Genomic DNA, 55035 nt, shown 5'->3' with positions numbered 1-55035 from the left:
GAAGGCCAGAAGTGCCCCGGTCAGCGCATCGTAACCGGTCGCAAAGATCAACATGTCGAGCTCGTGTTCACCGCTTTCCGTGCGAATACCCTTCTCGGTGATTTCGAGGATCGGGTCCTCTTTACAGTTGATCAGATGAACGTTCGGCCGATTGTAGGTCTCATAATATTCGGTATCGAGACAGGGCCGTCGGGCAAAGATCGGGTAGCCGCGCGGTTTCAAGGCCTCGGCGGTTTTCGGATCGTCCACGATCTCGCCAATCTTGCCGCGCACGAAATCGGCCACCGCCTCGTTCGCTTCCTCGTTGACCATCAGGTCGGCGAACGTCCCGAGGAAGGTGTGGCCGCCGTTCTGCCACGCCTGCTCCATCGCCTCTTCGCGCTGATCGGGCGGGAGCGAATAGAATGGGCGCGAGGTGACCGGGCGGGTGCCGCCGGTCGGGTTCATCTTCATTGCCGCACGCATTTGACGATAATGCTTCTTCATCTCGGCCACGTATTCGGGTGACAGATCCCGGTTCCGCATCGGCAGGGTGAAGCTCGGTGTGCGCTGGAAAACAAACAATTCGCCAGCTTGGGGCCCGACTTCCTGAATGATCTGAATACCGGTCGAGCCTGTGCCGATGACGCCGACCCGTTTTCCTGTGAAATCGACCTCGTGATGTGGCCATTTTTGCGCGCGGTACAATTCACCCTTGAACCGGTCGATGCCGGGAATATCGGGATCTTTCGGGATCGACAGCGGGCCGGTCGACATGATCGCATAGGGTGCTTCGAGAACCGCACCTCCGTCGGTCTTCGCGACCCATAGCTTCCGCTCTTCGTCCCAGATCGCCGAGGTCACGCGGGTGTCGAACCTGAAGTTCTTGCGCAGGTCGAGCCGGTCGGCGACGAAATTGGCATATTCGAGGATTTCCGGCTGTGCCGCGAATTGCTCGGACCAGGTCCATTCCTGTTCGATCTCGGGCGAGAATCCGTAGCTGTAATCCACGCTCATCAGGTCGCAGCGCGCGCCGGGATAGCGGTTCCAATACCACACGCCTCCCACGTCGCTGCCAGCTTCTATACCGACAACGTTCTTGCCCATTTCTCGGAATTTATAGACCGCATACATGCCCCCGAACCCCGCACCGACGACGATGATGTCGACACGTTCGGCGCTGCCATTTTCGTTTGCATCAACCATGGTTTGTCTCCTCTCGAATTCTTTCGGCGTTCAGGATTGGTCTTGGCGCGTGCGCAGCTTGCGCAGCAAAGCAGATGTTTCGCCCACGACACCGCGCCGGAAAAATATGATTACGAGCAACAGGATCGCGCCCTGCGTGATGAGCGCCCATTCACCGAACTGTGCCAGCTCGTCGTTCATCAGGATCACGACACCCGCGCCCAGCATCGGACCGGTCAGGGTGCCAAGGCCACCGAGCAGCGTCATCAGGATCACTTCAGCCGAGATCGGCCAGGACACGTCGGTCAACGTCGCGAACTGAAAGACCATCGCCTTCAACGCACCGGCAAGCCCGGCCAGCCCGGCCGACAGGGTCATCGCCACAATTTTGTAGCGCTCAGGACGGAACCCGAGGCTTTCGACTCGCGGTTCGTTATCGCGGATGGCACGCAACAGCTCGCCAAAGGGCGAATGCACCACCCGGTAGAAAAAGGCGACCGCCAACACGGTGACCGCGAGCGTGACGTAATAGAAGTGAAGGTGATCGCTCACGTCGAAAAGGCCGAAGAGCGCGCTGCGCGGAATCCGCTGCATCCCGTCCTCACCACCGGTGAACTCGGCCTGAAGCAGCAGGAAATAGACGAACTGCGAAATCGCAAGCGTGATCATCGCGAACTGAATGCCGCTGCGGCGCACCGAGATCACCCCGACCACGTACCCCATGGCTGCCGACACGGCGATGCCCGACAAAAGTGCGATTTCCAGCGATACGCCATAGGTCTTGAGCACGAAGCCCGCGACATAGGCGGCCGTCCCGAAGAACATCGCCTGACCAAAGCACAGCAGTCCGGCATATCCCAGCAACAGGTTGAAGGACGACGCGAAGATTACGAAACACAGGATCGACATCAAGAGCACCGGATAGACGAAGAACGGCGCGGCGGTCAGCGCGACCGCGATGGCGGCAAGCCAGAGATACCGGTTCATTTCAAACCCTCCTTGCCCGAAAACAGTCCGTTCGGTCGCAGGATCAAAGCGAAGATCATGATGACGAAGATCACGAGATTGGCGGCTTCGGGGTAGAACACTTTGGTCAGCCCCTCGACCAAACCGATGAGATAACCGGTCAGGATGGCTCCGAGGATCGACCCCATGCCCCCGATGACGACGACCGCGAAAATCACGATCATCAGGTTGGAGCCCATCGAGGGCGAAACCTGATAGATCGGGGCGGCCAGCACCCCGCCCAGCCCCGCCAAGCCGACACCGAAGGCATAGGTCAGGCTGATCATACGCGGCACGTTGATCCCGAAGCTTTCGACGATTTCCGGCTTCTCGTTAGCCGCCCGCAGATAGGCTCCGAGCTTGGTGTGTTCGATCAGGATGTATGTGCCGAAGCAGACCACCACTGAAAACAGAACCACCCAGAGCCGATACCAGGGCATGAACATGAACCCGAGGTTCACCCCGCCGGGCAACGGCGAATTATAGGGCAACCCGGTCGACCCGAATTCCTGCCGCACCAGACCTTCGATGATGAGTACCGCAGCAAAGGTGGCCAGCAGCGAATAGAGATGGTCAAGGTTCTGGATCGGCCTCAGGATCGTGCGCTCCATGAACAAGCCGAAAACCCCGACAACCACCGGCGCGATGAACAGCGCACCCCAGTAGGGAATACCGAGATAGTTCAAGAGCGCCCAAGCGACGAAAGCGCCCAGCATGTATTGTGCGCCATGGGCAAAGTTCACCACGGACATCAGACCGAAGATGATGGCGAGCCCCATGGACAGCATCGCGTAGAACGATCCGTTGATCAGACCGATCAACACTTGACCGAACAGGAGTTGGGTCGAGATACCATCAAACATTTCTCACACCCCCAGATAGGTTTTGACGCGTTCGAGGTTCGAGGCGAGATCCTCGTTCGTCAGCGTGTCCACGACTTCGCCGTTTTCGACGACCACATGGCGGTCGGCGACGAGGCGCGCGAATTGCAGGTTCTGTTCGACGAGCACGATCGTGTAGCCCTGTTCCTTGAGCTTCTGGATCTGTGCGCCGATTTCCTTGACGATGACCGGGGCGAGCCCCTCGCTCGGTTCGTCCAACAGGATGAACCGCGACCCGGTGCGCAGAATGCGCGCGATCGCGAGCATCTGCTGTTCGCCACCGGACAACTTGCTGCCCCCGCTCTTGCGGCGGGCCTTGAGGTTGGGAAAGGTCTCCAAGAGTTGCGTATCGGTCAAACCACCTGGGCTGAGGATTGGCGGAAGCGTCATGTTCTCCGCCACTGTCAGCCCGGCGAAAATCGCTCGTTCTTCGGGACAATAAGCAATGCCAGCCCGCGCGATCTGGAACGTGCGTTTGCGGATCAGTTCCTGATCGTGAAACCGTATCGACCCCGTGCGGTTGCCGACGATTCCCATGATCGAGCGCAGGGTCGAGCTTTTGCCGGCCCCGTTGCGTCCGATCAGGGTCACCAACTCGCCTTCATGAACGTCGAAGGTCATCCCGTGCAGCGCTTTGCTCTCACCGTACCACGCTTCGAGATTTTTCACCTGCATGATGGGCTTGGGATCAGTGGGCATCGACACCTCCCATATAGGCTTTGATGACATCTTCGTTGCTCGACACATCGTCGTAGGTGCCTTCGACCAGAACCTCGCCGTGCTGGAGCACAGTGATCCGTTCGCAAAGGCTGGAAACCACGGAAAGGTTGTGTTCGACGATGAGCGTCGTGCGACCTTCCGAAACCTTGCGGATCAGGTCCGTGATCGGTTCGATATCTTCGTGACCCATGCCCGCGGTCGGCTCGTCCAAAAGCATGACTTTGGGATCGAGCGCGAGCGTCGTCGCGATCTCGAGCGCACGCTTCTTCCCGTAAGACAACTCCGTCGCTTTGGCCTGCGCGCGATCCGCCAGACCCACTTGGTCCAGAAGCTCCATTGCCCGGGCGTCGAGCGGGCGAATGGCGGCCAGCGACGACCAGAAGCGGAACGACTTGTCAAAGCCGGACTGAAGAGCGACGCGGACATTTTCAAGGCAGGTGAGATGCGGGAAGGTCGCCGAAATCTGGAAGCTGCGAACCAGGCCAAGGCGGGCGACCTGCGCCGTGCGCAGACGTGTGATGTCGCGATCTTCGAAAATCACCTGGCCGGCCGTGGGCGTCAGCGTTTTCGTAAGCAGGTTGAAACACGTCGTCTTGCCCGCGCCATTCGGCCCGATCAGCGCATGGATCGAGCCGCGCTTAACCTTCAGGTCAACGTCCTTGACCGCATTGAACGCGCCGAAGGCCTTGCTCAGTCCCCTGGCTTCGAGCGCGTAGTCGCTCGCGGTGTTCGTCGAATGAGCCACGTCTCCTCCCTTCCCGTCTCAGCCCGAAGGCAGACCAAGCACCGCTTTTGCCAAAATGGTGCGTTGAATTTCATTGGAGCCGCCAAAGATCGCCGGGGCGCGACTGTCGAGATAAAGGTTCATGGCGTCGATGCCCCGATCTCCGACCATCAGATCGTCGTAGAACCGGGCCTCTTCGCCCGCGACGGTCAGCATCTCTTCTGTGATGCGCTGATACAGCTCACTGCAAAAGATTTTGAGCACCGACACATCTGCGCCCAGCGTCCCACCTTCGCGCAACACCTTGGCAAAGCGTTCGAACGCCGAGCCGAGGTCGTAGAGATCGAGCCGGAGCTTCGCAAACCGTGACCGAAACGCCGCGTCCTCGAACGCCCCGCGATCCTTGGCGAGTATCTCCAGCCGCGTGAGCGCGTATTCCGGGCGCGATGGCGCCCCGAGAAAAATTCGCTCGTGTCCCAGAACCGTCTTGGCCAGTGCCCATCCCGCATCGACATCGCCGACAACGTTCTTCGCCGGCACTCGGACATTTTCGAAGAACACTTCGCAGAAATCCTCTTCTTCGCGAAGGTTCTTGATCGGGCGCACCAGCACGCCCGGCGAGGAAAGTTCTACGAGGATCACGGTTATCCCGTGCTGTCGTTTGTCCGAATTGGTGGTCCGCACGAGCAGCAGGATCCAGTTCGCGCAATGCGCCAACGTCGTCCAGATCTTCTGTCCGTTGATGATGAAATCATCGCCGTCACGCACCGCTTGGGTGCGAAGGCTGGCCAGATCGGACCCCGCCCCCGGCTCTGAATACCCCTGACACCAGACGTGTTCGCCGGTCAGGATTTTCGGCAGGAATTCGGCCTTCTGTGCCTCGGTCCCATGCTCGATCAGAAGCGGTCCGGTCAGCCCGATGCCATGGTCCGGGATACGCGGACAACCCAGACGGGCCCACTCTTCGACATAGACGATATGCTTGCCCGCATCCAAACCCATGCCGCCGTATTCCACCGGCCACACGGGCGACAGCCAACCCTTGTCGTTGAGCGCGTGATACCACTCGGCGACTTCATCGAAGGTCGGACGCTGTTTGCGCATGAAGCGCAGATGCTCAGGACAATTCGCATCCACCCACTCGCGAAAGATCACGCGAAATTCGTCGTCCGACAACGCGTTCCAGTCTCGCTCTTGGGTCATGAGATCTCATCCGAGAACTTGGGCGCGCGTTTTTCCATGAAAGCGCGCATGGCTTCCTTGCTGTCTTCGTGGCGGGTCATCTCCACGGTCAGGTTCTGTTCGAACCGATAACCGTCCTTCAGCCCCATGGTTTCCACCGTGTTCAGCGCGCGCTTGGCCTTGCGCACGGCGGTCGGGCTTTTCGACGCAATGTCCCGCGCGATTTCCATGGCGGTGTCCATCAGCTCCTCGGGCTCGACGCAGGCTTCGATCAACCCGCGGCGGTACAGCTCCTCGGCCGGCACGCGCCAGCCCGTCAGAACCATGCGCCGGGTCAAGCCCACGGGGAACACGCGCTGCGTGTGACGCACGCCCCCCATCAGACCAACGTCAATTTCCGGCAAACCGAATTTTGCGGTGTTCGAGGCGACGATGATGTCCGACATGATCGCGATGCCCATGCCCGCACCCAAAGCCGCTCCGTTGACCGCAGCAATTACAGGGATGTTCGATTCCATGATGACGAATCCGACTTCGCGCGCCCGGCGCAGGTGGCGATAGGTGTCGCCCTCGACCGCTTCGCTGGCCATCTTGGCGCGCATCTTGATATCGGCGCCCGCGCTGAACACCTTGCCCGCGGCGGTCAGAACGATGCAGCGTATTCCCTTGGTTTCGTTGAGCTCGTCGAAGACTTCGATCAGCTCTTCCATGAACTCTTTCGACTGTGCATTGACGGGCGGGTTGTCGAGGGTGACGACCGCCACGTGGTCTTCAATCGTGGTTTTGATCAGTTCGTTTCGCATTTTCGTTCCTTTCAAGCCGCCGTTTCCCGCGCGAGGAACTCCAGCCGAAGTTCTTCGGCCTGTCCAAGCGCTGCATTCAGCGTGATCGCACGTTTGTTGTAGAGGCCGATGTTGCACTCGTCGGTGAACCCCATCGCCCCATGCAGATGGATCGCCCGGCGCGTGATCGTCACCGCACTGTCCCCCGCGCGCGCCTTGGCCGCGAGCACGGACTGACCGGCCTCTTCGGGGGTGGCGTCTCGCATCATCTCCACCGCATTGGTCACGGCGGCACAGGCAAACTCCGCGTCTCCCCACATATCGACCAACCGGTGCTGAATGACCTGGAAGCTTGCAATGGGTTTGCCGAACTGCACTCGTTCTTTCGTGTAGGCCACGGTCTCTTCCAAAGCCTTCGCCCCGACCCCTGCAAGCTCGGCGGCCAGCGCGAGTCGCGTCATCTCGATCGCATCGGACAGGGCGGCGTCGAGCGTCGCACCGCGGGCGAGGATAGAACCCGCATCGACAGAAACGCCCTTGGCCGTCACCTGTCCGATCATCGCTGCGTCCAAACCGGGGCGAGAGGAAAGGGAGAACCTCTCGGACCTGGCTGGGAGGTGGACGAGCGCCAACTCCCCGTCCTGTTTGCACAGCACGAGATAGTCGGTCGCGGCGTACGCGGCCGTGACCAGATCGACCTGACCCGAAAGCGTGCCCTCGGCACTGAGCGTCATCGGGGCGCGCGCCCCGCGCGTGTCCTGCCAGAGAAACGGGACGATCCGCGACCCGTCCGCAATGCCCGTGGCTATCTCTCCGGCTGCCGCGCCCCCGATATTCGCCAGAATTCGCCCCGGCAGCACCGCCAGTGCCGCGAATGGTTCGGTGATCAGCGCGCGGCCAAAGGCTTCGGCCAGAACCGTAAGTTCGCCTGCGCCCAGCTCCGAGCCGCCCATGGATTCGGGCAACAAAAGACCCAGCCAACCGGCCGTAGCCATTTCTGACCAGAGATCGCGGTCCAGTTCGGCGTCCCGCGCCCTTCGGGACCGGAACACCTCGGCACCATCGACACGTTCGGCCAGCGTCGCGACACTGTCGCGCAGCATCTCCAACGTCTGATCCGGGTCATCGAGAATAAGTCTTGGCATGTATTCGTCCTTCCTCGCGCCGTCCGTCAGGCGGGCAATTCATAATCCGCGAACTGCTCTCTAAGCTTCATTTTCTGAAGCTTGCCGGTCGCCGTGTGGGGCAGCTCATCCACGAACACCGTGTCATCCGGGAGCCACCATTTCGCGACCAGACCTTCGAGATGCGCGATCAACTCTTCATGGCTGACATCCGCGCCGGTCTTGCGCACCACGACCAGAAGCGGGCGCTCCTGCCACTTGGGATGCGGGCGCGCGATCACGGCAGCTTCCTGAACCGACGGGTGTGACATGGCGGCGTTTTCAAGGTCGATGGAACTGATCCATTCGCCCCCGGATTTGATGACGTCCTTCGAGCGGTCGGTGAGGCGCACGAAGCCGTCCGGGTTGATCGTCGCCACGTCCCCGGTCGAAAACCAGCCGTCCTCGTCGAGAACCGCGCCACCCTCGCCCCGGAAATACCCCGACGTGACCCACGGCCCGCGAACCTGCAAATCCCCCGATTTGACCCCGTCACGATCGAGCACGTTGCCGTCGTCATCAACGACGCGCAGCTCGACCCCGTACATCCCGCGCCCCTGAAGCGTGAGAACATCTACCTGCTCTTTTTCCGGCAGCGTTTCCTGACGCGCGAGCAGATTGCACACGGTGGCCACCGGGCCGGTTTCACTCATGCCCCAGGCTTGATTTGCCTCGACGCCGATTTTCCGGAACCGCTCGATCAAAGCGCGCGGCGGCGCGGACCCTCCGATCACGACCCGTTCGAGGCACAGGTCTCCGGCGTTGGCCGACGAGTCCGCATCGAGGTGCTGGAAAAAGCCGAGCCAGACGGTCGGCACCCCGAGGGACAGCGTGCATCGCTCGACTTTCGCCAATTCGAACAGGCTCTTGCCGTCCAGTTGCGGACCCGGAAGCACCAGTTTCGCACCACACATGGCCGATGCATAGGGAATGCCCCAAGCGTTGACGTGAAACAGCGGCACGGCCAGAAGCGTGCTATCCCGGTTGGAAAGCTTCAGCCCGTCAGCCTGACACACGAGGAAAGAATGCAGCACGGTCGAACGGTGCGAATAAAGTACGCCCTTCGGATTGCCCGTCGTCCCCGAAGTATAGCATAGCGCCGAAGCGGTCTTTTCGTCGAACTCCGGCCAGTCGAACGCACCTGCATCCTCGTCGCGGATCACATCCTCATACGCCAGCGTACCCTCCGGCATGTCGCCAAGATGATCGGCATCCGTCAGCGCGATCAGCGTTTCGACCGCGTCGAACCTGTCGCGCTGCGACGCGACCAGATCGCCGAACGTGATGTCGAAGCACAAAACCTTGGCGCCGCCGTGGTTGACGATGTAGTCGATCTGCTCCGGGAAAAGCCGCGGGTTCACGGTGTGCAGAACCGCACCGATGCCTGAGACCGCAAAGTAAAGCTCCATATGGCGGTGCGTGTTCCATGCCAACGTCGCAACCCGGTCACCGGGTTTGACCCCCATGCGCTCCAACGCGCGCGACAGTTGTCGAACCCGTGCCGAAAGCACCCGGTACGAGGAGCGAACGATGTCGCCCTCACAGGTCTTGGACACGATTTCCACGTCTGGATGATACTGCTCGGCATGTGTCAGCAATCCAGAGACAAGCAACTGCCTGTCCTGCATGAGTCCCAGCATTTTTCCTCCCTCGCCCGTCGTTTTTCGAGTTGGGCGCTTGGTTCAGATTGTCTTACGTCGGCATCCGGACCAAGATTATTCGACCCGCTGAAGTTTACTTTCACACCTGTGAAAAAGCGGGGGTCGTCGCTGCGAGCTATTCCAAGACGAGTCGTCTGAAAAACCCGTCGCGATACAGAAGCGCGCTGCCGTCGTCGATCCGCACGCTGACCACGGTGCCCACGAACATGCGGTGCTCTCCGAAATCCATCGCCTCCTCGACACGGCATTCGAAATTCGCAGTGGCCGCCTCCAGGATCGGCGCACCGGTCTCCCCGACCTGCCAATATCCGACCGAAAACCTCCGCGCTGCGTCGCCCGAGCTTGAGAACTGGCGCGCGATCTCGGATTGCTCGTCGCTGAGATGGTTGACCACGAAGACACCGGCTTTGGCGATTGCCTCACATGCCTCAGTGCTTCTGTTGACCGACACGACCAACGCGGGCGGCTCTGTCGACGCGGAACAGATCGCCGTACAGGTAATGCCGCTGCGCCCGGTCTCGGTGGGAAAGGTCACTACGGCGACCTGCGAGGCCACATGCCGCATCGCGGTCTTGTATTCATCGACAAGCCGTGACGGCATCGGGGTTTCGGTCGCGATTTTCATCATCAGCCCGCCCTTTCCTTGAACCTGTAAATCACGTCACCGGGATACGGCGCGCCGATCGGTTGGCGGGCGCCAAAGCGGGTCGTCTCATCGGCCTCGGGCGCCTGCTGTTCGTCGACCCAATCGTAGATCACCATGCGATCGGCGATCCGCCAGTCGGCCCCGCGCTTCTCGAACCGGTCACAATACCGTCCCGCCAGCATGAACTGCGCCTCGCCCCCATCCGGAGCCGGCCCTCGTTGCAGCGCAAGAAAATAGCTTTCGACCTGCGCCACCGTTTCGGTCTCGAATTCGATAAGGATATTGCTGATCGCATGGACGTTGCGCGCCTTCGCCGCCCAGACCTTGCGCGCCCATTCGATGAACCCTTCGATCGGCCCGTCGTAAGCACCGTGGCAATCATGGGCATCAGGCCAATAGGCACTGCGCAGCGCCTCTTCGTCCGCGCGGTCCACCCCGCGTGCGTAGCGATACAGGCAATCACGGATCATCTCGCGGTCGACAAGTGTTTCAACGCTATAGGTCATGCCCCGTCCCCTCCAAATTCGATCAACGCATCGAGCGCGATGACACCTTCTCCCTCGGGCATGACCCGTACGGGGTTCAGATCGACCCCCTTCACCGCCTCGCGGTGCGCATAGGCAAAGCGCGACAGATCCGACAGCAACCGGGCGAGCGCATCAATGTCCGCGCGTTTCGCGCCGCGCACCCCTTCCAGAAGCGGAAAGCCGCGAATTTCGCGGATCATGCGATGGGCCTCATCCACGTCGAAGGGCGCGGCGCGGAACGTCACGTCCTTCAACACCTCGACGAACACCCCGCCCAAGCCGAACATCACGATCGGACCCAGCACCGGATCGCGGCTCACGCCGACGATCGTCTCCACCCCGTCGCCCACCATCGGCGCAATCAGCAGCCCTTCGATCGTCGCGTCCGGCGCGGCCCTTGCCACCGCCGCGAACATCTCGTCAGCCCGGTCCTCGACGTCGTCTGCCAGAAGGTTCACGGCCACGCCGCCCACCTCGGTCTTGTGCAGGATCTCGGGCGAACAGATCTTCATGACCACGGGCGTTCCGAAGTCTCGGGCTGCTTGGGCAGCCTCGGCCCCGGTCTTCACCAATCTCTCTTCGGGAAACGCGATCCCGGCCTTGGACAGGATCGCCTTGGCCCCCGCTTCGCTCACCGGGCCGGTCGGGAGGTCGAGCGGCTCCATCCACAACGCTTCTCGCTCGGACGCGGGCCGGTCGAAGGCCCGGCCAAAACCGGCCAGCGCGCCAAACGCCTTGGCCAGCGCCGTGCCATCCTCGAACACCAGAAATCCGTCTTTCTCGTAATCGCGCACCGCTTCGACAGGTGCGGACATGGTAAGACCACGCACGAGATCGTCTTTCTCCGGGACCGCCGCCATCAGCGCTTCGCGCAGCTTCGACGAAAACGTGGGGCTTGCCGGACCGATACCCAGAATGGCCGCGAACATATCGTAGCCACCACGCTGCATGATCAGGTTCACCGACTGCGTCAAAAGCTCCATTTGGCTCACCGCCTGCGCGGTCGCATCGACCGGGTTGCGCGGCGAGGAATAGGGCAGCGCGGCCAGCAACTCCTCCTGCGCATCATCCGGCATGGGCGCCACGTCGAGCCCAACCGCCTCGGCGTCGTCGGCGAGCTGGATGCCGAAGCCCCCGGACATGGTGAAGATCCCAAGTTTGTTGTCCTGCGGGAACCGGCCTGACGCACAGGCATAGGTCACGTCGATCTGCTGCGCCGTGGTTTCGGCTCGATAGGCCCCGAACTGGCGCAAGACGGCATCGAAAACGTCGTCCGACCCCGCGAGCGCGGCCGTGTGGCTTGCCGCCGCTTCCGCCCCGACCGAGGAGCGGCCGGTTTTCATGAAAACCACGGCCTTGCGCTTTGTCCGCGCCTGCTCCAACGCATCGACGAACAGATCCCGGTCTTTCACGCCCTCGGCATAGGCCATGATGACGTTGGTGTCCGGGTCATCGACCATCCAGTGCAGCGCTTCGGCAACGTCGATGTCAGACTCGTTTCCGGTCGTAATCCACTTGCTGATCCCCATGCCACGCGCACGCGCCAGATGTGCAAGATGTGCGCCATAGGCTCCGCTTTGGGATACCACCCCGACCGATCCCGGTTTCATCAGGGTGCCGTCGAGGATGACCGAGAACGTGCCGTAGTACTGAGCGCTCGGGTTGAACACGCCAAGACAATTGGGCCCCAGCAGCCGCATCCCGGCATCGCGCGCGGTGTCGACGATCCGCTGCTGAAGCTTGCGGCCCTCTTCGCCCACCTCGGCGAACCCTGCCGAGAACACCGTCGCCGATGCAACGCCCGCGTCACCACAGGCTTCGACGGCCGCGAGCGTTGCGCTGGCGGGCAGCGCGAGGATCGCGGTTTCGGGCACTTCGGGCAGAGAGGCAATATCGGCATAGGCCTTCAGCCCCTGCACCCGGCTGCGTTTCGGATTGACCGGATAAACGGCGCCCCCAAATCCCGCTTCCCGCAGATACTTCAATGGGCGCCCCCCGATCCGGGTCGCATCGTCCGATGCCCCGACCAGCGCGACGCTCGCTGGCGCCAAGAGCGATGAAATCGTGTCAGCCATGTGCTGTTGTGTCCTTTTGCGTCGTCCGGCGGCGGTCACACTGTCGCAAGTCTGGGTTCGGCAAGACCGGTGACACCAAGACCTTCGATCGCAAACAAATGTCCGCCCAGCGGGTGTCGCGAAATCGCGCGACCAGACCCAGAATCCTTGATCGAAGTGACATAGAGCGTGGACAGATCCGGCCCGCCGAAACACATGCAGGTCGGCATGTCGGTCGGTGCTTCGATCAATGCGTCAAGTTCGCCATCGGGCGTAAACCGCGCGATCTTGCCGACCTGCACCAAAGCGACCCAGATGAATCCATCGCTGTCGACGGTGGCCCCGTCCGGGCCCGAGGCAAACGTTTTTGTGTCCACCAGCATCCGCGGGTTACTCAACACTTCTTCGCCTTCGCCGTAGGTATAGGCGCGCACCACACGGTCGAGACTATCAGCGAAATACATGGTCTTGCCGTCCGGGCTGAACGACAGGGTGTTCGCAATACGCACACCGTTGGCGAGCACTTCGGCTTCGCCCTGAGCGGTCACGCGCACCAGCTCGCCAAGCGGCTCGGCATAGATGCCCATGCCACCGCACACAAAGCGTCCCTGGCGATCCATCCGGCCATCGTTGAAACGCACCCGTTCGTTGGGCGGGTCGGGTTTGAACAAAGGCGTGGCCGTGCCAGTTTCGATCTCGATATCGTAGATGCCATCCGCCAGCCCGGCGACCAGATGCCCAGGCTGCCCCAGCCCGACCGATCCGATCATCGACGGCACGGCGATTTCGCCATGGGTATCGTCAACCGGGTGGTAATAGCGGATTTTCCGCGAAACGCTGTCGACCCAGTAAAGACGGCCAAGCTGGTCGTCCCAGACCGGGCTTTCGCCCAGCAGATCCGGTTCTTGCGAAATCCGGCTCGCTGTCACGGTCTTGATATGCTTCGTCATCTCAGCGTTTCCATGAACGATTGCGCGAGGCGGCCCGTTTTGAGCCGCCCCACCGTTTCGGTCGTTACTCGACCAGCGGGCATTCGCTGTTTTCCAGCGACGGCCACACGTCGTCCGCGTCGATCCAACCCTGCACGTCGTAGTAATCCCACTCGCCACCGGAGGTTTCAGGCGTCTTCACCTGAACCTTGATCATCGGGCGGTTGATGACACCATCCGCTCGGATGGACACGCCGTCCGAGATCATGTCGGTAATCGGCATGTCACGCATTGCCGCCATGACGGATTCCCCGTCATCCGAGCCGGTCTCTTCCATCGACTTCAGAAGGTGATTCACCGCCGAATAGGTCACGAGCTGGCTTTCGTTGGGATACCGGTCGTCGAAGGCCTCACCATAGCGTTCGGTAAACGCCTTGGTCTCGTCGTTCATCGCCCAGTAGGCCGGGGCTGACACGGTCAGGCCCTGCGTCGCGCCAAGACCGATGGCATGCACGTTGTTGACCTGTAGGCCGAGCGGGGCAATCGCCTGCTCCGAGCCGAGGATGCCGAACTCACGCGCCTGCTTGAGCACGTTCGCAAGGTCACCACCGGCGTTCGCGATACCGATCACTTTCGCACCGGAGGCCTGCGCCTGCAGGAGTTGCGAGGAAAAGTCGGTTGCGCCCAGCGGGTGCAGGGTCGATCCCACGACTTCGCCACCGGCCGCTTCGATGAACCGCGTGGCGTCCTCTTGCCAGGCTTTCCCGAATGTGTAGTCGACGGTGATGAAATACCAGCTGTCCAAACCCTGATCGAGCTGCGCCTGCACCGAGCCTTTGGCGAGGGTATAGGTGTTGAACGCCCAGTTGGTCGTCATCGCGTTACACTTGGAGTTGGTGGTCTCCGTCGTGGCGCTGCCGGCCACGAGATAGGGCTTGTTCTGTTCGCCCATGATGTCTGCAACCGCAAGTGCGATGGACGAGGCCGAACACCCGACGATTGCGTCGACACCTTCCTCTTCGATCCATTTGAGCGCCTGCGAAACACCGATGTCCGGCTTGTTCTGGTCATCGGCCACGACGATCTCGATCGGGGTGCCGTCAATCGCGCCGCCATGGTCCTCCACCGCAAGGCGCGCCGATGTGACGGAACCCGGACCACAGTTGTCCGCATAGGGGCCGGATTGGTCGTTCATGATGCCGATGCGGATCACGTCATCCGAAAAGTCGGCGAACGCGGGCGCCGCCACCAGAGCGGTGCTCGCCAACAGAAGCGCGGCCCCGTTGAGTGATTTCTGAAGTTTCATTTTTTCCTCCCTGAAGTGCGGCACCGGATTATCCCGGCGCCAAATGCACGCGCCCTTACGAGAACGCGTAAGTGATACCCCCATCGACAAAAAGCATATCGCCCGTGATGAAAGATGCGTCGTCTGATGCAAGAAACACAGCGGCGTTCGCCATATCCTGAGGTTGCCCAAGACGTCCGATCGGCACGCGCTGTCGCCGCCGCTCCCACGCCTCTTCGGTTACGACAAGGTTGGCCCCGTCGGTCTGAGTGGGGCCCGGCGCAATCGCATTGATCCGAATGTTGTCCGGCCCGAATTCCGCCGCGCCCGAGCGGGTGGCCGCAGCCACGCCCGCCTTGATCGCGGTATACATGATGCCGCCCTTCATCGCGATGACGGCCGCAGGCGAGGCCACGTTGACGATCGCGCCCTGCCCCGCCTCACGCATGTCCGGCAGGACCGCCTGATACCCCCAGATGACCCCCTTGAGGCCAACGTCGACCATCAGGCTGATGGTCTTTTCGGTTTGCTCTTCCAAAGGTCCATAGCGATTGAACATCGCGTTGTTGACCAGAACCGTGATCGGCCCGAAGGCCTCCCGAAGGGTCTCCGCCGCCGCGAACACCTCATCCCGTTTGCCCGCATTTGCCGTGAGCGCCATCGCAGTGCCACCGGCCGCACGGATCGCGTCAACCGCCTCCTCGGCCAGTTCCGTTTTCAGATCGAGCACGCCGACCTTGGCGCCCTCACGCGCGAAGCTTTCGGAAATTGCCCGTCCGATCCCTTGACCGCCGCCGGTTACCAACGCAACGCGGCCTTCGAGCTTCCCAGACATGCCTCTCTCCCAAATCGTTCGAACGGCTACGCAAAACTGCGGCAACCCGACGCAGGCAAAGCTTGTCACGCGTCCGGAGACCTGCCTAGAAATAACCCATATGTGTGGCCAAGTTTCACACTTGTGAATTTGGGAGGAAGCATGTCAGAAGCACAGGTCAAGTCCGCGATGCGGGCCTTTGAGGTGTTGGAACACTTCAAATTGAGCCAGCAAGAACGCTCGATGTCCGAATTGGCGGCGGACCTTGGGTATCCGCAATCCTCCACGACAGTCCTTTTGAAAACACTCGTAAAAATGGGCTACCTGAACTACGACCGTGGGCGCCGTGTCTATTTCCCGACCTCCAAAGTCGCCTCGCTTGGAGACTGGATTCCCCGCGCCCTGTTCGGGTCGGGCCGGATCCTCGACGCAATCAACGATGTGCACGCGATCACGCACGAAGGCACGTTTATCGGCACCAAGAACGACGTCTATCTTCAATACCTGAAAACCAAGGATTCGCTTCATGCCCTGCGTTTTCAAATCGACGAAGGGTCGGTCCGACCAATCACGCGGTCAGCGGCTGGCTGGGCATTGCTATCGACCCTGCCGGATTCGAAGATCGAAAACATGGTGCGCCGCGCGAACATCGCGACGTCCGACCCGTCCCAGCGGATGAAGCTTGACGACATTCTCGTCGAGATCGAGAAAGTCCGGAAGAATGGCTACGCCTCGGCCGAAGACATCCCGTTCGAAGGTGGCGCAACGCTCGCGGTGCTTTTACCCGTGAAGGTACAGGGGCAGCCCGGCACGCTCGCCATTGGCGGCGCTACCTACCGTTTCCGCAAGAACTTCGACAAATACCTCGGGGCGCTGCGCACGGCCGTACAATCTTTGACCCCAGATGACGAATTCGAAACGCCGGTACAAATCGAGATCTGAGGCCTGCGAGCCGCAAATATTGCGCACCCGCGCGACGACCCCCCATTTGTGACCAGACTCTGTGAGATTGGTCTGACGATCATTGGGGCCGGTGCGGGCAAACGCGCTTGATGCGTGGCCTTTAAATCACCATAGGCCGGGACGGATTGCGTGCTCTGGCGTTCACAGCGAACTGGCAAGACGCGAAAGCGTCGCCCGCAGTATACGCGTTGGACAATTCGTCTCCTGAGCGCACTGAGACCGCAGGCGGCATTTTGTTAGCTCAACTAAACAAGTCTGTAATTTTAGGTTACATACGTCGGCTGACTCCGATGATAGACCCCTCCCAACGGCTCACATCGAGCCATACGGGAGGACATCATGACAGAGGCAAGTCGCCATCACGCGACATCGAACGTGTCGCTTGCTCAACGCGCCTGGAACATCCGTCGGAAGGCGCTTCTCATGGGGGAAGTGCAGGGTCAGGGCTACATTGGCCAGGCCCTCGGCGTCGCGGATGTCCTCGCTGCGTCCTACTTCCACGCGCTCGAGTATCGGTCCGAGGATCCTGAGTGGGAAGGGCGCGATCGCTTCCTGCTGTCGATCGGACACTACGCCATCGCTCTTTATTCGGTTCTCATGGAAGCAGGTATTCTGCCCGAAGACGAACTTGAAACCTATGGAATGGACGACTCCCGCATGCCGATGTCGGGGATGGCCTCTTACACACCGGGAATGGAAATCACGGGTGGGTCGCTCGGCCACGGTCTCGGGATCGCGGTCGGAATGGCCATGGGGCTGAAACGGAAGTCGAACCCCGCCTTTGTCTACAACCTGATGTCCGACGGCGAGTTGGGTGAGGGATCGACCTGGGAGGCCGTCATGTCGGGCGTGCAGCACAAGCTCGACAACCTGATCTGCCTCGTCGATTTCAACAACCAACAGGCCGATGGCCCCACGCGGGACGCGCTTGCGACCGGCGAGGAAGAGAAGAAATGGGCGGCCTTCGGATGGCATGCCCAACGAGTTGACGGCAACGATCTGGATGCGGTTGTCGCCGCCTTCGATGCAGCCCGCACCACAGATCACCCCGGACCCCGTGTCATCATCTTCGACACCAGAATGTGCAAGGGCGTCGATTTTCTGGAGAGCCGCGAGATTACGCATTTCGTGCGCGTCGAAGCCGACGAATGGGCCAAGGCTCTGGCCAAGCTGGAAGAAGGAAAGCCGCAATGACCCTCGCATCCATGAAGCGGAAATACGAACCGCGCAGGGTCCACACCGGCCCCAACGGCGAACGCGTAGCCACCTCCGCCATGATCGCCTCGCTCGAGGCAGAAGGCTACGACAGCGTTCCCGCCCCATTCGGAAACGCTCTGGTGGAAGCGGCACGCAAGGACGACAAGATCGTCGGTTTGTCTGCCGATCTGGCGAAATACACAGACCTGCACGTCTTTGCGAATGCGATGCCGGACCGCTTTTACCAGATGGGCATGGCGGAACAGCTGCTGATGTCGGCCGCAGCGGGGCTGGCGCGGGAAGGGTTCAACCCCTTTGCAACGACCTACGCCGTCTTCGCGTCGCGCCGCGCCTATGACTTCATCGCCATGGCGATTGCCGAGGAAAACCTGCCTGTCAAGATCTGCTGCGCCCTGCCGGGTCTGACCACGGGCTATGGTCCGTCGCATCAGGCGACAGAAGATCTGGCGATCTTCCGGGGGCTGCCCAACATGACGATCGTCGATCCCTGCGATGCGGACGACATCCTGGGCATGGTGCCGCAGATTGCCGCGCATGATGGCCCGGTCTACAGCCGACTGCCGCGCGGAAAGGTGCCTTCGGTGCTGACCCGCCACAAGCCGGACTACAGGTTCGAACTGGGCAAGGCGCAGGTGATCCGAGACGGAAAGGATGTGCTGATCATTTCGACGGGCTTCATGACGATGCGGGCGCTCGATGCCGCGGTGAAGCTTGAAGCCGACAACATCGAAGCCGCCGTGCTGCATGCGCCGACGATCAAACCTTTCGACACGGAAACCATTCTCGCCGAGGCCGGCAAGGGCGGGCGCCTTGTGGTCACGGCCGAAAACCACACGGTCGTCGGGGGCTTGGGTGAACAGGTGGCGCGCACTCTGCTGACGAACGGGGTCACGCCGACGTTCCGCATGATCGGGCTGCCGGACGAATTCCTCGAGGCAGGGGCGCTGCCGACCCTGCACGACATGTATGGGCTGACCACGGACAAGGTCGCCGCCCAGATCAAAAGCTGGCTCTGACAGCCGAACCCAAACCAATTTGCTTAGGGAGGAAGGAAGTCATGGGACTTCTAAAGGACAAGTTTGCCATCGTGACGGGCGCAGCATCCGCGCGCGGACTGGGCAAGGCGACCGCGAAGGCGTTTGCGGACCACGGTGCGACGATCGCAATCCTGGACCTTGATGCCGGTGCCGCTGAAGCCGCTGCCGCGGACCTGGGGCACGGACATATCGGACTGGCCTGCAACGTCGTCGACAAGACGGCCTGCGAGGCCGCCGTCGAGAGACTGATCGAGGCTTGGGGCCGGGTCGATGTCCTCGTCAACAACGCGGGCATCACGCAGCCGCTGAAGATCATGGAGATCGCGCCCGAGAACTACGACGCGGTCACGGACGTCAATCTGCGCGGCACGCTTTACATGAGCCAGGCGGTCATCCCGTCCATGCGGGCGCAGAAGTCCGGCGCCATCGTGAACCTGTCGTCCGTTTCCGCGCAGCGCGGCGGCGGGATCTTCGGCGGGCCGCACTATTCCGCCGCCAAGGCAGGCGTGCTGGGTTTGACGAAGGCGATGGCACGCGAACTGGCGCCTGACAACGTCCGCGTCAATTCAATCTGCCCCGGCTTTATCGCCACCGACATCACCGCAGGGAAACTGTCCGAAGCACAGCACAGGATGGTGCTCGACGGCATCCCCATGGGACGCGCTGGCGAAGCATCGGATGTCGCGGGCTGCGCACTTTTTCTGGCGTCGGATCTCTCGGCCTACTGCACGGGAACCGAGGTCGATGTGAACGGCGGCTCTTTGATCCACTGAACCGCAACTGGCGGGCGGAGGACCGCCAAATCTGTCTTCGAAAAGGGAGGAATCACCATGAAGACCCAACTCTTGGCCATTCTGGCCACCACCACTGCTCTCGCCGGAATGGCGCATGCGGACGAAGTGATCTTCGCCCACGGCGCAAACCCGGGCAATCCGCGCTACGTCGCGGCAGAGAAATGGGCCGAACTCTTCACTGACTGCACGGGCGGTGCGGACACGGTCAACCATGCGCCGTCCGCGACCATGGGCGACGACGCAGAGATGCTGACCTCGGCCACTGCCGGGATCATTCAGGTCACGGCAAACAGCCAGGGCGCCATGTCCCAGATCGTGCCGGAGATCGGCCTGCTGGGTCTTCCCTTCCTGTTCGAAGACCTGCCGACCGCGTGGAAGGTGCTGGATGGCGACGTCGGCGCGATGATCGACGAGCGCGCGCAGAACGCCGGACTGAAGGTTCTGGGCTTCTGGGACAACGGCATCCGCAACGTGACCCACACCGACAAGTTCGTCGCGACCCCCGCCGACGTGGAGGGGATGCAGATCCGCACGCCTCCGGACCAGATGACAATCGACATCTTCGAATCCGTCGGTGCTTCGCCCGCGCCTCTCGCATGGTCCGAACTGCCCTCGGCGCTCCAGTCCGGCGTCTTCGACGGTCAGGAAAACCCGCTGGTCAACATCTACTCGGCCAAACTGCACGAAATCACGCCCTATGTGACGCTGACAGGCCATCAGTATCAGGCGACGCCGGTCGTCGCGGGACTGGCCTGGTGGTCGGGCCTCGACGAGGCGAAGCAAACGTGTGCGCTGGAGGCCACAGCTGAAGCCGGCAAGATCCAACGGGATCTCGTTGCCGCCTCGGACGCCGATCTTCGTCCCAAGATGGAAGCCGAAGGCGCGAAGTTCGCTGAGGCCGACAAGGCGGCCTATCGCGAAGCCACCAAGCCGGTTTACGACAAGTATGCCGAAACCTTCCCCGAGCTGGTCGCAGCTCTGCGTGAAGCGGCAGGCCTGTGATGCCTGCCGGGGACCACATGTCCCCGGAAACCGGCGGGAAGGGGCAAAGCAGCCCCTTCCTCACCCTGGTTCGGGGCGCAATTGCACTTCTTGACTGGTCCGGTCGACTGATCGTCGGGGTGTGTCTGACTGCGATGTTCGCGGCGCTGCTCGTCAACGTCATCCTGCGATACGCAGCGGGATCGGGCATTTCCTGGGCCTATGAAATCCATGCGATCCTGCTGCCGTGGCTGGTTGCAGGAGGTCTGGTGATCGCTTCGGCCAAGGGGCGAAACATCGCCGTAAGCCTGCTGTCGGACATGCTGTCCGGGCGCGCGCGGCTTGTCCTCAACATCTTTATTCAGGCCGCGATCCTGATCATCACGGCAAGTGTGCTGTGGTCCAGCCACCCGATCCTCAAGGCGTCCCAGTTTCAAACCCTCTCGACGCTCGGGATCAAGCAGATCTGGGGATACTCCAGCATCGCCTATTCATTCGGGGCCATGTCCCTGATCGCGTTCCTCGGCATTCTTCGGACCCTCGCGGGCGAAGACGTTGCCGATCTCGCGCTCGAAGACACAAGCCTGAGCTGACGGAGCAGGATCATGACCGCACCTCTCATCTGGATATTCTTCGGCCTGCTCGCCCTGTCCGTTCCGGTCGCACATGCCATGCTGGGCGGCGTCGCCGCAGCCCTGTGGCTGGACGGCAAGCCGATGGCCGTGATTGCGCAGCGCCTTTATACGCCGACGCAAAGCTTTCCCATGCTCGCCATTCCGTTCTTCATCCTCGCCGGCAATCTCATGATGTCGGGCAAGTTCGGAACATATCTCGTGAACATCGCGCGTCTGATCGTGGGCAATTTTAAAGGCGGCCTCGGACAGGTGTCCATCATCGGATCGGTGATGTTCGGCGGCGTCTCGGGATCGGCGGTGGCAGATGCGACCGCCCTGGGTAACGCGCTGATCCCGGTGCAAACCAAAGAGGGCTATCCGCGAGGCTTTTCCGCCGCGATCAACAGCGCGTCTTCGACAGTCTCGGTGCTGATCCCGCCGTCGATCCCGTTGATCCTCTATGGGCTCGTCTCCAGCGTGTCCATCGTGGACCTTTTCATCGCGGGCATCCTGCCGGGTGTCATGCTCGGGGTCGGCATGTTCGCGGCTGTGGCCATCGTGGCCCACTTCAGGAACCTGCCCCGATCCCCCCTGGCTGGAGGCTTCAAGGCCTTCCGCCCGCAGATTGCAGCTGCCATTCCGGCTCTGTTGATGCCCGTCTTCGTGATCGGCACTCTACGGTTCGGCATCGCCACCCCGACCGAAGTCAGCGTCATGGCGGTGGCCTACGCCCTGTTGGTCAGTGGTCTGGTCTACCGCGACCTGTCGCTGCGCGGCATTTGGCGCGCAATCGTCGACACGGGCATGATGACCGGCGCGGTAATGATCATCATCATGGCCTCGTCCACCATCCAATGGGTGCTGACGGCAGAACGTGTTCCCCAAGACCTTGCCGCCTGGGTGCAGGCGACCTTCTCGAACCCCTGGATGGTCATCTTCGCCCTCAACCTCGTCATGCTCGTCGTCGGAGCCTTTCTCGACCTGCCAGCCGCCGTCCTTCTGCTTGGACCGCTGTTCGTGACCATCGGACAGGCCATCGGATTGGACCTCGTGCAACTGGGGCTGATGATGGTCGTGAACCTCGCCATCGGACTTTATACGCCGCCTGTCGGAACGACATTGTTCATTTCCGCCGCGATCTCGGGGGCGAGGATCGGTGAGACGGTCAAAGCCCTCCTGCCGTTCTACGCCGTGGCGATCGTGGTGCTGTTGCTGATCTCATATGTCCCCGCGTTGACGATCTACTGAGGACAAGGCGGCTCAAAGGGCCCAAGGCTTCACTTCTATCAGTTCCGGCCCGCTTTCGGGCCGGAACGTGCAGCCGGCATCGGTCAGAAATGTCCGGGCCTGCGCTTCGTGTTCTTCTGCTTTCGAACCCAGCCATTCCATGAACCGTTTGACGATCCGACGGTTGAAGTGGCGCGGCGGGCAGACGAACCAATAGGCCGGGAAATCAATCACGTCGAAGGACGTGGAAAAGGGGACCAAATCGCCGCGAAGCAGCTCCGGCAGACAGAGGGTCACACTGTCGAGTGCGATGCCTCCACCCTGCTTTGCAAGTTCGATGGACATGGACGACCTGTCGAACCGGAAGGGATACTCCAGACCCTGCACCTCGATCTTGTTCGACGCCAGCCAGAGATCCCAACGATAGAGAGCCTTGACGCTGTCGATCAGTCTGGCTTCGGCAATCTGCTCCCGCGGATCGTCGGAAATCGTGCGCAAGCTGGCGAGGTAGTCCGGACTGCACATCGGCATCACGAGGTCGCGCATGACACATGTCACCGACAGCCCGGTCCAGCCGCCCAGCCCGTACCGCAGATCGAAATCCACCGCCTCGGTATCGAAGGCGCTGAAGTCGGGGGTCGCGTCGACCCTGATGTTCCAGTCGGCGTTGGCTTCGGCAAAGTCGTATATCCGCGGGCCCAGCCACCTGACTCCGAAGCTTGGGCTGACACGCAAGGTCAGGTTTCGGGTATCCCTCTGTCGCGTGATCGCGCTTCGCGCGTTCCGAATGGCACTGAAGGCCTGGGTCGTGGTCTGAAAAAGGCGATCGCCATCCAGCGTCAGAACAAGCCTGCGCTTCTCTCGTCTGAACAGCCGCACGCCAAACTGCTCTTCCAGCAGCTTCACTTGCTGACTGACCGCAGAGGCCGACACCCCCAATTCCTCGGCAGCTTTCGTCACGGATCCAAGTCGCGCCACGGCTTCAAAGTGCTCTGTGGCACGGATGTTGATGTCACGCATAGTGCCTCGCCTCGTCTTGCCTGATCTGACCGATAGATGCCCAATATCACATCGGGTCGGCAAACCGTAACGTATCCAAACACCGATCGGCTGCAGTCAGGCCGCTTGCCAGTGACCGCCGGTCGGTGGTGCGCTCGCATGCCCCACGAGAATGGCTCAAGGCGGCTTTCAGTGCCTTCCATGCCTCTCGATAGGCTCAACCGACCTCGTCTCGCATTGGCGAACGGTTCGCCCGAAGTTCGAAAACGACGCGACGCAGGGATAAGGCAACGAATATTCGGATGGTCCACAATTCCGATCTTCGCGACACGTGGCATGCTGCGACAATCACGATTGACCGGTTCCATGACGGCGCATCGCGGTTTCGGCAACGCAACGGAACGCCGCTTCAGGCCGAACGCGGCGCTTGCGCGGGGAGCATGCCGTAATGGCCCCGCCGGATTGCGTTAGGTCCGCTTGGCGCCCAACTTGCTTCTTTTGCACGTTGCAGCGAATGTCCGCTCTCAAGAATGGGAGCAAAGCATGAAGATCATGTGTCTGAATGGCTGGGGCGGAAAACTCCATGAGGCGCTGCTAACCTACCTCGCCGGGACGAGCCCCGGTATTCTGTGTTTGCAGGAGGTCATCCACAGCCCCGCCTCGGACAAGGATTGGCTGACTTATCGGGACGGCGATCACATCCTTAAGCAGCGCGCCAATTTGTTTCGCGATGTCAGCGCGGCTCTGCCGGAGCATGTCGCGATTTTTTGTCCGGCTGCGCAAGGGGAGCTGTGGGACGACCGAACCGCGATCCCATCGCAATGGGGCCTTGCGACCTTCGTGCATCGCTCTTTTCCAATCATCGGACAGGTGCAGGGCTTCGTTCACAAGGACTTTTCCCCCGTCGGCTATGGCGCTCACCCGCGCTCACGTAGCGCGCATGGCGTGCGGGTGTGGGATTTTGACGCAAACCGAGGCGTGAGCATCACTCATATGCATGGTCTCCGTGACCTGAGGGGCAAGATGGATACGCCAGAGCGCGCAAAGCAAGCGCACAAGCTGCTCGGCATGTCGCGCAGCATCACCGAGCCGGACGATCTCACGGTGATCTGCGGCGATTTCAACGTCGAGCCGGACAGCGAAACGCTTTCCATCCTCGGCAATGCCGGACTGACCGAATTGGTGACGGGGCGCGGCTACGACAGCACCCGCAACTCGCAATACAAGAAACCGGGGCGCTTTGCCGATTATTTGCTGATCGACCAAGAGCACGCCGTGAGGGACTTTGACGTGATCTATGACCCCGAAGTGTCAGATCACTGCCCGCTTATCCTCGAACTCTGACCGACTGCGAACGCGTGCTTCCAGACTGACGGCTTGAAGGGCAAGAAAGTCCGCACAACGGTCATACAATCAGGCAATCTGCTGCGAAATGCACAAATTGCCGGACGGGAGAGGCTGCACTGCGGCATCGGCAGATTTCTCGATGGTCCACTGTGGGCAGAATGCAGCCCAGCGACTTGACCTCGAACCACGCTTGTCATAGGCACAGCGTTACTGCGCGGGCGTTGTGTAATGGTAAGACCTCAGCCTTCCAAGCTGATGATACGGGTTCGATTCCCGTCGCCCGCTCCAGACGCCCTTCACCCTTGCAACACCGTGTCCGGCACCGCACGAAATAGCTTCGTTTGGCGCGCCGCTCTGCTAGGGTGCGCCTAAAAAGCGGAGCAGATATGCGGAAGCTGACGCGGCGAGCGGTCCTTCTGGGCGGTGGTGCGGCCATCGGATATGGGGTCGCGCAGGCGACGGGGCGAAAGCTCCCCGTCTATGACGGCACGACCCGGCTTTCCGTGCCCTCCGGCGACGGTTTCCTCAACGACGCCAGTACGCTTTCGGCCACGCCGATCAACAAGCATGTGACGCTGACCGAAGATCCGGGCGATACCCTTGTCACCGCGATCCGCGCCGAATTGCGCGAGGCGCGCGATGCGGGACGGCCCTTCAACATCGGCGCGGCGCGCCATTCCATGGGTGGACAGGCGATCCCGGATCGCGGGCACGCCGTCACTTTCGCCAACGGTTCGGTCGAGATCGACAGCGAGGCCATGACCTACCGTTGCCATGCCGGTGCGCGTTGGTCCGATGTGATCGCGGCGCTGGACCCGGCGGGGTTCTCGCCAAAGGTTATGCAGTCGAACCACGATTTCGGCGTGGCCGCGACGTTTTCGGTCAATGCCCACGGCTGGCCGGTGCCCTTCGGCCCCATGGGGTCGACCGTGCGTTCGCTCCGAATGGTGCTCCCGTCCGGCGACCTCGTGACCGTGTCGCGAGACGAAAACGCGGACCTCTTCGCACATGCGATGGGCGGATACGGGTTGATCGGAGCCATCGTGGACATGGAGGTCGAAATGGTCGCGAACACGCGCCTCGTCCCGACCTTCGACGTGCTGCCGGCGGACGGCTTTGCATCTGCGTTTCAGACCGCGCTCGACGATCCCGCCGTCACGATGGCCTATGGCCGCATGAACGTGGACCGCGCCGCGTTCTTCACCGAAGCCCTCCTCATCACCTACCGCGAAAGCGCCGACCAGTCCGACCTGCCGCCTGCCACCGGGTCCGGCTGGATGTCTCATGCCGCCTCGCGGGTCTACCGCACCCAACTCGGGGCCGAGCCGATGAAGCGCGCGCGGTGGTGGCAGGAAACGGTGCTGGGCCCAAAGCTCGCCGCCGGCCCGGTGACGCGCAATACGCTCATCAACGAACCCGTCGTCACGCTCGACGACCGCAACCCCGACCGCGTCGATATTCTGCACGAATACTTCGTCGGGTTTGACCAATGGGACGGGTTCCTCGCCGCCTGCCGCGACGTGATCCCCGCCTCCTATCAGGAGTTCCTGAACGTCACCCTGCGTTACGTGGCGGCCGACCCGGTCTCCACGCTCGCCTACGCGCCGGTGCCGCGCATCGCCGCCGTGATGTCGTTCAGCCAGGAACTCACCGAACGCGGCGAGGCCGACATGGCCCGGATGACCCGCGCGCTCGTGGACAGGATCACCGCCATCGGTGGCGCCTACTACCTCTGCTACCGCCCGCATCCCACGCCGGAGCAACTCATCGCCGCATACCCCGGCGCCCCCGCCTTCGCCGCCGCCAAGCGCGAGAACGATCCGGGCGGGCTTTTCGGCAACCTCTTCTGGGACAGGTATTTCGCACAGCTATGACCCGCCTTCGCCTCATCGCATTCGGCTATTTCATCGCGCTCATGATCGCGGCCTCGATCAACTACATTCCGGGTCTGACGGATGACGAAGGTCTGGCCTTCGGCATCTTTGCGCTCGACATTTATGACGATGCCCTGCACGTGGCGTCCGCACTCTGGGCGCTGGCCGCCGGGCTGATCTCGCACCGGGCGGCGCGGATCTTCCTGATCCTCTTCGGCGCGGCCTATCTCGGGGATGGAATTTTCGGCATGTTCACCGGCTGGGGCTATCTAGACCTCGGCATTTTCACCAACGAAAGCCTCGGGGTCGACCTGTCGCTTCCCCGCCTGTTCGCCAACCTCCCGCATCTCGCACTCGGCGGCTTCGCGCTCTGGGCCGGCTGGCGCGAAACGGGCGGGCCGCCATGAAACGGCTGGCCCGCTGGCTCCTGCGCATCATCGTCGTGCTGGTGGTGGTAGCGATCCTGCTCGCCGTCCCGGTCGCGCGAAACGAATGGGCCTGTCAGGGCACGCCGGTCGCGGACAGCTACCAATCGCTCCTGCCGCCCGGAACCCACCGTGCCGAGGCGCGAACGCTCCTCACCTATCCCGAATGGCACATCGTCCACGCCTATGACGACTACGCTCGCGTGATATCGACGGAGGACCCCCACGACTTCGACTACCTCAAGGCCATCGGCGGCTACTGGTCCTCGCTCTGCGCCCTGACTGAAGCTTCGGCGGCGCATGGCGGCATGGACACGCCCACGAAACAACTGGTCTACGTGATCGGCACCAGCTTCACCCTCGAACTCCTCGCCAAGGCCGCCTACGAGGAAACGCTCGGTCGTCTCGCCACCCTGATCCGGGGCGACGCCCGCGCGCCGCTTGACGAGGTGTCTGCCCAACAGGCCGCGGACTACGCCCGCTTCCTGCAACAGACACCCTGGTATCTGTGGGATTTCTCCGCCGCACAGAATGCCCTCGCCGCCGCCTCGACCGGAAGCTTCCGGGACCGGGAACGCCGCCTTGCCCTAGGCATCGAGAACGCGGCCAAATCCGCTTATGCCGGGGTCATCGCCTCGGCGGTTGCCGCGACCGGCAATGACGACCTGACGCTCCACATGATCGCCAAGGGGCTCGACCCCGACGCCTACGACGGCGTCACACTGGTCGCGGAACGGTCGCAGGGCCGTGTGCTCGCGACGCCGCGCTACCGGGCGCTGACCCTGATCCTCGACGACATGGCGCAAGACGGCGCGACCTTTGTCGAGATTGCGGGCAACGACGATATCCTCCTCACCGCGACCTCGCCCGATCCGACCGCCCCCGGCGCGCTTCATAGCTTTCCGCGACAAGGCTACGGCGACTACCGCCACCTGATCATGGTCAAGGTTCCCGACCTCGCCCAGCGCCTGCGGGATCTACCGGGGGCTGGCCTGACGCTCGAGCATATCCATGACTATTAAGGCGGTGCTGATCGGTCTCGCAGGCATGGTCGCGGGCTGGGTCGCTGTCCTTGTCCTCGTCGGCCTCCTGTCGGACGCCGCACCCGCGCAGGTGGTCATTCTGCCCTCGGCCCGATTGATCGAAAACCTGCCCCCCGACGTGGCGATCATGGACAGCGCCCGGTTCTCCGTCACGCTGGAAAGTGACAGCCCCGCGCTTGCCCGCCGCCTCTATGCTTCAGGCGCGCGACTGGTGCTCCCCGCCGGATTGCCCGGCTGCCTGCCGCTTCCCGAAACCGCCCGCTGAAAACGAAAAGGCCGGGCGTTCTGCCCGGCCTCGTCACGATCCCTGGTACGAAGATCAGAGGTAGTAAGTGTCCGCGAAAACGTGACGCACGATGTCGCCGCGTTTAATGCCACGCTCGGCCAGTTCGGCGTCGGACAACGATTCAAGCGCGGCGATTTCGCCTTGGCGTGAACGTGCCTCGATATATGCCATGCCGAAGCTTTTCAGCGCGGAGGTGATCCGCGCGAAGATCGGATGCGATGCGGCGAAGTCAGTGTTGGTTGCAGTGTATGCCATTTTGGAAACCCTCGAATGTTGTGCCTCTGGTTTCCTCCCTTGGCGTTATGGGTAAGCCTTGCTGTCTCGGATGAGAACCGACAATGCCGCAGCGCCGCTATGCAGCATTTGCATCGCTGGCCGGAGAGAGCGACAATCCACCAATATTCTCAATATGTTGGACGATCGCCGAAACGCCCTCTCCATGCCGCAATGCAGCAAACTCGAACGGCTTTCCATTCCGCATCCGGGTCGCATCCCGCTCCATCACGCCCAGATCAGCCCCGACATAGGGCGCAAGATCGCGTTTGTTGATAATCAGAAGGTCGCTTCGCGTGATCGCAGGCCCGCCCTTGCGGGGAATTTCCTCGCCCGCCGCGACGTCGATGACATAAAGCGTGATGTCCGCCAATTCTGGGCTGAAGGTGGCCGACAAGTTGTCTCCGCCGCTCTCGATCAGGATCAGATCGAGGTCAGGATGCGCCGCGTTCAGCTCCGCTACGGCGGCAAGGTTGATCGAGGCATCCTCGCGGATCGCGGTATGCGGGCAGCCTCCGGTCTCGACCCCTTTCACCCGGTCGGCGGGCAGGATTTGCATCCGCATCAGGGCCTCGGCATCCTCACGGGTGTAAATGTCGTTGGTAATCACGGCCATCGAGCAGCGGTCTTTCAGCGCCTTGGCAAGTTCCGCCGTCAGCGTCGTCTTGCCCGCGCCCACCGGCCCGCCGATCCCGACGCGCAAAGGTCCGTTCGCCATTCGCTCCTCCTCAGCTCCGGAACATCCGGGAATATTGCGTCTCATGCTTCATCGCCGCGATATCCGACAGGAACGCGTTGGAGGCGATGTGGGTCAGCTCCCCATCCGCCGCCTCCCGCGCCGTTTCCTCGATCAGCGGCGCAAGGTCGCGGATCACCTGCTGTGCCTCGGTCTGCCCGATCGGCCCCAGCCGCTGCGCATTGGCGACCAGGTTGGTGACGAAGGCCTGAAGGTAAAGCGTAATCGCCAGGTCCAGGGGCAAGCCCTCTTCGTGCACCGCATGGCCCAGCGCGACCGGATAGGTCAGCCCGTCAAGTTCCTTCGACCACACCGCCGACACGGTATCGCAAAACGCCTTACCCTGCGCACAGGCTTCGCTCAGCCGCTCGCGGCAAGGTGCGAAGGCCCGCGCGATCCCGTCCACCTCTGAAAGTTTCCGCGTGTGAAGCGCGGCGGCCGCCATGAAATGCGCGTCCGTGTTGGCCGATCCGAGCGTCAGAAGGTCGGTGATCCACGCCTTCAGACTCTCGGCATCCGTGACCCAACCGGCCTCGAACGCTGCTTCCAGCCCGTGGGAATAGGCAAAAGCCCCGACCGGGAAAGCGGGCGACAGCCATTGCGTCAGTGTCAGAACATCATCCGTGCGCATGTTCAAGCTCCCCATGCGAATGAGAATGGTCGTGACCATGGGTCCGACCATGACCGTAGGCTCCCCCCTCCGGTGTGAAAGGTGCAACCACCTCCCGCAAATTCGCGCCCAATCGCGACAACATGTCCGCCATCACGTGGTCCCGTTGGATGAAAATCGCGCCATCTGCCAATTGCGCAGGCGTGTGCCGGTTCCCGATGTGCCAGGCGAGCCGCACGAGGTCCGGCCCCGTGACCTCGAACAGCGGCTCATCGGCGGGAATCACGCCGACCGTCCGCCCATCGTCGAGTTGGAAGGCATCGTGATCCCCCACGCTCACCGTCTGCGCAAGGTCGACAAGAAACCGCTCCCCAGTGTCGGTGGTCAGCACCTTGCGTCGCAGGAAGCGCTCATCATAGCTGAGCGTCACCGTGGCGTCCGGGTGATGCGTGTGGGCGATGGTCTGGGCTGTCTGCATCGCGTCCCCTCAGAACATGAAATACCGCTGCGCCATCGGCAATTCTCTCGCCGGTTCGCAGGTCAGAAGCTCGCCATTTGCGCGCACTTCGTAGGTTTCGGGATGCACCTCGATCTCCGGTGTCGCGTCGTTCAGGACGAGGTCTTTCTTTCCGATCCCCCGCGTGTTGCGCACGGCCACCGTGTTCTTGGCCAGCCCGAGCGTCTTGGCGATGGAATTGTCATGCGCGCAGGCGCTGACGAAGGTCACCGCCGAGTTTTCGACCGCCCGCCCCATCGCCCCGAACATGGGCCGGGAATAGACCGGCTGCGGCGTCGGGATCGAGGCGTTCGGATCACCCATCTGGGCCATGGCGATCATGCCGCCGATCAGCACCATCTCGGGCTTCACCCCGAACATGGCGGTGTTCCACAGCACGAGGTCAGCGCGCTTGCCCACCTCGATCGACCCGATTTCATGGCTCATGCCATGCGCCACCGCCGGATTCATCGTGTACTTGGCGATATAGCGGCGGACGCGGAAGTTGTCGTTGTCGCCGGTCTCCTCGGCCAGCCGCCCGCGCTGTTTCTTCATCTTGTCGGCGGTCTGCCAGGTGCGGATCAGCACCTCGCCGACCCGCCCCATCGCCTGAGAATCGCTCGCGATGATCGAGAACGCGCCCATGTCGTGCAGAATGTCCTCGGCCGCGATGGTCTCGCGCCGGATACGGCTCTCCGCGAACGCCACATCCTCGGGGATCGACTTGTCGAGATGGTGACAGACCATGAGCATATCCAGATGCTCTTCCAGCGTGTTCACCGTGAAGGGCCGCGTCGGGTTGGTGGACGAGGGCAGCACGAAATCCTCGCCGCAGATCTTGATGATGTCCGGCGCGTGACCGCCCCCCGCGCCTTCGGTGTGGAAAGCGTGGATCGTCCGGCCCTTCATCGCGGCCACGGTGTTCTCGACGAACCCGGACTCGTTCAGCGTGTCGGTGTGGATCATCACCTGCACGTCGAGGTCATCGGCCACGCTCAGGCAGCAATCAATGGCGCCGGGCGTCGTCCCCCAATCCTCATGCAGCTTGAGCGAACACGCCCCCGCCATGACCTGTTCTTCCAACGCGGCCGGCAGCGACGCATTCCCCTTCCCCGCGAACCCGATGTTCATCGGCACGCCATCGACCGCCTGCAGCATTCGCCCGATATGCCACGGCCCCGGCGTGCAGGTGGTGGCGAGCGTGCCATGCGCGGGCCCCGTGCCGCCGCCCAGCATCGTGGTCAGTCCGGAATGCAGCGCATCTTCGATCTGCTGCGGGCAGATGAAATGGATATGGCTGTCGAACCCGCCCGCGGTCAGGATACGCCCCTCGCCCGCAATCGCCTCGGTCCCCGGCCCGATGATGATGTTCACGCCGTCCTGCGTGTCCGGGTTGCCCGCCTTGCCGATGGCATGGATGCGCCCATCCTTCAGCCCCACGTCGGCCTTGTAGATGCCGGTGTAATCCACGATCAGCGCGTTGGTGATGACCGTGTCCACCGCCCCGTCCGCGCGGCTTGACTGGCTCTGCCCCATACCATCGCGAATGACCTTGCCGCCGCCGAACTTCACCTGATCGCCATAAAGCGGCTTGTTCTCGCCACCCGCCGGCGTCGCGGTCAGGTCGCGCTCGACCTCGATGATAAGGTCCGTGTCGGCCAGCCGAACCTTGTCGCCGGTCGTCGGGCCGAACATCGCGGCATAGTCGGATCGTTTAATCGTTGCGGGCATGTTCAGCGTCCTCGCTTGCAGTCGAAGTGTTCGCACCCGTCCCGGGTCTGACCCGGGACCTCATCGTCAGGGCGGAGGCCCCGGATCAGGTCCGGGGCGCGTGTCGTGCCTGGCATCATCGGCGCACTTTCGGTCCGCGTTTCGCGAGCCGCCTTGCGTTCGATTTGGTCTTGGCACGAACGGGTCGCATCGCGGCCTTGGCCACGTCGCCACCATTCGTCGCCGCGATACCCGCACTCAACATCGCGCGGGTCCATGCCCCCGCTTTCTCACTGACCATCCGGGTGTTCTCATACGGCGTCACCGACCACATTCCGGCCATGCCCCAAAGCCGCATCGCGATCACGGCCTGCGCCTCGGCAACGATCATCCCCGCCTGCAAGGCGTTGGCCCAGGCGTCCCAATACGTCGGCAATCGGGCCATCACAGCGCCCCCATGATTTTCTGATTGAAACCATAAATCTTCCGCGCACCGCCAATGGGGATCAGGTTCACCTCACGGGCCTGCCCCGGCTCGAACCGCACCGCCGTTCCCGGCGCGATATCGAGGCGCAGGCCCTTCGCGGCCTCCCGGTCGAAATCAAGCGCAGGGTTCGTCTCGTAGAAATGGTAATGCGAGCCGACCTGCACCGGGCGGTCGCCGGTATTGGCGACCATCAGCGTCACCACCTCGGCACCTTCGTTCAGCGTGATCTCGCCCGCAGCGGGCATGACTTCTCCCGGGTTCATCTGGCTCTCCTCAACGAATGGGATTGTGGACGGTGACGAGCTTGGTCCCGTCCGGGAACGTCGCCTCGACCTGCACTTCGTGGATCATCTCGGGGATGCCTTCCATGCATTGGTCGCGCGTGATGACGGCGGCCCCCGCCTGCATCATCTCGGCGACCGAGCGCCCGTCGCGCGCGCCTTCGACCACCGCATCGGTAATCAGCGCAATCGCCTCGGGGTGGTTCAGCTTCACGCCGCGTTCCAGCCGCTTGCGCGCGACCTCGGCGGCCATGGCCACCAGCAGCTTGTCTTTTTCTCTCGGGGTCAGGTTCATGTCAGAGCATCCAGGGTCTTGGGATTTCGTCTTGGTTCAGAAGTCGGATCGCAGGCACCAGAACGCGCCGGAGCGCGAAACTGTCGGGCGCGACGATCCGGGAAACGAGAAGGTCGGGCGCGAGCAGGCTCGCCCCCGCGGTTTCAGGCAGCAACGCGCGCAACTTGTCGAGATAGGCTTCGGCCTCGGGCGCGGCAAAGACCAGCGCGGCCATCGCCCGCGCGCCATTCATCGTCGCGGCAGAGGCGAGCATATTCTGCAGATCACCGACCAGGTGGATGGCATCGAGATATATGGGCACGCCGTCACGGCGTATATCGACCCGGTCTTGGAACCGGACATCGCGCAGCACCTCGCCCATCGCGACGCGGCCCAGGATCAAAGGCTCGACCATGAGAAACCGCGCGCCCGGCGCAAGCTCCACCGACAACTGGCGGCGCATGTGGCAGCGGTCGAACAGGATCGTCTCCTGCGGAAGCCAGTTGAGCCGCGCATCATCCGCGACCGTAAGCCGGGTATCGACCCGCCCCGGCACTGCGTCCCGCGCAGCATAGGCGCGTTCGGCAGCCTGCGTGGTCAGCGTCAACTCGGTGCCGCACCCTGCCTCCGCCTCGGTCTGGAACCTGTCACCACCGGTGACGCCTCCGGCGGTGTTGATGAGCATGGCGTCGAGCCCGCGCGCCCCGCGCGGAAATAGCGCCTTCATCGACCCCGACATGGCGAGCTCGTCGATCACGCTCGCCCCGCCCCGCGATTTGGCCGACACGCGAACGGCACCGCGCGCGCGCGGCTGCTCGGCCTCGGTGATCGCGGCGAGTTGTGTCATGGAGCCTCCGGATTCCCACCGCCCCGAGTGTTTCCCGCCGCTTCGGGAGAGTCAGGAGACCGCGCGCATCCAGCCCGAGAAATCCGTATTCGCCCCGATCTGGCGACCAAAAATCAGGCGCGTTGCCCAAATTTCATGCGACGTGAAAAGCGCAGATACGGAGATCATCCATACGTATTCCATACGCGATACATACGTGTTCCATACGTGGATTTTCGGGGCGATCACTGTGCCGCAAATGGTCTGCGACCGCGCCTCAGTCTTCCGGCGGCGCGTCGTCGTAAATGCCCGACAGAATCCGCTGCGCGTCGCCTTCCGGGTCTTCATACTGGCGCGACTTCAGCGTGTAGAAGAAGAACAACAGCCCCAATGCGCCCAGAAAGATCGACACCGGAATAAGATAGACGAGTACGTTCATGACCTGCGCGCTTTCAACCTGAGAGCATTGAGGGACACTGTAATGGACGACAGCGACATCGCCAAGGCCGCGGCCAGCGGCGTGGCGAAGCCGAGCAACGCAATCGGAATGGCGATGAGGTTGTAGGCCGTTGAAATACCGAAGTTTTCCTTGATTCTCTTTGTCGCCTTCCGGCTCGTCGAAACGGCCTCGCCCAAAGGCTCCAGGCTCTTGCCGAGCAGCACGATATCGGACACGACCCGCGCCGCCTCCAGCGCCGATGCGGGCGAGATCGAGACATGCGCGGCGGCGAGCGCGGCGGTGTCGTTCAACCCGTCCCCGACCATCAGAACCTTCGCCCCGCCTGCGGCCAGTTCTTCGAGCGCGCCGACTTTACCCTCCGGCAACATGCCCGCGCGATAATCCTCGATACCCAGCCGGAACGCCACGTCCTGCACCGCGGCCGGTGCGTCCCCGGAAATCAGCGTCACGGCACAGCCCTGCGCCTTCATCGCGGCAACAGCCTCCGCCGCACCCTCGCGTAACGCATCGTTAAAGGTAAACGCGACGGCGGGGCGCTTGCCGATCTTGAGATAAGTCGCCGTGCGGTCGAGCGTTCTGGCGCCAAGCCATTCGGCGCGGCCCAGCCGCACGATTTCACCACCGTGTTGCGCCTCGATCCCGTAGCCCGGAATCTCGCGCACCTCGGACAATACGGAAGGCATGATACCCGCCCCGCTCACCGCCTGCGTGATCGCCTGTGCCAATGGATGCGACGACCCCTGCGCGAGCGCCCCCGCGATGGCCAGATCGGCCTCGGCATGGTCACCCATATTGTCGAGTGTCGGCTCGCCCTGTGTCAGCGTACCGGTCTTGTCGAACACCACGTGATCGACCTCCGCCAACCGCTCCATCGCGGTCGCGGATTTCAAGAGCATTCCGCGCTTGAACAGCCGCCCGGAGGCCGCCGTCGTTACCGCCGGTACGGCCAGCCCCAGCGCGCAGGGGCAGGTGATGATGAGCACCGCGACGGCGATATTCAGCGCCAGCCGCACGTCTCCGCCCGTGATCACCAGCCACGCCACGAACGAACCCAGCGCTAGCAGATGAACCGCCGGCGCATAGATGGCAGCCGCCTTGTCGGCGAGGCTCGTATACTTGTTGCGCGCGGTCTCGGCGATGGCCACGAGGTCGGCCATGCGGTGCAGCGAGGTATCCTCGCCGGTGGCCGCGACCCGAACCGTCAGCGGCCCGGTCAGGTTCACTTCGCCCGCGTTCACCATCTCGCCGGGGCCCGCGAAAACCGGGAGGCTCTCGCCCGTCAAAAGCGAGCGGTCAACTTCGCTTTCGCCGGTTTCGACCATGCCGTCGACCGGCACCCGGTTGCCCGGCGTCACCCGCACCACATCGCCCACGGCAAGCTCGGCCACGGGAACCACAACCTCTTGCCCGTCCACGATTTTATGGGCGCGCGGCACTTCCAGCGCGGCCAGTTCCTCGGCCGCGGACCGCGCCACGGCACGGGTGCGATGGTCGAGGTATCGGCCCGCGAGCAGGAAGAAGGTCAGAGACAACGCCGCGTCGAAATAGGCGTGCTGCCCGGAATGCATCGTCTCATAGACCGACATCCCGGCGGCGAGAATGATCGCCAGCGAAATCGGCACGTCCATGTTGAGCCGCGCGACGCGAAGCGCGGTCCAGGCATTGCGAAAGAACGGCTGCGCCGAGAACGCCACGATGGGAAGCGCGATGGCCGCCGAAACCCAGTGAAACAGGTCCCGCGTCGCCTCGGTCGCACCGGACCAGACCGCCACCGACAGGAGCATGACGTTCATCATGCCGAACCCCGCCACGCCCATTCGCATCATCAGATCGCGCGAGCGTTTGTCGGTTTCCGTCGCGGACAGCGCGCCCGCGTCAAGCTCATAGGCCTCGTATCCGATGCCTGTCAGGTAGGCGGCGAGGTCTTCCGCTTCGACGCCCTGATCGGCTTCAACCGTCGCCCGCTTGAGCGTCAGGTTGACCCGCGCCGAGCGCACGCCCGGCTGGGTCGCGAGCCCCCGTTCGACGCCCACGATACACGCCGCGCAATAGACCTGCGGAAGCGACAGCATGATGCGACGCGACTCGCCACCGTCGCCCGCATAGCCGCGCCCTGCCGTCTCTTCGGCAAGATGCGCGGCGTCACAGGCCGGACAGGCGGAAACGGGTGCGGCCATTCGTCAGTTCTTCGGCACGTAGAGTTCGATCAGCTGGCGAAACGGTGTCCCGTCTTCGGACACGGCTTCGAGCCGAAGCTCCCACTTGCCGTAGTCCAGTGCACCGACCTTGGCCGTATAGGCGCCCGACATGGTGCGGGTGAAGAACGGCTCCTGATCGTCGTTCACATGGGTCGCACGGCCCAAGATGCCGCCGATCGACTTGACACGTACGGGCATGCCCGTTGCCTCGTCGGTGATCATGAGCATAAGGCTTTCACCGGTCATGGTCGGCTTGACGGACCAGTTCAAAGCGGCTTGTGCTGCGCGGTCACCGTCGAATTTCTGGCTCGCGACATAGGAGTTCTTTGTCTCCAGCCCCGGAAAGGTCGATATTGCCTTCGTCGCCATGAAAATGTTGACGCTGATGATGATTCCGAACGCGATCACGGCAATGGCGAGCACGTGCCAGCCGGTCAGCTTGCGCCCCTCGTCGGCCTGTTCAACCATGCTCATTGTCCTCTCCCATTGAATACGGTGTCGTGGAAGGCGCGGTCCCCGGTCACGCCATCGACCACCCAGATGCGAATGTCGGTCCGGTCGCGCAGGCTCTCTTCCGAACCAGGTGCCGAGGTCACATAGACGCGCACCTTGTTCTCGGTGTCAGCCGGGACGACGACCACGCGTTCGTCGGTTCCTTCTACGGCAACCTCGAAGGGGCTGTCGACTCCGACCGAAACGTAGAACGGGCGGCTTTCGCCGTGTTTGTTGCGCACGCCGACCTCGTAGGTGTTGCGCACCGAACCGTCCGACAGCGTGACGAAGGTCGGGTTGCGTTCGGGCCGGACGGTAATCTGAAGATCGGGACGCACGAAAAGCGCCACGGTCAGCCCGACCCCGATGGCCGCCCATAGGAACGTGTAGAGAAGCACGCGCGGACGCATGATGTGTTTCATCAGCGATCGTTTATGGCCACCGGCGCGCTCATGCTCTTCGTCCTTGAGCGCCATGTAGTCAATCAGGCCACGCGGCTTGCCGACCTTGTCCATGATCTCGTTGCAGGCGTCGATGCAAAGCGCACAGGTGATGCATTCGAGCTGTTGGCCATCGCGAATGTCGATCCCGACAGGGCAGACGTTGACGCAGGCCATGCAGTCGATGCAATCGCCCAGCTTGTCAGCCTCAGGCCCTTTGCGGTGCTTGCCGCGCGGCTCGCCGCGCCATTCGCGATAAGCGACCACCACCGTGTCCTCGTCCATCATCGCGGCCTGAATCCGCGGCCAGGGGCAGGCATAGATGCAGATCTGCTCACGCGCGATGCCGCCGAAGAAAAAGGTGGTGAAGGTCAGGATACCCATCGTCGTATAGGCCACCGGATGCGCGTTCAGCGTCACCAGATCGACCAGCAACGTGGGCGCATCGGTGAAATAGAAGATCCACGCACCGCCGGTCGCAAGACCGATCATGAGCCATACGAACCACTTGGACAGACGTAGCCGCCACTTCCGGGCGTCCCATTTGGCTTTCCAAAGCCGGACCCGCGCGTTGCGGTCGCCCTCGATCCAGCGTTCGGTCAGGACGAACAGGTCCGTCCAGACGGTCTGCGGGCAGGCATAGCCGCACCAGACCCGACCGAGCGCCGAAGTAAAGAGAAACAAACCCAGCCCCGCCATGATGAGCAGACCCGCGATGAAGTAGAATTCATGGGGCCAGATCTCGATCCAGAAGAAGAAGAACCGGCGATTTGCGAGGTCAACCAGAACCGCCTGATCCGGGAGGTTCGGTCCACGGTCCCAGCGGATCCACGGCGTCAGGTAGTAGACGCCGAGCGTCAGCGCCATGATCCACCATTTCAGCGCACGGAAATTGCCGCGCACCCGGCGCGGAAAGACGGGTTCGCGCGCGGCATAGAGTTGTTGTGTGGGTTCTGGTGTCTCGCTGGTGGACATGAGAATCCGATCCTGGCTAATGTTTCACTTGGTTTGTATGTTTTCGGCGCGTGACCGGGCTTTGACTTGGATCAACATTCCAGAAAGTGAATGGGTGTTTTACGCGACGTAATCCTACTCTGTCGCATACCTTTTAAGCGCCTGATTTCGCGAGGTTTCAATCCTGCGCGATCGTCGGCTCCGGTCGCATTCGACGGCCTCAAAAATCAAGAGGTACGGCGCGGGGCTTTGACGCTCCTTCGACCATATGGCAATACGCCGCAAACCTCGGGACTGCGCGAACAGGATCAGGGTGAGAGACGGCGTTCCCAACGGGGCGCCGTTTTTCGTTGGCTTTACGCGCCAAGCCGGCCCATCGGAACACCCCTCCCCGGCCCGCGTTGGGTTTCAGACCCTCACGGGACGAGACACACGGAGAGGAAACGATATGCCCAAAGACATCACCACGAATGACGTCAAACTTCACATCGAGGACCATGGCGGCGATGGCCGCCCGGTCGTCCTGATCCACGGCTGGCCGATGTCCGGCAAGGCGTGGGAGAAACAGGTGCCCGACCTCAAGTCCGCGGGCTTTCGCGTCATCACCTACGATCGTCGCGGGTTCGGGGAGTCCGAAAAGCCCGACAGCGGTTATGATTACGACACGCTAGCCGATGACCTGCACGGCATCGTCACCGAGCTCGAACTGGAGGACGCGTCGCTCGTCGGGTTTTCGATGGGCGGCGGGGAAGTCGCCCGCTACATCGCCCGACACGGCGACGACCACCTTCATTCGGTCGTATTCGCCGCTGCGGTGCCGCCTTACATGATGAAAACCGAGGACAACCCGGATGGGCCGCTTACGCCGGACGCCGCGCAGGAGCTCGAAGCCGGTCTGAAGAAAGACCGTGACGCGTTTTTCGATGATTTTACCAAGAACTTCTTTTCCGCGGATGGCGAATTGAAGGTCTCGGAGGAAGATCGCCAGAAAGCGATCAAGCTCTGCAAGCAATCAGACCAGACCGCCGCGCTTGGCTGCATGGAAGCGTTCGGGACGACCGATTTCCGTGCGGACCTCGCCAAGGTGCAGACGAAATGCCTTGTCATCCACGGCGACTCGGACGCGATCGTGCCGATCGAGGGGTCGGGCGAGCGGACAAAGACGGTGGTGGTTCACGCCGAGTTGGAGGTGCTCGAAGGTGCGCCGCATGGCTGCAACGTGAGCCATCCAGAAGCCTTCAACGAGGTGCTGCTCAAGTTCCTGCATCGCTAGGCGCAGCGCCCCGGAACACCATCGGCACGAAGCGGCCCCAGGGGCTGTTTCGTGCCGGACCGACGATTTCGAACCCGGCATTTTCGTAGGCACGCACGGCGCGGATATTATCCGGGTGCGGGTCGATGGCGACCTGCGGCGCGCCTTCGTCGATGAGCCTCAGGGCATGCTGGCGCACCATCGCGCTGCCATGCCCGCAACCGATGAAATCTGCGGGGCCGATATACATGTCGATGCCACGAGCGCCGGGATCGAGAAACGAGAACGGGTGGTCGTCCCATGCGTGGACTCGGTAATCCTGAAGATAGGCGATGGGTTCTCCATCGAGCGAGACGACCCACTTTCGTATATCGCCGCCCTCAGGGATGTCCTCGTCCAGCGGATCGTCGTCATCATCGTCCCACCATTCGGCCACATGCGGCCGCGCGAGCCAGTCGCGCAGCATTTGCATGTCGTCATCCACTACAAGCCGGAAATCATATCGGGTCATGGCGCGAGCCTAGCAGGTCGGCGCGACCTGCCGGAACGAAAAAGGCCGGAGCGCAATGCTCCGGCCTTTCCCTGTTAAGTGGCACCGACCCCGGAGAAACGCGCGAACAGGATCAGGGATCGGTGCCGAACCGGGGAGTGAGGCCCCGGATCTGGTGTGCTGGCCGGCTTACTCGCCGCCGCCCAGCTGGTGAACGTAGGCTGCAACAGCCTTGATCTCGGCATCGTCGAGACGGGTGTTCCAGTTCGGCATAACGCCGTAGGGACCCACGCGGACAGAGCTTTCGATCTGCTCCTGCGATCCGCCATAAAGCCAGATCGCGTCGGTGAGGTTCGGCGCGCCCTGCTCGCGGTCGCCGCTGCCGTCTTCCATGTGGCAGGACGAGCAATTGTCCGCGAACACGGTTTCGCCCGCAGCGACGTCGCCATCGAAGCTTTGACCGGAGAGCGAACCGACGTAAGCGACCACGTCCGTAATCTCGGCATCTTCGAGATAGTCGTCACCGAATGCCGGCATTTCCGAATACCGCGCGTCCGGGTCGTCCTCGTTCCGGATGCCGTGGGTCACGGTGGTCACGATGGAAGCCAGATCGCCGCCCCAGAGCCAGTCGTCGTCGAGAAGGTTCGGATATCCGTTCCCTTCTTCGATGCCGTTGGCGCCCGAGCCGTGGCACTGCGAACAATAGGTGGCGAAGGTCGCCCGGCCCGATTGGATCGCATAGCTGTAGGCCGCTTCGTTGTTCGGGATGTCGGCGGCGTCGAGCGAGGCGAGCTCGGCCCGGACCTCTGCGTTCATGTCCTCGAAGCGATTGATCTCTTCCGCGACTTCAAGTCGGGTCGAGTAGCCCAGAAGACCGCCCGTGGCGCGTTCGACCAAAGGCCATGCCGGGTAGGCGATGGTATAGCCGATGCCCCAGATGATCGTGGCGTAGAAGGTCCACAGCCACCAGCGCGGAAGCGGGTTGTTGAATTCCTTGAGGTCTTCATCCCACACGTGTCCGGTGGTTTCGACCTCTTGCTTTTTGTCACTCATTGCCGCGCCTCCTCAATATCCTGGGCGGGTTGATTTTCGTGGCGGAAGGGGGCGTTGGCCGCGTCCTTGTGGAGCTCACGGCTCCCTGGGCGAAACACCCAGAGAACGGTGAGAACGAAGAACAGGAACATGGCCAAGAGGACCCAGCTGTCCGCGATTTCGCGAAAGATGCTGTAGGTGTCCATCGTCAGTCCCCTTACCGGATCCACTCTTCGGGCGTCTGCTCGAATTCCGAGAAGTCCACCAAGGTGCCCAACATCTGCATGTAGGCGATCAAGGCGTCCATTTCGGTGACTTCGGGCTGCCCGTCGAAGTTGCGCACCTGCGCCCCCGGATAGCGTTCCATCACGGCGTCGGGATCGGCGTCTGCATAGACGTTCCCATCCGGGTCGGCCTGGCTGAAGAAGTCGGCCCGCGCCATCTCGATCCCTTCGTCGGTGTAAGGCACACCGACGATACGGTTCGTCGACATCACTTCGTCAATATACGCGCCGTCCAGCGGACGATCGAGGAGGTAGGCGTATTTCGGCATGACCGATTCCGGCACCACCGATTGCGGGTTGATCAGATGGTCGACGTGCCACTCGTCAGAGTAGCGGCCACCCACGCGGGCGAGGTCGGGCCCCGTCCGCTTGGACCCCCACTGGAACGGGTGGTCGTATTTCGACTCCGCTGCCAGCGAGTAGTGACCGTAACGCTCTACCTCGTCCCGCATCGGACGGATCATCTGCGAGTGGCAGACGTAGCAGCCTTCGCGGATGTAGATGTTCCGTCCCTCGAGCTCGAGCGGGGAGTAGGGGCGCACGCCCTCCACATCCTCGATCGTGTTCTCGAGATAGAACAGCGGGGCGATTTCGACGATGCCGCCGACAGTAACGACCAACAGAGATCCGACCAGCAGAAGCGTGGCGTTTTTCTCGAGGATCGCGTGTTTATCAAGGATAGCCATTCTTCACGCTCCCCTTATTCTGCGGCGGCCGCAGCGGCGGTCGTCTCGGCAAGAGGCGCACGACGCACGGTCATCCAGAGGTTATAGGCCATGATCAGCGCACCGGTGAGGTAGAGCACCCCGCCGAAGCCACGGACCAGATACATCGGGAACTTGGCGGCCACGGTGTCGGCGAAGGAGTTCACGAGGAAACCCTGCGCGTCGACTTCACGCCACATCAGGCCTTCCATGATCCCCGTCACCCACATCGACGCGGCGTAGAGCACGATGCCGATGGTGGCGAGCCAGAAGTGCCAGGAGACGAGCTTCAGGCTGTAGAGGCCGGCCTTGTTCCACAGTTTCGGGAACAGGAAGTAGAGCATCCCGAAGGTGATCATGCCGTTCCAGCCAAGCGCGCCGGAGTGCACGTGACCGATGGTCCAGTCGGTATAGTGGCTGAGCGAGTTCACAGCCTTGATCGACATCATCGGGCCTTCGAAGGTGGACATGCCGTAGAAGCCCACCGAAACCACCATCATGCGGATGATCGGGTCGGTGCGCAGCTTGTCCCATGCGCCGGAGAGCGTCATCAGGCCGTTGATCATGCCACCCCAAGACGGCATCCACAGGACCACCGAGAACACCATGCCGAGGGTCGATGCCCAATCCGGCAGCGCGGTGTAATGGAGGTGGTGAGGTCCAGCCCAGATGTAGAGGAAGATCAGTGCCCAGAAGTGGATGATCGACAGCTTGTAGGAGAACACCGGACGTTCGGCCTGTTTCGGGATGAAGTAGTACATCATCCCGAGGAAGCCTGCGGTCAGGAAGAAGCCCACGGCGTTGTGACCGTACCACCACTGAGTCATCGCGTCCTGCACGCCGGCGAAGACCTGAACCGATTTGGCGCCGAAGATCGAGACCGGGATCGACAGGTTGTTCACCACGTGAAGCATGGCGATGGTAATGATGAAGGACAGGTAGAACCAGTTGGCCACGTAGATGTGCGGTTCTTTCCGCTTCATCAGCGTACCCATGAAGAGAACGAGATAGCCCACCCAGACGATCGTCAGCCAGAGATCGGTGTACCATTCGGGTTCGGCGTATTCCTTGCCTTGCGTCGCACCGAGGATGTACCCGGTCGCCGCAAGCAGGATCACGATCTGGTAGCCCCAGAACACGAACCAGGCGAGACCATCGTTCCAAAGCCGCGCGCCCGAGGTGCGCTGCACCACGTAGAAGGACGAAGTCACCAGCGCGGTCCCGCCAAAGGCGAAGATCACGGCGGAGGTGTGCAGGGGACGAAGCCGCCCGAAGTTCAGGTAACCCTCGGCCCAGGCGAAATTCATCTCCGGGAAGGCCAGCATGAACGCGATATAGGTCCCGACGAGAAAGCCCACGACGCCCCAGAATGCGGTGAGCGCGACGCCGATACGAATCGGCGCGTCGAGATACCCGGTTTTGACAGGCTTTTCATGCCCCATACGCCGAAGCGTATAGATGAAAAGCCCCGCCGCGATCGCCACGACCAGAATGGCGTGGACCAGGTAGGCAAGATCGCGGGCGTAGGTGGAGGCGATGGCGGCCAGAATCGCAATCAGGCCGTAGATCACCAGTTTAACGTAATCCCACATGTTTCGTCCCTTCAGTTCTGTCTCAGCGCACCGGTTCGGGCACACCCCGATTCCCCGCGTGCTTTTCGACTGACTGCGGATTTGGACCGATCCGGGACAAGCCGCATTGATCCATATCAAAGGCAGCGTTAACGGCGGCATCCGGGCCGGATATTGACCCATATCAAAGCGGCATCGCCAAAGCCGCGCCACGCTGACACGCAGATTCACGCGGCCTGAGGGCCAGTATTCACGGAACGCAGCGATGGCTTACCAGACGATCACGACCGTACTCACCGATGCCGAGCGAGGCCGGGCCTCGTTCGACGCCGCGCAGACGTTGGCACAGACACTTGGCGCACATCTGGACGTGATCGGGCTGGGGCTCGATCGCACGCAGCCGGGCTTTTATTATGCCGGCGCAACGGCGATCGTGATGCAGGACAGTCTGAGCCAGGCGCACGAAGACGCGCTGGAACTCGAAAATTTCGCGCGCAAGGCACTTGCCGGCGCACCCTTCAACTGGTCCGCGACCGGACTGTCGGCCCAGATGGTCGCGTTGAACGGGCTGATCGCGCATCGCACGCGGTTCTCGGACCTCGTGGTGCTCCCGCAGCCTTACAATGACAAGGCCGACCACGACCTCGAAGCGATCGTCGAGGCGGCGATGTTCGAGGGCGATGTGCCGGTCCTGATACAGCCGCGTGGCCACACGTTCCCGAACGAGGTGAAGCGCGTGATGATCGGCTGGAACGAGAGCCGCGAGGCATTGCGGGCGATCCGGGCGGCCATGCCATTCCTGCAGGCTGCCGATACCGTGAACATCGCGATCATCGACCCGCCCCAACACGGGCCGGAGCGGTCGGACCCCGGTGGGCAATTGAGCCAGATGCTCGCCCGGCATGGCATCCGTCCCGAGGTCTCGGTCCTCTCCAAAACCATGACGCGGGTCGCCGACGTCCTGAACCGGCACGGAAGCGACATCGACGCCGATCTCGTGGTGATGGGGGCCTACAGCCACTCCCGGTTCCGCGAATCCATTCTGGGCGGCGCGACGCGCAACATGCTCGAAGACGCCGAAAGACCCCTGCTCCTCGCCCATTGAGGCAGAGCCCGAAATTACCTCCCTGACTGGCCGGTGTTCGATCACCGGCCATTTTTTTGACAAATGAGGCAATTGGTCTTGCCTCAATGAACCACATGGGTAATTTGCGCCCCGGGTAACGAGTTCGAGAAAGGGGAAAACTCATGAAATTCAAATCATTGCTCCTGGTCGCTGCTGCTGCGACCAGCCTCACCGCCTGTGCCAAATCGGGCCGGAACATCGAAGCCGCCGAGGTTTCGCCAGTCATGTATCAGGGTCTGAGCTGCGGCCAGATTTCCGCCGAAGCGCAACGGGTCGCAAACCGGGCTTCCGAAGTGTCGGGCGTGCAGGATCAAGAAGCGGCACGCGATGCCGTGGCGACGGGCGTCGCCGTCGTCCTGTTCTGGCCCGCCGCGTTCTTCATCGGCGGCAATGACGAGACGGCGAGCCAGCTGTCGCAGCTGAAGGGCCAGCTGAACGCGCTCGAAGCCGCGTCGAACGCCAAGAATTGCGGAATCACGTTCAAGACGGTGGAAACGTCGCCCAACGCCGCGCCGAAATCGTGAAACGACACGGTGGGCCGGTCAGGCGATCGGCCCACCGTCGAAATCGTCACCGGTTTCGGCGACAAGGGCATCGAGATCGGGCACGATCACCCGGCGCTTGCCTTGAAGCTCGATGATCTCGGATTTCTTTAGAGCAGATATCTGGCGGCTCACGGTTTCGAGCGTAAGGCCGAGATAATCGGCCATCGCTTCGCGGGTCAGCGGCAGGTCGAAAGCCATGCCGTCCGACGGATGATTCTTGCGCAACGAAGCGTCGCGCCGCGCGACGATCAGCAGGAGAGAGGCGATTTTCTCTCGCGCCGTCTTGCGCCCCAGCACGAGCATCCACTCGCGGGCCGAGTCGAGCTCGTCCAACGTCATTTCCAGAAGCCGGTTGCCGATATGCGGGGTCGAGATCATCAGGTCCTCGAACGGACGCCGCCTGAAGCAGCACAAGGTCACATCGGACACCGCAACGACGTCGAACGGGGAAGAGTCGCGCCCCGGGCGACCGATGAAATCCGATGGCAACAGAAGACCGACCATCTGCGTGCGCCCATCTTCCATCGTCTGGCTGAGGGTCGCGATCCCGGTCACGACCGAAGCGACGAATTCGAGATGATCGCCCGACCAGAGGATCGGCTGCCCGGCCTCGTAAGTCCTGTAATACTTGATGCTTTCAAGCGTTTCGAGCTCATCCGGTTCGCAACGGGAGCATACGGCACGGTGCCGTATCGGGCATTGCCCGCAATCTTTGATATCCAGATGGAGACCGGACATGAGCTTATTTGATCCTGGTCAAGGCCGCGCGTTGAGAGTTCTCTACATCGTATAAGAATGGAAAAATACACCCAACTTCGCAAGCTTGGTCTATTTGACGCACGCGTGCCGCGTTACACGAGCTATCCGACCGCCCCGCACTTCGCCGGAGGTGTTGGTTCTGACCAGGTAAGTCATTGGATTCAGGCCATTCCGTCCGGGTCCGAAATCTCACTCTACATCCACGTCCCGTTCTGCCGGAGATTGTGCTGGTTCTGCGCCTGCCGCACGCAAGGGACGAGTAACGCGGGGCCGGTGAGGGCTTATGTTGATTCGCTGATGCAAGAATTAGCGACGCTCAAATCCCGGCTCGCGGATGACGTCAGGATCAGCCACCTGCATTGGGGCGGCGGCACGCCGACCCTGCTCGAACCCGACATGATCGCGGACCTTGCCGCAGCGATCTTCGACGTTGCGCCACTTGGCCCGAACGCACAATTCTCTGTGGAGATCGACCCGAACGAAATCGACGGTGCGAGGCTGGACGCGCTGGCGGCTGCGGGGCTGAACCGTGCGTCGCTCGGCGTGCAGGACTTCGATCCGATGATCCAGGAGGTCATCGGGCGACCCCAGAGCTACGAGATCACCAAGAAGGCCGTCGATGGCCTTCGTGCGCGCGGCATCAAATCGCTCAACGTCGATCTGCTCTACGGCCTGCCTCACCAGACCAAGGCGCGGATGGCCGACTCGGTGCAGAAGGTTCTGTCGCTCGACCCGGATCGAATCGCGCTGTTCGGATACGCTCACGTGCCCTGGATGGCGCGGCGTCAGACATTGATCCCGACCGAGGCGCTTCCGTCGCCCGAGGGTCGTCTCGAACTGTTCAACACCGCGCGCGACCTTTTCGTGGCCGATGGTTTCGCCGAAATCGGTATCGACCATTTCGCACGCCCCGAGGACGGGCTGAAGACCGCCCACGATGCGGGCACGATGCGCAGGAATTTCCAAGGCTATACCGAAGATTCCTCGCCCGTTCTGATCGGGCTCGGGGCATCTTCGATCTCGCGTTACCCGCAGGGCTATGCGCAGAACGAACCGGCCACCTCGAAATACCAGCTGAGAGTCCGCAACGGTGAATTGCCGATCGCGAAGGGCCACGCCTTCACGGCCAACGACAAGCTGAGGGGCCGGGTGATCGAGCATCTCCTGTGCGACTTCCGCGTGGATTTCAACGCCACGGCCGCCGAGTTGGGCGCGAACCCGGCCGCGACCCGCGCATTGGCCGAAGGGCTGGATCAGGTCCTGCCCGGCACCTTCGATCTTGCCGACGGCGTTCTGACAATCCGCGACGCCTCCCGTCCGCTCGCCCGCATCATCGCGCGGTATTTCGATGCCTACGAGATGAACGCGGAAGGTCATAGCCAGGCCGTTTGATCTGACCTAGTCTGCGCGTCGCGACAGGCAGGGGAGGATCGCATGGCATTTGAAGACGACGCCGCCGCGCTGATCGGTGCGGCGCATGTGCTGACCGGTGCGGACATGGCGGCCTATGCCACGGACTCTACCGGCACCTACGTCTCGGATCCGCTTTGCGTCCTGCGCCCCGGCACGACGGACGAGGTCTCCGCGCTTTTGCGGCTTGCCAACGACAGCGCGACGCCCGTGGTCCCGGTTTCGGGCAACACGGGCGTGTCGGGCGGAACCTTCGCCGCGGGCGCCGCGATGCTGTCGCTCGAGCGGCTGAACCGGATTCGAGACATCCGGGACGCGGCGCGAATAGCGGTGGTCGAGGCAGGCGTCATTGTCGAGACGTTACAGAACGCCGCCGCAGAGCGGGGGCTGTTGTTTCCCGTGAGTTTCGGTGCGCAGGGCTCGGCGCGTATCGGCGGTATTTTGTCGACGAACGCGGGAGGGTCCAACGTTCTGCGTTACGGAAACACCCGCGCACAGGTTCTGGGCGTCGAGGTGGTTCTTGCGGACGGGCGGGTGATGGATCTGATGACCGACCTGCACAAGGACAATTCGGGCTACGATCTGCGCGACCTCGTGATTGGCGCGGAAGGCACTCTTGGCATCATCACGGCAGCGGTCGTCAAACTGGTCCCGGCCCCGGCCCGCCACGCCACCGCGATATTGGCGCTGCGCGACCTGCCCGCGGCGCTCACCCTTCTCGGCAGGTTGCAGGCGGCGAGCGCGGGCGCCGTGGAAGCGTTCGAATACATGCCGAGAAGCTACGTCACAAGACATCTGGAAATCGCGGAAGGCGCGCGCGCTCCCTTCGATGCCTCATACGATGTGAACGTGCTGGTTGAACTCGGCGGCCCGGCAGAGCTGGCCGAGACGTTCGAGACCGAGCTTGAAAGCGCATTCGAGAGCGGCGAAATCCTGGACGCCGTCATCGCCCAGTCGGAAGCCCAGCGGCGCGAGATGTGGACACGACGCGAGGCCGCGGCGGAAGTCGCCTTTTCGAAAGCACCCGTGGTCGCGACGGATATCGCGTTGCCGCTCGACCGGGTCGACTCGTTCTTTCCTGCTGTCAGGACGGCGCTCGCAGAAATCGACGCGGACTTCGAGGATACCTCGGTCGCGCATCTTGGAGACGGCAATATCCACTACGTGGTCTATCCGACCCGCGACGAGCCCGGGTTGAAGGATCGGCTCATGCAAACGGTCGAGAAGATCGCGACGGACATGGGCGGCACGTTCTCTGCGGAACACGGTGTGGGACTGTCGAAGCGCCCCGCCATGACCCGGCACAAGGACCCGGTCGCGTTGGAGGTGATGCGGGCGATCAAGGTGGCGCTCGACCCGAAGGGGATTCTCAATCCGGGGAAAGTGATCCCGGACTAGGATTTCCAGTCGAAGAACCCGTCGCCAGCCTGCGCCAGGAGCTTCTCGGCCATCTTGCGGCCAAGCTCCGGCCCGTCTGCGACCGCGCCGGTCACGTCGTCCGACAGCGCCTCGGACCCGTCGGTCCGCAGGATTTCACCACGCAGGCGCAGGGTATCACCCTCGATCTCGGCAAGCCCGGCGATGGGTGTCTCGCAAGACCCGTCGAGCGCCGCGAGAAACGCTCGCTCTGCCGCCAGCCTGTTCTCGGTCAGCCGGTCATGGATCGCAGCCAGCATCTCGCCAGTCATATCGTCATGGGCGCGCCGTTCGATCCCGATTGCCCCCTGTGCAATTGCGGGAAGCATGTCCTCGGGCGCGATGGCGCCATGCGGCACCTCTTCCAGCATGCCGAGACGGGTCAGCCCGGCCATGGCGAGAAATGTGGCCTCGGCCACCTCGTCGCGCAGCTTGGACAGCCGGGTCTGCACGTTGCCCCGAAACTCGACGACCTTCAGGTCCGGTCGGCGATTCAGAAGCTGGGACTTGCGGCGAAGCGACGAGGTTCCGACCACCGCGCCCTCGGGCAGATCGGCAATACCACTGGCCGACAGCGACACGAAGGCGTCGCGCGTATCTTCGCGCGGAAGGAAGCAGTCGAGAATCAGCCCGAGCGGCTGTTCGGTCGGCATGTCCTTCATCGAATGCACCGCGATGTCGATGCGCCCGTTGAGAAGCTGCTCTTCGATTTCCTTGGTGAACAGACCTTTGTTCCCGATCTCTTTCAGCGGGCGGTCGGCGTCGATCATCGCCCGGTCATCGCCGGTCGTCTTGATCACCACGATCTCGAAGGCCGTCTCGGGCAGGTCATGCGCCTTCGCAAGCCTGTCACGCGTCTCATAGGCCTGCGCGAGCGCGAGCGGCGAGCCGCGCGTGCCGATCTTGAGGGGCTTGGTCGGGTCTGGACGAGTCAAAGTCATGCCGGCACGTTTAGACGCGACCGATTGCCCTGTCCATGCCCTGCCCGCTTGACATATCCGCGCAGATTGCCGACCCAAGCCGGGCTGCGAAAGGATCCATGAATGACCAAGCTTCTGCTGCGTGCCCTTGCGGGTGAAACTCTTCCCACCCCGCCGATCTGGATGATGCGCCAGGCCGGGCGCTACCTGCCCGAATACCGGGCGACGCGGGCAGAAGCCGGGGACTTCCTGTCGCTGTGCTACAATTCCGATCTCGCCGCCGAGGTCACGCTTCAACCGATCCGGCGCTTCGGGTTCGATGCGGCGATCCTGTTTGCCGATATTCTGCTCCTGCCGCAGGCGCTGGGAGCCGACCTCTGGTTCGTCACGGGCGAGGGGCCGCGGCTGTCCACCATCACAAGTAAGGCGGATTTCGCGAAGCTTGCCGGAAAGGACGACATTCACGACCACCTCGCACCAATTTATGAAACGGTGCGCATCTTGTCGCGCGAACTGCCGGAAGAGACCGCGCTGATCGGTTTTGCAGGTGCGCCGTGGACGGTCGCGACCTACATGATCGCGGGTCAGGGCACCAAGGATCAGGGGCCGGCACACGCGCTCAAGGCCGAGAACCGCGACCTGTTCGTGACACTCATCGACTTGTTGACCGAAGCGACCATCGAGTACCTGTCGAAACAGGTCGAGGCGGGCGCCGAAACGGTCAAGATTTTCGACAGCTGGGCCGGGTCGCTCGCGGGACGGGATTTCGACGACTTCGCGCTGGAACCGGCAAAACGGATCATCACGGAACTCAAGGCGCGCCACCCGGGGCTTCCCGTCATCGCCTTCCCGCGCGAAGCAGGCGAACGTTATGTGGGCTTTGCCAAGGCAACCGGCGCGGATTGCGTGGCGCTGGACAATTCCGTGAGTGCGGACTGGGCTGCGGAACACGTGCAGGTCGACGGCTGCGTGCAGGGCAACATGGCGCCCGGGCATATGGTGACGGGTGGTCAAGCGCTTGTGGACGAAGCGCAGGCGATCACACGTGCGTTTCGGGGCGGCCCGCACATCTTCAACCTCGGTCACGGGATCACGCCCGATGCAGACCCGGACAACGTGGCGAAAATGATCGAGGCGGTGCGTTCGGCCTGAACCACTCTGATCCAGGTGGCTGAAAGCTCCGGGGAAGCGAGCAGGGCGCGGTCCGAGATCAGACGAGCGTCACCCGCGCAGGGCCGGTAGACCTATCCCGGTCGATTGGAAGCCGCCATCCACCGCGATCACCTGCCCGGTCACATAGCTCGCCTTGTCCGAACACAGAAAGACGATCACGTTCCCGATCTCTTCCTCCGAACCATAGCGATTGAGCGGGATCGCGTCGTGATAGGCGTCGATGATATCCTGCGTGTGAACGGCCATGGCGAGCTTCGTGCGCACCGGGCCGGGACAGACGCAGTTGACGCGCACACCATGCTCGCCCCATTCCGCCGCCTGCTGCTGCGTGAGATGCATGACGCCCGCTTTGGATGTGCCGTAAGCCACCCGAAGCGTGCTCGCCCGCAGACCCGAGATCGACGCGATGTTGACGACGGCGCCACGGCTTTCGGCCAACGCAGAAGCGCAAGCCTGCGAGACAAGGAACACGCCGTCGAGGTTGGTCTCCATCACGTCGCGCCAACGCTCGAAATCCGTCTCGGCAATCGGGCCGAAATCCGCGACGCCGGCGTTGTTGACCAGCGCGTCGATACGACCGGACCGCTCCAGGACATCGGAGACCATATGTTCGACAGCCGCCGGGTCCGACACGTCGCAGACCACCTGGAATGCGCCCGGAACCTTCGCTTCCATGAGAGCCGGCGCGTCCCGGTCGATCATGGCGACCTGCCATCCCTCCTCGACGAAGAGTTTCGTGGTCGCGAGCCCGATACCACGGGCGGCCCCCGTGACGATTGCGGTTTTCATGAAATCCCCCCCGATGCGAACGGCGCGACCCTAAGGTCGTTGTTCATGTTCGGCAACGGGGATGAAGGTGAGAGGCTGGACAACGACCCAAGCGGGGCTCGTTACGGCTGCTTCCTTCCGGACCTGACCGGGTTGGCGAGGCGCCTGCCCGCGCCAACCTCTCAATCCGGGTATTTAGGGGAAGTGCCGCAGGGTTTCAACCCGTCCGGGCTTTGACAGCCCCGCCCAGCGCGGCTAGGCCGTTCAGGGCAAAAAAAGGGGAAGCGACATGGACTTGAGCCAATTGGCCTTTCGCACCGGAGGGCTGGAGCGCGCCGCGCATCTCAGGACGGAATGGGAAACGCTCTGGCCCAAGGCGCGAATCCTTCCGATGTGGCGCGGGCGGCCGCTGGTCGCAGGCACCACCGGAAAAGGCGGGACATTGCGCCTGTGCCTTGTCGCCTCAGATCATCCGATCGCTGCCCTTCAGACTGCGGAACCTCTGTTTCTGGGCCAGGACGCGACCAGCCCGCTCTTCGCTGCTGACATCTCCGGCTGGTCGCCGGAGGATACGGCGCGCGACGGCGGTCCGGGCGATCCGGGCGAGGCACAGCCGGCCCCGGCCATCGGCGATCTGCCGGACGACGCACGGTTCCCGGACATGCGCGGAATCCTCATGGGGCTGACCGCCTATGAGGGCGAATTGGCCGCGACCGCGCGTGGGATCATCGAATGGCACCGCTCGCACGGCTTCTGCGCGTCCTGCGGCGCGAAATCGAACGTATCGCAGGCCGGGTGGCGGCGCGATTGCCCGGCGTGCGGCAAGATGCATTTCCCGCGCACCGATCCGGTCGTCATCATGCTCATTACCCACGGCAATTCCATCCTCATGGGCCGCTCTCCAGGCTGGCCCGACCGGATGTATTCGCTTCTCGCCGGGTTCATGGAACCGGGCGAAACCATCGAAAGCGCCGTGGCGCGCGAGGTAGCCGAGGAAGTCGGGCTGCAAATCGGGCCAGTCCGCATCTTCGCGAGCCAACCCTGGCCATTTCCGGCTTCACTGATGATCGGCTGCGCTGCCGAAGCCCTGTCGCGCGACATGCACGTGGACCCTGTCGAGATCGAGGACGCCCTCTGGATCACCCGCGAAGACCTCGCGGATGTCTTCGCCGATACGCATCCTGTGATCCGCAGGCCGCGTTCGGGCGCAATTGCACAGGTTTTGATGAAGAATTGGCTTGCCGGGACACTCCCCTGACACCAGTATCCCGCGCAAATCACCCCGGGGGCATACCGGGGGGCGCGGGCGGCCGGTCGGGCCGACATCGAGCAGAAAGGGATCAGCGGGAATGAAACTCTCCACGCGCGAGGATATCGCGGCGCCGATCGAAGCGGTTTTCAAGCATATCTCCGACTTCGGCTGGTTCGAGCGGGCCGCGATGCGACGCGGTGCCGAGGTGGTTCGCACAGACAAGATCAAGGAACCTGGCGCGGGCATGTCCTGGCATGCGGAGTTTCCTTTCCGCGGGCGCGACCGCAAGGCCGACGTGGACCTGACCCACTACGCCCCGCCCAACGAGATGACCTTGCAGATGCGAGCCGCCGGACTGGAAGTGCATTGCGCCATCGACCTCATGGCCATGTCGCGCAGCCGCACCCGGATGAACGTCACGATGGAAGCCATTCCCCGCACGATCCCCGCCCGCCTCATGATCCAGTCGGCCAAACTCGCCCGGACCAGCATCCAGAAACGCTATCGCCGCCGGATCGCGGAATACGCCGCAGAGCTCGAAGAACGCTGCCAGTCGCGCGGCTTCTGATCTTCATCGTGCCTTAAATATGCAAATCCCCGAGACCCGATCCCTCGGATCGGGGCGAGACATCATGTGTTCGCGCAAGCGAACGCCGTTCGGTTACCCGTTCCGGCGCGGGTCGGCGGGATAGACGCCGAGGATGTCGAGGTTTGCGGTGAAGTATTCCAGCTCTTCGAGGGCGCGCGCGACGGCAGGGTCGTCGGGGTGCCCCTCGATATCGGAATAGAACCGGGTCGCCGTGAAGCTTCCGTCGATCATGTAGCTTTCCAGCTTGGTCATGTTCACGCCATTGGTCGCGAAGCCACCCATCGCCTTGTAAAGCGCGGCGGGAATGTTGCGGACTTCGAAGACGAAGGTGGTCATCATCACCTCGGCACGGCGCGCAAGGTCGATGTCGCGCCCCATGATAACGAAGCGGGTCGTGTTATGGCCGTGATCCTCGATATCGCGCGCCAGCACGTCCAGACCATAGATCTCGGCGGCGAGTTCCGAGGCCAGCACGCCCTCGCCCGGTGTCTTGTGGACGGCAAGATCGGCGGCGGCCCCGGCACTGTCGGCGGCCGCATGGGCCTTGATCCCGTGGGTGCGCAGGAATTGCGCCGATTGCGGCAGGAGCACGAGATGTGCGCGCACGTCGCGCACCTCTTCGAGCTTGACCCCCGGCAACGCCATGAGCGCGATACGCACCCGCAGGAACGCCTCGTCCAGAATGTGCAGACCGCTTTCGGGCAGCAGGCGATGGATGTCGGCAACCCGCCCGTAGGTCGAGTTCTCGACGGGCAGCATCGCCTGCTCCGCGCGGCCCGACCGCACTGCCTCGATCACGTCCTCGAAGGTGGCGCAGGGCAGCGCCTCCATGTCCGGGCGCGCCTCCTGGCAGGCCTGATGGCTATAGGCGCCCGGCTCGCCCTGAAATGCGATGGTCTTGGTCACGCCCGGTCCCTTTCCCGTGAAGCACCGCCTAGGACGGCATTTAATACAATTTGCCGCGCCTCATATCGCTTGAAACCTGTCAGTTAAAGCGTGTAGACACCCGGCTGACTCTGCAAGAACGGATCGCGACATGTTCGACACAATGACCCTCACCAAGGCTGGTGCCGCCGTTTGCGCGGCTCTGCTGATTTTCCTTTTCTCGAATTGGGCCGCCGAAGCCTTGTATCACACCGATGTCGCGGAAGCGCATGGTGAC

59 protein-coding genes, 1 tRNA gene and 1 other RNA gene (2 of these 61 only partly in view) are annotated in these 55035 nt (G+C 62.5%); 22 read left to right on the top strand and 39 right to left on the bottom strand.

What is annotated here, in order from left to right; all coding sequences use genetic code 11:
• From KJP28_RS01475 to KJP28_RS01405, 15 genes are all read right to left on the bottom strand, one after another.
• Window positions 1-1185: the 5' portion of a flavin-containing monooxygenase gene (locus tag KJP28_RS01475; protein ID WP_218390456.1), read on the bottom strand. Its footprint begins 450 nt before the window's first position; only the first 1185 of its 1635 coding nucleotides appear in the window; it begins with the start codon at window positions 1183-1185; the stop codon falls past the left edge of the window.
• A 30-nt stretch (window positions 1186-1215) separates the two neighbouring features.
• Window positions 1216-2151, bottom strand: a complete 936-nt coding sequence (locus KJP28_RS01470; RefSeq protein WP_218390455.1) for a branched-chain amino acid ABC transporter permease — start codon at window positions 2149-2151, stop codon at window positions 1216-1218.
• Window positions 2148-3032, bottom strand: a complete 885-nt coding sequence (locus tag KJP28_RS01465; RefSeq protein WP_218390454.1) for a branched-chain amino acid ABC transporter permease — start codon at window positions 3030-3032, stop codon at window positions 2148-2150. Before KJP28_RS01465 ends, KJP28_RS01470 begins: the two co-directional genes overlap by 4 nt.
• Before the next feature lie 3 nt (window positions 3033-3035).
• Window positions 3036-3749, bottom strand: coding sequence for an ABC transporter ATP-binding protein (locus KJP28_RS01460; protein WP_218390453.1), 714 nt, complete (start codon window positions 3747-3749; stop codon window positions 3036-3038).
• Window positions 3739-4515 carry an ABC transporter ATP-binding protein gene (locus tag KJP28_RS01455; protein WP_218390452.1) on the bottom strand — a complete coding sequence of 259 codons (777 nt, stop codon included), beginning with the start codon at window positions 4513-4515 and terminating at the stop codon, window positions 3739-3741. The genes KJP28_RS01460 and KJP28_RS01455 overlap by 11 nt, the downstream gene beginning before the upstream one ends.
• Before the next feature lie 18 nt (window positions 4516-4533).
• The gene (locus tag KJP28_RS01450) at window positions 4534-5697 is read right to left on the bottom strand and encodes an acyl-CoA dehydrogenase family protein (RefSeq protein WP_218390451.1); all 1164 of its coding nucleotides are present in this window, start codon (window positions 5695-5697) and stop codon (window positions 4534-4536) included.
• Window positions 5694-6479, bottom strand: coding sequence for an enoyl-CoA hydratase/isomerase family protein (locus tag KJP28_RS01445; RefSeq protein WP_218390450.1), 786 nt, complete (start codon window positions 6477-6479; stop codon window positions 5694-5696). The genes KJP28_RS01450 and KJP28_RS01445 overlap by 4 nt, the downstream gene beginning before the upstream one ends.
• 11 nt (window positions 6480-6490) lie before the next feature.
• Window positions 6491-7603, bottom strand: coding sequence for an acyl-CoA dehydrogenase family protein (locus tag KJP28_RS01440; RefSeq protein ID WP_218390449.1), 1113 nt, complete (start codon window positions 7601-7603; stop codon window positions 6491-6493).
• Between the two features lie 26 nt (window positions 7604-7629).
• On the bottom strand, window positions 7630-9261 hold the full coding sequence (locus tag KJP28_RS01435) for a long-chain-fatty-acid--CoA ligase (RefSeq protein ID WP_218390448.1): 1632 nt from the start codon (window positions 9259-9261) through the stop codon (window positions 7630-7632).
• Window positions 9262-9397: 136 nt separating this feature from the next.
• The gene (locus tag KJP28_RS01430) at window positions 9398-9910 is read right to left on the bottom strand and encodes a flavin reductase family protein (RefSeq protein WP_218390447.1); all 513 of its coding nucleotides are present in this window, start codon (window positions 9908-9910) and stop codon (window positions 9398-9400) included.
• Window positions 9910-10434 carry a nuclear transport factor 2 family protein gene (locus tag KJP28_RS01425; RefSeq protein ID WP_218390446.1) on the bottom strand — a complete coding sequence of 175 codons (525 nt, stop codon included), beginning with the start codon at window positions 10432-10434 and terminating at the stop codon, window positions 9910-9912. The genes KJP28_RS01430 and KJP28_RS01425 overlap by 1 nt, the downstream gene beginning before the upstream one ends.
• Complete coding sequence (locus tag KJP28_RS01420) at window positions 10431-12530, bottom strand: acetate--CoA ligase family protein (RefSeq protein ID WP_218390445.1); 2100 nt, start codon at window positions 12528-12530, stop codon at window positions 10431-10433. Before KJP28_RS01420 ends, KJP28_RS01425 begins: the two co-directional genes overlap by 4 nt.
• A gap of 35 nt (window positions 12531-12565) precedes the next feature.
• A complete protein-coding gene (locus tag KJP28_RS01415) occupies window positions 12566-13459 on the bottom strand; it encodes an SMP-30/gluconolactonase/LRE family protein (protein ID WP_255552145.1) in 894 nt (297 codons plus the stop codon).
• A 64-nt stretch (window positions 13460-13523) separates the two neighbouring features.
• Complete coding sequence (locus KJP28_RS01410) at window positions 13524-14744, bottom strand: ABC transporter substrate-binding protein (protein ID WP_218390444.1); 1221 nt, start codon at window positions 14742-14744, stop codon at window positions 13524-13526.
• Window positions 14745-14799: 55 nt separating this feature from the next.
• Window positions 14800-15558: an SDR family NAD(P)-dependent oxidoreductase gene (locus tag KJP28_RS01405; RefSeq protein WP_218390443.1), complete on the bottom strand. Its 759-nt coding sequence runs from the start codon at window positions 15556-15558 to the stop codon at window positions 14800-14802.
• A gap of 141 nt (window positions 15559-15699) precedes the next feature.
• Here KJP28_RS01405 and KJP28_RS01400 point away from each other — a divergent pair, with 141 nt between their 5' ends.
• The 7 genes from KJP28_RS01400 to KJP28_RS01370 all read left to right on the top strand — a co-directional run bounded on the left by KJP28_RS01400 (window position 15700) and on the right by KJP28_RS01370 (window position 22392).
• Window positions 15700-16479 carry an IclR family transcriptional regulator gene (locus KJP28_RS01400; protein WP_218390442.1) on the top strand — a complete coding sequence of 260 codons (780 nt, stop codon included), beginning with the start codon at window positions 15700-15702 and terminating at the stop codon, window positions 16477-16479.
• A gap of 360 nt (window positions 16480-16839) precedes the next feature.
• Window positions 16840-17694 carry a transketolase gene (locus KJP28_RS01395; RefSeq protein ID WP_218390441.1) on the top strand — a complete coding sequence of 285 codons (855 nt, stop codon included), beginning with the start codon at window positions 16840-16842 and terminating at the stop codon, window positions 17692-17694.
• Entirely contained in the window at window positions 17691-18734 is a 1044-nt protein-coding gene (locus tag KJP28_RS01390; protein ID WP_218390440.1) for a transketolase family protein, read from the top strand. Before KJP28_RS01395 ends, KJP28_RS01390 begins: the two co-directional genes overlap by 4 nt.
• 41 nt (window positions 18735-18775) lie before the next feature.
• Window positions 18776-19528, top strand: coding sequence for an SDR family NAD(P)-dependent oxidoreductase (locus KJP28_RS01385; protein ID WP_218390439.1), 753 nt, complete (start codon window positions 18776-18778; stop codon window positions 19526-19528).
• Window positions 19529-19585: 57 nt separating this feature from the next.
• On the top strand, window positions 19586-20551 hold the full coding sequence (locus KJP28_RS01380; RefSeq protein ID WP_218390438.1) for a TRAP transporter substrate-binding protein: 966 nt from the start codon (window positions 19586-19588) through the stop codon (window positions 20549-20551).
• Between the two features lie 17 nt (window positions 20552-20568).
• On the top strand, window positions 20569-21123 hold the full coding sequence (locus KJP28_RS01375) for a TRAP transporter small permease (protein WP_255552144.1): 555 nt from the start codon (window positions 20569-20571) through the stop codon (window positions 21121-21123).
• Between the two features lie 12 nt (window positions 21124-21135).
• The gene (locus KJP28_RS01370; RefSeq protein ID WP_218390436.1) at window positions 21136-22392 is read left to right on the top strand and encodes a TRAP transporter large permease; all 1257 of its coding nucleotides are present in this window, start codon (window positions 21136-21138) and stop codon (window positions 22390-22392) included.
• A 12-nt stretch (window positions 22393-22404) separates the two neighbouring features.
• On the opposite strand, the gene KJP28_RS01365 is transcribed toward KJP28_RS01370, so the two are convergent.
• Window positions 22405-23391 (bottom strand): LysR family transcriptional regulator, encoded by a 987-nt coding sequence (locus tag KJP28_RS01365; protein ID WP_218390435.1) that lies wholly within the window; start codon window positions 23389-23391, stop codon window positions 22405-22407.
• Between the two features lie 456 nt (window positions 23392-23847).
• Between KJP28_RS01365 and KJP28_RS01360 the strand changes: the two genes are divergently transcribed.
• From KJP28_RS01360 to KJP28_RS01335, 6 genes are all read left to right on the top strand, one after another.
• The gene (locus tag KJP28_RS01360; RefSeq protein WP_418887910.1) at window positions 23848-24714 is read left to right on the top strand and encodes an endonuclease/exonuclease/phosphatase family protein; all 867 of its coding nucleotides are present in this window, start codon (window positions 23848-23850) and stop codon (window positions 24712-24714) included.
• Between the two features lie 217 nt (window positions 24715-24931).
• Window positions 24932-25005 (top strand) — tRNA-Gly (locus KJP28_RS01355).
• Between the two features lie 98 nt (window positions 25006-25103).
• Window positions 25104-26591 carry an FAD-binding oxidoreductase gene (locus KJP28_RS01350; protein ID WP_218390433.1) on the top strand — a complete coding sequence of 496 codons (1488 nt, stop codon included), beginning with the start codon at window positions 25104-25106 and terminating at the stop codon, window positions 26589-26591.
• Window positions 26588-26998 carry a DUF4383 domain-containing protein gene (locus KJP28_RS01345; protein WP_218390432.1) on the top strand — a complete coding sequence of 137 codons (411 nt, stop codon included), beginning with the start codon at window positions 26588-26590 and terminating at the stop codon, window positions 26996-26998. The genes KJP28_RS01350 and KJP28_RS01345 overlap by 4 nt, the downstream gene beginning before the upstream one ends.
• Window positions 26995-28038 carry a hypothetical protein gene (locus tag KJP28_RS01340; RefSeq protein WP_218390431.1) on the top strand — a complete coding sequence of 348 codons (1044 nt, stop codon included), beginning with the start codon at window positions 26995-26997 and terminating at the stop codon, window positions 28036-28038. The genes KJP28_RS01345 and KJP28_RS01340 overlap by 4 nt, the downstream gene beginning before the upstream one ends.
• Window positions 28028-28324, top strand: a complete 297-nt coding sequence (locus tag KJP28_RS01335) for a hypothetical protein (RefSeq protein ID WP_218390430.1) — start codon at window positions 28028-28030, stop codon at window positions 28322-28324. Before KJP28_RS01340 ends, KJP28_RS01335 begins: the two co-directional genes overlap by 11 nt.
• A gap of 54 nt (window positions 28325-28378) precedes the next feature.
• Here the strand turns inward: KJP28_RS01335 and KJP28_RS01330 are convergent, their stop codons facing one another.
• The 13 genes from KJP28_RS01330 to ccoG form a co-directional block, all read right to left on the bottom strand.
• Entirely contained in the window at window positions 28379-28600 is a 222-nt protein-coding gene (locus KJP28_RS01330; protein WP_218390429.1) for a DUF1127 domain-containing protein, read from the bottom strand.
• A gap of 97 nt (window positions 28601-28697) precedes the next feature.
• Entirely contained in the window at window positions 28698-29336 is a 639-nt protein-coding gene (ureG, locus tag KJP28_RS01325) for an urease accessory protein UreG (protein ID WP_218390428.1), read from the bottom strand.
• A gap of 10 nt (window positions 29337-29346) precedes the next feature.
• Entirely contained in the window at window positions 29347-29985 is a 639-nt protein-coding gene (locus KJP28_RS01320; RefSeq protein WP_218390427.1) for an urease accessory protein UreF, read from the bottom strand.
• A complete protein-coding gene (locus KJP28_RS01315; RefSeq protein ID WP_218390426.1) occupies window positions 29972-30442 on the bottom strand; it encodes an urease accessory protein UreE in 471 nt (156 codons plus the stop codon). The genes KJP28_RS01320 and KJP28_RS01315 overlap by 14 nt, the downstream gene beginning before the upstream one ends.
• Window positions 30443-30451: 9 nt before the next feature.
• Window positions 30452-32191, bottom strand: coding sequence for an urease subunit alpha (ureC, locus tag KJP28_RS01310; protein ID WP_218390425.1), 1740 nt, complete (start codon window positions 32189-32191; stop codon window positions 30452-30454).
• Window positions 32192-32306: 115 nt separating this feature from the next.
• Window positions 32307-32615: an antifreeze protein gene (locus KJP28_RS01305; RefSeq protein WP_218390424.1), complete on the bottom strand. Its 309-nt coding sequence runs from the start codon at window positions 32613-32615 to the stop codon at window positions 32307-32309.
• A complete protein-coding gene (locus KJP28_RS01300) occupies window positions 32615-32920 on the bottom strand; it encodes an urease subunit beta (protein ID WP_218390423.1) in 306 nt (101 codons plus the stop codon). The genes KJP28_RS01305 and KJP28_RS01300 overlap by 1 nt, the downstream gene beginning before the upstream one ends.
• A gap of 10 nt (window positions 32921-32930) precedes the next feature.
• Entirely contained in the window at window positions 32931-33233 is a 303-nt protein-coding gene (locus tag KJP28_RS01295; RefSeq protein ID WP_218390422.1) for an urease subunit gamma, read from the bottom strand.
• Between the two features lies 1 nt (window position 33234).
• On the bottom strand, window positions 33235-34059 hold the full coding sequence (locus KJP28_RS01290; protein ID WP_218390421.1) for an urease accessory protein UreD: 825 nt from the start codon (window positions 34057-34059) through the stop codon (window positions 33235-33237).
• Window positions 34060-34315: 256 nt separating this feature from the next.
• Entirely contained in the window at window positions 34316-34477 is a 162-nt protein-coding gene (ccoS, locus tag KJP28_RS01285) for a cbb3-type cytochrome oxidase assembly protein CcoS (RefSeq protein WP_218390420.1), read from the bottom strand.
• A complete protein-coding gene (locus KJP28_RS01280) occupies window positions 34474-36675 on the bottom strand; it encodes a heavy metal translocating P-type ATPase (RefSeq protein ID WP_218390419.1) in 2202 nt (733 codons plus the stop codon). The genes ccoS and KJP28_RS01280 overlap by 4 nt, the downstream gene beginning before the upstream one ends.
• A 3-nt stretch (window positions 36676-36678) precedes the next feature.
• Window positions 36679-37170, bottom strand: coding sequence for a FixH family protein (locus KJP28_RS01275; protein WP_255552143.1), 492 nt, complete (start codon window positions 37168-37170; stop codon window positions 36679-36681).
• Window positions 37167-38603 (bottom strand): cytochrome c oxidase accessory protein CcoG, encoded by a 1437-nt coding sequence (gene ccoG / locus KJP28_RS01270; RefSeq protein WP_218390418.1) that lies wholly within the window; start codon window positions 38601-38603, stop codon window positions 37167-37169. Before ccoG ends, KJP28_RS01275 begins: the two co-directional genes overlap by 4 nt.
• Window positions 38604-39030: 427 nt before the next feature.
• On the opposite strand from ccoG, the gene KJP28_RS01265 reads away from it, so the two are divergent.
• Window positions 39031-39855 (top strand): alpha/beta fold hydrolase, encoded by an 825-nt coding sequence (locus KJP28_RS01265; protein WP_218390417.1) that lies wholly within the window; start codon window positions 39031-39033, stop codon window positions 39853-39855.
• Here KJP28_RS01265 and KJP28_RS01260 read toward each other — a convergent pair.
• From KJP28_RS01260 to ccoN, 5 genes are all read right to left on the bottom strand, one after another.
• The gene (locus KJP28_RS01260; RefSeq protein ID WP_218390416.1) at window positions 39836-40345 is read right to left on the bottom strand and encodes a GNAT family N-acetyltransferase; all 510 of its coding nucleotides are present in this window, start codon (window positions 40343-40345) and stop codon (window positions 39836-39838) included. The genes KJP28_RS01265 and KJP28_RS01260 overlap by 20 nt on opposite strands.
• A 168-nt stretch (window positions 40346-40513) precedes the next feature.
• A complete protein-coding gene (gene ccoP / locus KJP28_RS01255; protein ID WP_218390415.1) occupies window positions 40514-41377 on the bottom strand; it encodes a cytochrome-c oxidase, cbb3-type subunit III in 864 nt (287 codons plus the stop codon).
• Window positions 41374-41562 carry a cbb3-type cytochrome c oxidase subunit 3 gene (locus KJP28_RS01250; RefSeq protein WP_218390414.1) on the bottom strand — a complete coding sequence of 63 codons (189 nt, stop codon included), beginning with the start codon at window positions 41560-41562 and terminating at the stop codon, window positions 41374-41376. The genes ccoP and KJP28_RS01250 overlap by 4 nt, the downstream gene beginning before the upstream one ends.
• Before the next feature lie 11 nt (window positions 41563-41573).
• Entirely contained in the window at window positions 41574-42326 is a 753-nt protein-coding gene (ccoO, locus tag KJP28_RS01245; RefSeq protein WP_218390413.1) for a cytochrome-c oxidase, cbb3-type subunit II, read from the bottom strand.
• Window positions 42327-42340: 14 nt separating this feature from the next.
• A complete protein-coding gene (gene ccoN / locus KJP28_RS01240; RefSeq protein WP_218390412.1) occupies window positions 42341-43936 on the bottom strand; it encodes a cytochrome-c oxidase, cbb3-type subunit I in 1596 nt (531 codons plus the stop codon).
• A 244-nt stretch (window positions 43937-44180) separates the two neighbouring features.
• On the opposite strand from ccoN, the gene KJP28_RS01235 reads away from it, so the two are divergent.
• Window positions 44181-45020 (top strand): universal stress protein, encoded by an 840-nt coding sequence (locus tag KJP28_RS01235; RefSeq protein ID WP_218390411.1) that lies wholly within the window; start codon window positions 44181-44183, stop codon window positions 45018-45020.
• 143 nt (window positions 45021-45163) lie between these two features.
• A complete protein-coding gene (locus KJP28_RS01230; protein ID WP_255552142.1) occupies window positions 45164-45565 on the top strand; it encodes a hypothetical protein in 402 nt (133 codons plus the stop codon).
• A gap of 18 nt (window positions 45566-45583) precedes the next feature.
• On the opposite strand, the gene fnrL is transcribed toward KJP28_RS01230, so the two are convergent.
• Complete coding sequence (gene fnrL, locus KJP28_RS01225) at window positions 45584-46324, bottom strand: transcriptional regulator FnrL (protein WP_218390410.1); 741 nt, start codon at window positions 46322-46324, stop codon at window positions 45584-45586.
• 57 nt (window positions 46325-46381) lie between these two features.
• On the opposite strand from fnrL, the gene hemN reads away from it, so the two are divergent.
• Both hemN and KJP28_RS01215 read left to right on the top strand, forming a co-directional pair.
• Window positions 46382-47737, top strand: coding sequence for an oxygen-independent coproporphyrinogen III oxidase (gene hemN, locus KJP28_RS01220; RefSeq protein ID WP_218390409.1), 1356 nt, complete (start codon window positions 46382-46384; stop codon window positions 47735-47737).
• Between the two features lie 42 nt (window positions 47738-47779).
• Window positions 47780-49153, top strand: a complete 1374-nt coding sequence (locus tag KJP28_RS01215; RefSeq protein WP_218390408.1) for an FAD-binding oxidoreductase — start codon at window positions 47780-47782, stop codon at window positions 49151-49153.
• Here the strand turns inward: KJP28_RS01215 and hemC are convergent.
• Window positions 49150-50112: a hydroxymethylbilane synthase gene (gene hemC / locus KJP28_RS01210; protein ID WP_218390407.1), complete on the bottom strand. Its 963-nt coding sequence runs from the start codon at window positions 50110-50112 to the stop codon at window positions 49150-49152. The two genes, KJP28_RS01215 and hemC, sit on opposite strands and share 4 nt — an antisense overlap.
• Window positions 50113-50214: 102 nt before the next feature.
• Between hemC and hemE the strand changes: the two genes are divergently transcribed.
• Entirely contained in the window at window positions 50215-51243 is a 1029-nt protein-coding gene (hemE, locus tag KJP28_RS01205) for a uroporphyrinogen decarboxylase (protein WP_218390406.1), read from the top strand.
• Between the two features lie 69 nt (window positions 51244-51312).
• Here the strand turns inward: hemE and KJP28_RS01200 are convergent, their stop codons facing one another.
• Together KJP28_RS01200 and ffs are read right to left on the bottom strand one after the other, a co-directional pair.
• Window positions 51313-52053: an SDR family NAD(P)-dependent oxidoreductase gene (locus KJP28_RS01200; RefSeq protein ID WP_218390405.1), complete on the bottom strand. Its 741-nt coding sequence runs from the start codon at window positions 52051-52053 to the stop codon at window positions 51313-51315.
• Window positions 52054-52118: 65 nt separating this feature from the next.
• Window positions 52119-52217: signal recognition particle sRNA small type (ffs, locus tag KJP28_RS01195), an RNA gene on the bottom strand.
• A 104-nt stretch (window positions 52218-52321) separates the two neighbouring features.
• Between ffs and nudC the strand changes: the two genes are divergently transcribed.
• Together nudC and KJP28_RS01185 are read left to right on the top strand one after the other, a co-directional pair.
• Entirely contained in the window at window positions 52322-53290 is a 969-nt protein-coding gene (nudC, locus tag KJP28_RS01190; RefSeq protein WP_218390404.1) for an NAD(+) diphosphatase, read from the top strand.
• A 91-nt stretch (window positions 53291-53381) separates the two neighbouring features.
• Window positions 53382-53852, top strand: coding sequence for an SRPBCC family protein (locus tag KJP28_RS01185; protein WP_218390403.1), 471 nt, complete (start codon window positions 53382-53384; stop codon window positions 53850-53852).
• Between the two features lie 93 nt (window positions 53853-53945).
• Here KJP28_RS01185 and KJP28_RS01180 read toward each other — a convergent pair whose 3' ends face one another.
• Window positions 53946-54779, bottom strand: coding sequence for a prephenate dehydratase (locus tag KJP28_RS01180; RefSeq protein WP_218390402.1), 834 nt, complete (start codon window positions 54777-54779; stop codon window positions 53946-53948).
• Between the two features lie 130 nt (window positions 54780-54909).
• Here KJP28_RS01180 and KJP28_RS01175 point away from each other — a divergent pair, with 130 nt between their 5' ends.
• Window positions 54910-55035, top strand: partial view of a c-type cytochrome gene (locus tag KJP28_RS01175; protein WP_218390401.1) — the beginning only. Its footprint extends 426 nt past the window's final position; 126 of the gene's 552 nt are visible here — the first part of the coding sequence; the start codon lies at window positions 54910-54912; the stop codon falls past the right edge of the window.

Origin of the sequence: Maritimibacter dapengensis (genome assembly GCF_019218265.1) — a bacterium.
In the GTDB taxonomy this organism is placed as follows: Bacteria; Pseudomonadota; Alphaproteobacteria; order Rhodobacterales; family Rhodobacteraceae; genus Maritimibacter; species Maritimibacter dapengensis.
Note: the sequence above shows the minus strand (reverse complement) of the source record. Positions and strands in the feature narration are given on the sequence as shown.

Excerpts from the sequence above, each read along its gene's own strand:
- KJP28_RS01470 (WP_218390455.1), bottom strand. The coding sequence starts at position 2,151 with ATGAACCGGTATCTCTGGCTTGCCGCCATCGCGGTCGCGCTGACCGCC.
- KJP28_RS01465 (WP_218390454.1), bottom strand. The coding sequence starts at position 3,032 with ATGTTTGATGGTATCTCGACCCAACTCCTGTTCGGTCAAGTGTTGATC.
- KJP28_RS01460 (WP_218390453.1), bottom strand. The coding sequence starts at position 3,749 with ATGCCCACTGATCCCAAGCCCATCATGCAGGTGAAAAATCTCGAAGCG.
- KJP28_RS01450 (WP_218390451.1), bottom strand. The coding sequence starts at position 5,697 with ATGACCCAAGAGCGAGACTGGAACGCGTTGTCGGACGACGAATTTCGC.
- KJP28_RS01445 (WP_218390450.1), bottom strand. The coding sequence starts at position 6,479 with ATGCGAAACGAACTGATCAAAACCACGATTGAAGACCACGTGGCGGTC.
- KJP28_RS01440 (WP_218390449.1), bottom strand. The coding sequence starts at position 7,603 with ATGCCAAGACTTATTCTCGATGACCCGGATCAGACGTTGGAGATGCTG.
- KJP28_RS01435 (WP_218390448.1), bottom strand. The coding sequence starts at position 9,261 with ATGCTGGGACTCATGCAGGACAGGCAGTTGCTTGTCTCTGGATTGCTG.
- KJP28_RS01430 (WP_218390447.1), bottom strand. The coding sequence starts at position 9,910 with ATGATGAAAATCGCGACCGAAACCCCGATGCCGTCACGGCTTGTCGAT.
- KJP28_RS01425 (WP_218390446.1), bottom strand. The coding sequence starts at position 10,434 with ATGACCTATAGCGTTGAAACACTTGTCGACCGCGAGATGATCCGTGAT.
- KJP28_RS01420 (WP_218390445.1), bottom strand. The coding sequence starts at position 12,530 with ATGGCTGACACGATTTCATCGCTCTTGGCGCCAGCGAGCGTCGCGCTG.
- KJP28_RS01415 (WP_255552145.1), bottom strand. The coding sequence starts at position 13,459 with ATGACGAAGCATATCAAGACCGTGACAGCGAGCCGGATTTCGCAAGAA.
- KJP28_RS01410 (WP_218390444.1), bottom strand. The coding sequence starts at position 14,744 with ATGAAACTTCAGAAATCACTCAACGGGGCCGCGCTTCTGTTGGCGAGC.
- KJP28_RS01405 (WP_218390443.1), bottom strand. The coding sequence starts at position 15,558 with ATGTCTGGGAAGCTCGAAGGCCGCGTTGCGTTGGTAACCGGCGGCGGT.
- KJP28_RS01400 (WP_218390442.1), top strand. The coding sequence starts at position 15,700 with ATGTCAGAAGCACAGGTCAAGTCCGCGATGCGGGCCTTTGAGGTGTTG.
- KJP28_RS01395 (WP_218390441.1), top strand. The coding sequence starts at position 16,840 with ATGACAGAGGCAAGTCGCCATCACGCGACATCGAACGTGTCGCTTGCT.
- KJP28_RS01390 (WP_218390440.1), top strand. The coding sequence starts at position 17,691 with ATGACCCTCGCATCCATGAAGCGGAAATACGAACCGCGCAGGGTCCAC.
- KJP28_RS01385 (WP_218390439.1), top strand. The coding sequence starts at position 18,776 with ATGGGACTTCTAAAGGACAAGTTTGCCATCGTGACGGGCGCAGCATCC.
- KJP28_RS01380 (WP_218390438.1), top strand. The coding sequence starts at position 19,586 with ATGAAGACCCAACTCTTGGCCATTCTGGCCACCACCACTGCTCTCGCC.
- KJP28_RS01375 (WP_255552144.1), top strand. The coding sequence starts at position 20,569 with ATGTCCCCGGAAACCGGCGGGAAGGGGCAAAGCAGCCCCTTCCTCACC.
- KJP28_RS01370 (WP_218390436.1), top strand. The coding sequence starts at position 21,136 with ATGACCGCACCTCTCATCTGGATATTCTTCGGCCTGCTCGCCCTGTCC.
- KJP28_RS01365 (WP_218390435.1), bottom strand. The coding sequence starts at position 23,391 with ATGCGTGACATCAACATCCGTGCCACAGAGCACTTTGAAGCCGTGGCG.
- KJP28_RS01350 (WP_218390433.1), top strand. The coding sequence starts at position 25,104 with ATGCGGAAGCTGACGCGGCGAGCGGTCCTTCTGGGCGGTGGTGCGGCC.
- KJP28_RS01345 (WP_218390432.1), top strand. The coding sequence starts at position 26,588 with ATGACCCGCCTTCGCCTCATCGCATTCGGCTATTTCATCGCGCTCATG.
- KJP28_RS01340 (WP_218390431.1), top strand. The coding sequence starts at position 26,995 with ATGAAACGGCTGGCCCGCTGGCTCCTGCGCATCATCGTCGTGCTGGTG.
- KJP28_RS01335 (WP_218390430.1), top strand. The coding sequence starts at position 28,028 with ATGACTATTAAGGCGGTGCTGATCGGTCTCGCAGGCATGGTCGCGGGC.
- KJP28_RS01330 (WP_218390429.1), bottom strand. The coding sequence starts at position 28,600 with ATGGCATACACTGCAACCAACACTGACTTCGCCGCATCGCATCCGATC.
- ureG (WP_218390428.1), bottom strand. The coding sequence starts at position 29,336 with ATGGCGAACGGACCTTTGCGCGTCGGGATCGGCGGGCCGGTGGGCGCG.
- KJP28_RS01320 (WP_218390427.1), bottom strand. The coding sequence starts at position 29,985 with ATGCGCACGGATGATGTTCTGACACTGACGCAATGGCTGTCGCCCGCT.
- KJP28_RS01315 (WP_218390426.1), bottom strand. The coding sequence starts at position 30,442 with ATGCAGACAGCCCAGACCATCGCCCACACGCATCACCCGGACGCCACG.
- ureC (WP_218390425.1), bottom strand. The coding sequence starts at position 32,191 with ATGCCCGCAACGATTAAACGATCCGACTATGCCGCGATGTTCGGCCCG.
- KJP28_RS01305 (WP_218390424.1), bottom strand. The coding sequence starts at position 32,615 with ATGGCCCGATTGCCGACGTATTGGGACGCCTGGGCCAACGCCTTGCAG.
- KJP28_RS01300 (WP_218390423.1), bottom strand. The coding sequence starts at position 32,920 with ATGAACCCGGGAGAAGTCATGCCCGCTGCGGGCGAGATCACGCTGAAC.
- KJP28_RS01295 (WP_218390422.1), bottom strand. The coding sequence starts at position 33,233 with ATGAACCTGACCCCGAGAGAAAAAGACAAGCTGCTGGTGGCCATGGCC.
- KJP28_RS01290 (WP_218390421.1), bottom strand. The coding sequence starts at position 34,059 with ATGACACAACTCGCCGCGATCACCGAGGCCGAGCAGCCGCGCGCGCGC.
- ccoS (WP_218390420.1), bottom strand. The coding sequence starts at position 34,477 with ATGAACGTACTCGTCTATCTTATTCCGGTGTCGATCTTTCTGGGCGCA.
- KJP28_RS01280 (WP_218390419.1), bottom strand. The coding sequence starts at position 36,675 with ATGGCCGCACCCGTTTCCGCCTGTCCGGCCTGTGACGCCGCGCATCTT.
- KJP28_RS01275 (WP_255552143.1), bottom strand. The coding sequence starts at position 37,170 with ATGAGCATGGTTGAACAGGCCGACGAGGGGCGCAAGCTGACCGGCTGG.
- ccoG (WP_218390418.1), bottom strand. The coding sequence starts at position 38,603 with ATGTCCACCAGCGAGACACCAGAACCCACACAACAACTCTATGCCGCG.
- KJP28_RS01265 (WP_218390417.1), top strand. The coding sequence starts at position 39,031 with ATGCCCAAAGACATCACCACGAATGACGTCAAACTTCACATCGAGGAC.
- KJP28_RS01260 (WP_218390416.1), bottom strand. The coding sequence starts at position 40,345 with ATGACCCGATATGATTTCCGGCTTGTAGTGGATGACGACATGCAAATG.
- ccoP (WP_218390415.1), bottom strand. The coding sequence starts at position 41,377 with ATGAGTGACAAAAAGCAAGAGGTCGAAACCACCGGACACGTGTGGGAT.
- KJP28_RS01250 (WP_218390414.1), bottom strand. The coding sequence starts at position 41,562 with ATGGACACCTACAGCATCTTTCGCGAAATCGCGGACAGCTGGGTCCTC.
- ccoO (WP_218390413.1), bottom strand. The coding sequence starts at position 42,326 with ATGGCTATCCTTGATAAACACGCGATCCTCGAGAAAAACGCCACGCTT.
- ccoN (WP_218390412.1), bottom strand. The coding sequence starts at position 43,936 with ATGTGGGATTACGTTAAACTGGTGATCTACGGCCTGATTGCGATTCTG.
- KJP28_RS01235 (WP_218390411.1), top strand. The coding sequence starts at position 44,181 with ATGGCTTACCAGACGATCACGACCGTACTCACCGATGCCGAGCGAGGC.
- KJP28_RS01230 (WP_255552142.1), top strand. The coding sequence starts at position 45,164 with ATGAAATTCAAATCATTGCTCCTGGTCGCTGCTGCTGCGACCAGCCTC.
- fnrL (WP_218390410.1), bottom strand. The coding sequence starts at position 46,324 with ATGTCCGGTCTCCATCTGGATATCAAAGATTGCGGGCAATGCCCGATA.
- hemN (WP_218390409.1), top strand. The coding sequence starts at position 46,382 with ATGGAAAAATACACCCAACTTCGCAAGCTTGGTCTATTTGACGCACGC.
- KJP28_RS01215 (WP_218390408.1), top strand. The coding sequence starts at position 47,780 with ATGGCATTTGAAGACGACGCCGCCGCGCTGATCGGTGCGGCGCATGTG.
- hemC (WP_218390407.1), bottom strand. The coding sequence starts at position 50,112 with ATGACTTTGACTCGTCCAGACCCGACCAAGCCCCTCAAGATCGGCACG.
- hemE (WP_218390406.1), top strand. The coding sequence starts at position 50,215 with ATGACCAAGCTTCTGCTGCGTGCCCTTGCGGGTGAAACTCTTCCCACC.
- KJP28_RS01200 (WP_218390405.1), bottom strand. The coding sequence starts at position 52,053 with ATGAAAACCGCAATCGTCACGGGGGCCGCCCGTGGTATCGGGCTCGCG.
- nudC (WP_218390404.1), top strand. The coding sequence starts at position 52,322 with ATGGACTTGAGCCAATTGGCCTTTCGCACCGGAGGGCTGGAGCGCGCC.
- KJP28_RS01185 (WP_218390403.1), top strand. The coding sequence starts at position 53,382 with ATGAAACTCTCCACGCGCGAGGATATCGCGGCGCCGATCGAAGCGGTT.